This is a genomic window from Streptomyces sp. NPDC002499, from assembly GCF_053595415.1.
This window is the reverse complement of the sequence record NZ_JBSFXO010000001.1, coordinates 1-57,289: the sequence shown is the minus strand read 5'-3', so window position 1 is coordinate 57,289 and position 57,289 is coordinate 1. Positions and strand designations below refer to the sequence as shown.

50 protein-coding genes and 2 pseudogenes (1 of these 52 cut by a window edge) are annotated in these 57,289 nt (G+C 69.3%); 28 read left to right on the top strand and 24 right to left on the bottom strand.

Translation table 11 applies throughout. The features are described from left to right. A protein-coding gene (locus tag ACWD5F_RS00260) for a PucR family transcriptional regulator (protein ID WP_451249550.1) crosses the window boundary here: on the bottom strand, positions 1-728 show its 5' portion. The gene continues 412 nt to the left of window position 1, outside the view; 728 of the gene's 1,140 nt are visible here — the first part of the coding sequence; the start codon lies at positions 726-728; the stop codon falls past the left edge of the window. An 87-nt stretch (positions 729-815) separates the two neighbouring features. Here ACWD5F_RS00260 and ACWD5F_RS00255 point away from each other — a divergent pair, with 87 nt between their 5' ends. Beyond that, on the top strand, positions 816-1,871 hold the full coding sequence (locus tag ACWD5F_RS00255) for a ferredoxin reductase (RefSeq protein WP_451249548.1): 1,056 nt from the start codon (positions 816-818) through the stop codon (positions 1,869-1,871). A gap of 7 nt (positions 1,872-1,878) precedes the next feature. Beyond that, positions 1,879-2,997, top strand: coding sequence for a fatty acid desaturase family protein (locus ACWD5F_RS00250; protein ID WP_451249546.1), 1,119 nt, complete (start codon positions 1,879-1,881; stop codon positions 2,995-2,997). Between the two features lie 326 nt (positions 2,998-3,323). On the opposite strand, the gene ACWD5F_RS00245 is transcribed toward ACWD5F_RS00250, so the two are convergent. Then, positions 3,324-3,617 (bottom strand): DUF1330 domain-containing protein, encoded by a 294-nt coding sequence (locus tag ACWD5F_RS00245; RefSeq protein ID WP_451249544.1) that lies wholly within the window; start codon positions 3,615-3,617, stop codon positions 3,324-3,326. Positions 3,618-3,650: 33 nt separating this feature from the next. Between ACWD5F_RS00245 and ACWD5F_RS00240 the strand changes: the two are divergent. Continuing rightward, positions 3,651-4,432: pseudogene (locus ACWD5F_RS00240) on the top strand (IS5 family transposase). Positions 4,433-4,479: 47 nt separating this feature from the next. Here the strand turns inward: ACWD5F_RS00240 and ACWD5F_RS00235 are convergent. From ACWD5F_RS00235 to ACWD5F_RS00225, 3 genes are all read right to left on the bottom strand, one after another. Next, positions 4,480-4,968, bottom strand: coding sequence for a hypothetical protein (locus tag ACWD5F_RS00235; RefSeq protein WP_451249542.1), 489 nt, complete (start codon positions 4,966-4,968; stop codon positions 4,480-4,482). A gap of 101 nt (positions 4,969-5,069) precedes the next feature. Then, a complete protein-coding gene (locus ACWD5F_RS00230) occupies positions 5,070-5,438 on the bottom strand; it encodes a MarR family winged helix-turn-helix transcriptional regulator (RefSeq protein WP_451249540.1) in 369 nt (122 codons plus the stop codon). Positions 5,439-5,590: 152 nt separating this feature from the next. After that, positions 5,591-7,804, bottom strand: coding sequence for an MMPL family transporter (locus tag ACWD5F_RS00225; RefSeq protein ID WP_451249538.1), 2,214 nt, complete (start codon positions 7,802-7,804; stop codon positions 5,591-5,593). A 338-nt stretch (positions 7,805-8,142) separates the two neighbouring features. Here ACWD5F_RS00225 and ACWD5F_RS00220 point away from each other — a divergent pair, with 338 nt between their 5' ends. Beyond that, on the top strand, positions 8,143-8,916 hold the full coding sequence (locus ACWD5F_RS00220; protein WP_451249536.1) for a maleylpyruvate isomerase family mycothiol-dependent enzyme: 774 nt from the start codon (positions 8,143-8,145) through the stop codon (positions 8,914-8,916). Between the two features lie 185 nt (positions 8,917-9,101). Here ACWD5F_RS00220 and ACWD5F_RS00215 read toward each other — a convergent pair whose 3' ends face one another. After that, positions 9,102-11,465 carry a carbohydrate-binding protein gene (locus ACWD5F_RS00215; protein WP_451249534.1) on the bottom strand — a complete coding sequence of 788 codons (2,364 nt, stop codon included), beginning with the start codon at positions 11,463-11,465 and terminating at the stop codon, positions 9,102-9,104. Between the two features lie 204 nt (positions 11,466-11,669). Then, entirely contained in the window at positions 11,670-12,329 is a 660-nt protein-coding gene (locus ACWD5F_RS00210) for a GntR family transcriptional regulator (RefSeq protein ID WP_451249532.1), read from the bottom strand. A gap of 194 nt (positions 12,330-12,523) precedes the next feature. On the opposite strand from ACWD5F_RS00210, the gene ACWD5F_RS00205 reads away from it, so the two are divergent. The 8 genes from ACWD5F_RS00205 (at position 12,524) to ACWD5F_RS00170 (ending at position 24,129) form a co-directional block, all read left to right on the top strand. Then, the gene (locus ACWD5F_RS00205; protein WP_451249530.1) at positions 12,524-13,780 is read left to right on the top strand and encodes an ABC transporter substrate-binding protein; all 1,257 of its coding nucleotides are present in this window, start codon (positions 12,524-12,526) and stop codon (positions 13,778-13,780) included. Between the two features lie 106 nt (positions 13,781-13,886). Beyond that, a complete protein-coding gene (locus tag ACWD5F_RS00200) occupies positions 13,887-14,723 on the top strand; it encodes a carbohydrate ABC transporter permease (protein ID WP_451249528.1) in 837 nt (278 codons plus the stop codon). Continuing rightward, complete coding sequence (locus ACWD5F_RS00195; protein WP_451249526.1) at positions 14,720-15,550, top strand: carbohydrate ABC transporter permease; 831 nt, start codon at positions 14,720-14,722, stop codon at positions 15,548-15,550. The genes ACWD5F_RS00200 and ACWD5F_RS00195 overlap by 4 nt, the downstream gene beginning before the upstream one ends. 5 nt (positions 15,551-15,555) lie before the next feature. Beyond that, positions 15,556-17,508, top strand: coding sequence for a hypothetical protein (locus ACWD5F_RS00190; RefSeq protein WP_451249525.1), 1,953 nt, complete (start codon positions 15,556-15,558; stop codon positions 17,506-17,508). Further along, positions 17,508-18,299 (top strand): RraA family protein, encoded by a 792-nt coding sequence (locus tag ACWD5F_RS00185; RefSeq protein WP_451249523.1) that lies wholly within the window; start codon positions 17,508-17,510, stop codon positions 18,297-18,299. The genes ACWD5F_RS00190 and ACWD5F_RS00185 overlap by 1 nt, the downstream gene beginning before the upstream one ends. A 61-nt stretch (positions 18,300-18,360) precedes the next feature. After that, positions 18,361-19,302: an aldo/keto reductase gene (locus ACWD5F_RS00180; protein WP_451249521.1), complete on the top strand. Its 942-nt coding sequence runs from the start codon at positions 18,361-18,363 to the stop codon at positions 19,300-19,302. A gap of 65 nt (positions 19,303-19,367) precedes the next feature. Continuing rightward, on the top strand, positions 19,368-20,948 hold the full coding sequence (locus ACWD5F_RS00175; protein WP_451249519.1) for a GH39 family glycosyl hydrolase: 1,581 nt from the start codon (positions 19,368-19,370) through the stop codon (positions 20,946-20,948). A gap of 166 nt (positions 20,949-21,114) precedes the next feature. Further along, a complete protein-coding gene (locus tag ACWD5F_RS00170) occupies positions 21,115-24,129 on the top strand; it encodes a glycosyl hydrolase family 95 catalytic domain-containing protein (protein ID WP_451249517.1) in 3,015 nt (1,004 codons plus the stop codon). A gap of 205 nt (positions 24,130-24,334) precedes the next feature. On the opposite strand, the gene ACWD5F_RS00165 is transcribed toward ACWD5F_RS00170, so the two are convergent. Then, positions 24,335-25,252 (bottom strand): NADP-dependent oxidoreductase, encoded by a 918-nt coding sequence (locus ACWD5F_RS00165; protein WP_451249515.1) that lies wholly within the window; start codon positions 25,250-25,252, stop codon positions 24,335-24,337. Positions 25,253-25,520: 268 nt separating this feature from the next. Here ACWD5F_RS00165 and ACWD5F_RS00160 point away from each other — a divergent pair, with 268 nt between their 5' ends. Next, positions 25,521-26,207 (top strand): GAF and ANTAR domain-containing protein, encoded by a 687-nt coding sequence (locus tag ACWD5F_RS00160; RefSeq protein ID WP_451249513.1) that lies wholly within the window; start codon positions 25,521-25,523, stop codon positions 26,205-26,207. Positions 26,208-26,550: 343 nt separating this feature from the next. Beyond that, entirely contained in the window at positions 26,551-27,282 is a 732-nt protein-coding gene (locus ACWD5F_RS00155; RefSeq protein ID WP_451249511.1) for an MgtC/SapB family protein, read from the top strand. 108 nt (positions 27,283-27,390) lie between these two features. Here the strand turns inward: ACWD5F_RS00155 and ACWD5F_RS00150 are convergent, their stop codons facing one another. Further along, complete coding sequence (locus ACWD5F_RS00150) at positions 27,391-27,855, bottom strand: MarR family winged helix-turn-helix transcriptional regulator (protein WP_451249509.1); 465 nt, start codon at positions 27,853-27,855, stop codon at positions 27,391-27,393. Between the two features lie 57 nt (positions 27,856-27,912). Between ACWD5F_RS00150 and ACWD5F_RS00145 the strand changes: the two genes are divergently transcribed. Then, positions 27,913-28,776 (top strand): SDR family NAD(P)-dependent oxidoreductase, encoded by an 864-nt coding sequence (locus tag ACWD5F_RS00145; protein ID WP_451249507.1) that lies wholly within the window; start codon positions 27,913-27,915, stop codon positions 28,774-28,776. A gap of 21 nt (positions 28,777-28,797) precedes the next feature. After that, positions 28,798-29,097: an AMP-binding enzyme gene (locus ACWD5F_RS00140; RefSeq protein WP_451250994.1), complete on the top strand. Its 300-nt coding sequence runs from the start codon at positions 28,798-28,800 to the stop codon at positions 29,095-29,097. On the opposite strand, the gene ACWD5F_RS00135 is transcribed toward ACWD5F_RS00140, so the two are convergent. The 6 genes from ACWD5F_RS00135 to ACWD5F_RS00110 all read right to left on the bottom strand — a co-directional run bounded on the left by ACWD5F_RS00135 (position 29,094) and on the right by ACWD5F_RS00110 (position 34,047). Continuing rightward, on the bottom strand, positions 29,094-29,900 hold the full coding sequence (locus tag ACWD5F_RS00135; protein WP_451249506.1) for an ABC transporter ATP-binding protein: 807 nt from the start codon (positions 29,898-29,900) through the stop codon (positions 29,094-29,096). The two genes, ACWD5F_RS00140 and ACWD5F_RS00135, sit on opposite strands and share 4 nt — an antisense overlap. 52 nt (positions 29,901-29,952) lie before the next feature. Then, positions 29,953-30,819, bottom strand: coding sequence for an MBL fold metallo-hydrolase (locus ACWD5F_RS00130; RefSeq protein ID WP_451249504.1), 867 nt, complete (start codon positions 30,817-30,819; stop codon positions 29,953-29,955). After that, on the bottom strand, positions 30,816-31,265 hold the full coding sequence (locus ACWD5F_RS00125; RefSeq protein WP_451249502.1) for a hypothetical protein: 450 nt from the start codon (positions 31,263-31,265) through the stop codon (positions 30,816-30,818). Before ACWD5F_RS00125 ends, ACWD5F_RS00130 begins: the two co-directional genes overlap by 4 nt. A 151-nt stretch (positions 31,266-31,416) precedes the next feature. Next, positions 31,417-31,947 carry an N-acetyltransferase family protein gene (locus ACWD5F_RS00120; protein ID WP_451249501.1) on the bottom strand — a complete coding sequence of 177 codons (531 nt, stop codon included), beginning with the start codon at positions 31,945-31,947 and terminating at the stop codon, positions 31,417-31,419. After that, positions 31,944-32,573: a CGNR zinc finger domain-containing protein gene (locus tag ACWD5F_RS00115; RefSeq protein ID WP_451249499.1), complete on the bottom strand. Its 630-nt coding sequence runs from the start codon at positions 32,571-32,573 to the stop codon at positions 31,944-31,946. The genes ACWD5F_RS00120 and ACWD5F_RS00115 overlap by 4 nt, the downstream gene beginning before the upstream one ends. A gap of 46 nt (positions 32,574-32,619) precedes the next feature. Then, complete coding sequence (locus ACWD5F_RS00110) at positions 32,620-34,047, bottom strand: MFS transporter (RefSeq protein ID WP_451249497.1); 1,428 nt, start codon at positions 34,045-34,047, stop codon at positions 32,620-32,622. 187 nt (positions 34,048-34,234) lie between these two features. Between ACWD5F_RS00110 and ACWD5F_RS00105 the strand changes: the two genes are divergently transcribed. The 3 genes and pseudogenes from ACWD5F_RS00105 to ACWD5F_RS00095 all read left to right on the top strand — a co-directional run bounded on the left by ACWD5F_RS00105 (position 34,235) and on the right by ACWD5F_RS00095 (position 35,880). Beyond that, positions 34,235-34,912, top strand: a complete 678-nt coding sequence (locus tag ACWD5F_RS00105; protein WP_451249495.1) for a TetR/AcrR family transcriptional regulator — start codon at positions 34,235-34,237, stop codon at positions 34,910-34,912. Positions 34,913-34,998: 86 nt separating this feature from the next. Beyond that, positions 34,999-35,361 (top strand): annotated as a pseudogene (locus ACWD5F_RS00100) (hypothetical protein); the annotation flags it as partial. A gap of 198 nt (positions 35,362-35,559) precedes the next feature. Then, complete coding sequence (locus ACWD5F_RS00095; RefSeq protein ID WP_451249493.1) at positions 35,560-35,880, top strand: hypothetical protein; 321 nt, start codon at positions 35,560-35,562, stop codon at positions 35,878-35,880. Positions 35,881-35,964: 84 nt separating this feature from the next. On the opposite strand, the gene ACWD5F_RS00090 is transcribed toward ACWD5F_RS00095, so the two are convergent. Next, a complete protein-coding gene (locus ACWD5F_RS00090) occupies positions 35,965-37,008 on the bottom strand; it encodes a saccharopine dehydrogenase family protein (protein WP_451249491.1) in 1,044 nt (347 codons plus the stop codon). A 126-nt stretch (positions 37,009-37,134) separates the two neighbouring features. On the opposite strand from ACWD5F_RS00090, the gene ACWD5F_RS00085 reads away from it, so the two are divergent. After that, positions 37,135-38,070 (top strand): helix-turn-helix domain-containing protein, encoded by a 936-nt coding sequence (locus ACWD5F_RS00085; protein ID WP_451249490.1) that lies wholly within the window; start codon positions 37,135-37,137, stop codon positions 38,068-38,070. A gap of 323 nt (positions 38,071-38,393) precedes the next feature. On the opposite strand, the gene ACWD5F_RS00080 is transcribed toward ACWD5F_RS00085, so the two are convergent. The 4 genes from ACWD5F_RS00080 to ACWD5F_RS00065 form a co-directional block, all read right to left on the bottom strand. After that, entirely contained in the window at positions 38,394-39,245 is an 852-nt protein-coding gene (locus ACWD5F_RS00080) for an SCO6745 family protein (protein ID WP_451249489.1), read from the bottom strand. Positions 39,246-39,763: 518 nt separating this feature from the next. Then, positions 39,764-41,629 carry a S9 family peptidase gene (locus ACWD5F_RS00075; RefSeq protein WP_451249487.1) on the bottom strand — a complete coding sequence of 622 codons (1,866 nt, stop codon included), beginning with the start codon at positions 41,627-41,629 and terminating at the stop codon, positions 39,764-39,766. An 84-nt stretch (positions 41,630-41,713) separates the two neighbouring features. Beyond that, complete coding sequence (locus ACWD5F_RS00070) at positions 41,714-42,778, bottom strand: tartrate dehydrogenase (RefSeq protein WP_451249485.1); 1,065 nt, start codon at positions 42,776-42,778, stop codon at positions 41,714-41,716. 70 nt (positions 42,779-42,848) lie between these two features. After that, entirely contained in the window at positions 42,849-43,757 is a 909-nt protein-coding gene (locus ACWD5F_RS00065; RefSeq protein ID WP_451249484.1) for a LysR family transcriptional regulator, read from the bottom strand. A 108-nt stretch (positions 43,758-43,865) separates the two neighbouring features. Between ACWD5F_RS00065 and ACWD5F_RS00060 the strand changes: the two genes are divergently transcribed. Next, positions 43,866-44,798 (top strand): alpha/beta fold hydrolase, encoded by a 933-nt coding sequence (locus ACWD5F_RS00060; RefSeq protein WP_451249482.1) that lies wholly within the window; start codon positions 43,866-43,868, stop codon positions 44,796-44,798. Beyond that, positions 44,795-45,916, top strand: a complete 1,122-nt coding sequence (locus tag ACWD5F_RS00055; protein ID WP_451249480.1) for a M20 family metallopeptidase — start codon at positions 44,795-44,797, stop codon at positions 45,914-45,916. Before ACWD5F_RS00060 ends, ACWD5F_RS00055 begins: the two co-directional genes overlap by 4 nt. Positions 45,917-45,931: 15 nt before the next feature. Here ACWD5F_RS00055 and ACWD5F_RS00050 read toward each other — a convergent pair whose 3' ends face one another. Beyond that, positions 45,932-46,675 carry a TetR/AcrR family transcriptional regulator gene (locus ACWD5F_RS00050; RefSeq protein ID WP_451249478.1) on the bottom strand — a complete coding sequence of 248 codons (744 nt, stop codon included), beginning with the start codon at positions 46,673-46,675 and terminating at the stop codon, positions 45,932-45,934. Between the two features lie 188 nt (positions 46,676-46,863). Between ACWD5F_RS00050 and ACWD5F_RS00045 the strand changes: the two genes are divergently transcribed. The 6 genes from ACWD5F_RS00045 to ACWD5F_RS00020 are packed head-to-tail and all read left to right on the top strand — an operon-like array spanning position 46,864 to position 54,445. After that, on the top strand, positions 46,864-48,606 hold the full coding sequence (locus ACWD5F_RS00045) for a peptide ABC transporter substrate-binding protein (RefSeq protein ID WP_451249476.1): 1,743 nt from the start codon (positions 46,864-46,866) through the stop codon (positions 48,604-48,606). 7 nt (positions 48,607-48,613) lie between these two features. Further along, positions 48,614-49,582 (top strand): ABC transporter permease, encoded by a 969-nt coding sequence (locus ACWD5F_RS00040; protein WP_451249474.1) that lies wholly within the window; start codon positions 48,614-48,616, stop codon positions 49,580-49,582. Continuing rightward, positions 49,579-50,454 (top strand): ABC transporter permease, encoded by an 876-nt coding sequence (locus ACWD5F_RS00035; protein WP_451249472.1) that lies wholly within the window; start codon positions 49,579-49,581, stop codon positions 50,452-50,454. The genes ACWD5F_RS00040 and ACWD5F_RS00035 overlap by 4 nt, the downstream gene beginning before the upstream one ends. Then, positions 50,451-51,530, top strand: a complete 1,080-nt coding sequence (locus ACWD5F_RS00030) for an ABC transporter ATP-binding protein (protein WP_451249470.1) — start codon at positions 50,451-50,453, stop codon at positions 51,528-51,530. Before ACWD5F_RS00035 ends, ACWD5F_RS00030 begins: the two co-directional genes overlap by 4 nt. After that, positions 51,527-52,573, top strand: coding sequence for an ABC transporter ATP-binding protein (locus tag ACWD5F_RS00025; RefSeq protein ID WP_451249468.1), 1,047 nt, complete (start codon positions 51,527-51,529; stop codon positions 52,571-52,573). The genes ACWD5F_RS00030 and ACWD5F_RS00025 overlap by 4 nt, the downstream gene beginning before the upstream one ends. A gap of 3 nt (positions 52,574-52,576) precedes the next feature. Continuing rightward, on the top strand, positions 52,577-54,445 hold the full coding sequence (locus ACWD5F_RS00020) for a prolyl oligopeptidase family serine peptidase (protein WP_451249466.1): 1,869 nt from the start codon (positions 52,577-52,579) through the stop codon (positions 54,443-54,445). A gap of 264 nt (positions 54,446-54,709) precedes the next feature. Here ACWD5F_RS00020 and ACWD5F_RS00015 read toward each other — a convergent pair whose 3' ends face one another. From ACWD5F_RS00015 to ACWD5F_RS00005, 3 genes are all read right to left on the bottom strand, one after another. Further along, positions 54,710-55,354 carry a glyoxalase gene (locus ACWD5F_RS00015; RefSeq protein ID WP_451250992.1) on the bottom strand — a complete coding sequence of 215 codons (645 nt, stop codon included), beginning with the start codon at positions 55,352-55,354 and terminating at the stop codon, positions 54,710-54,712. Positions 55,355-55,506: 152 nt separating this feature from the next. After that, positions 55,507-56,874 (bottom strand): alkaline phosphatase PhoX, encoded by a 1,368-nt coding sequence (locus ACWD5F_RS00010; RefSeq protein ID WP_451249464.1) that lies wholly within the window; start codon positions 56,872-56,874, stop codon positions 55,507-55,509. 92 nt (positions 56,875-56,966) lie between these two features. After that, on the bottom strand, positions 56,967-57,134 hold the full coding sequence (locus tag ACWD5F_RS00005; RefSeq protein ID WP_451249462.1) for a hypothetical protein: 168 nt from the start codon (positions 57,132-57,134) through the stop codon (positions 56,967-56,969). Between the last annotated feature and the right edge of the window lie 155 nt (positions 57,135-57,289).

Genomic DNA, 57,289 nt, shown 5'->3' with positions numbered 1-57,289 from the left:
CGCAGGAGATGCGACCGGTCGGCATCGGGGACGAGCAACACACCGGTGGCGTCCGGCAGATCGTCGAGGACGAGGGTGCTCGGGTCGAGCGCGCGGTAGGCGGGCCGGGCCTGGGCGGCGGGCAGCAGGACCGCGGTCAGCGATACCGGCGGCTGCCAGCCGGCCCGTTGAGCGGAGGCCAGCAGTACGTCCGGGCTCGCGCCGGAGAGGAGATCGCGGGCCAGGTGTTCCAGGTGGCGCTCCTGGTCCCTGCCCCGGGCGGCCAGTTCGTCGGCGTGGCCCGCGGCGCTCGCGGCGGAGAGTTCGTCGATGTAGGCGAAGGTCAGCTCGGCGAACTTGGCGACCTCGGCGGCGGGCAGACCCGCGGGTACGGCACCCGCCGCCAGGCCTCGCCAGGCCACGCGGGCGCCGACGCGGTAGGCGCTGAGCAGGGCGTCCATCGAACGGCCGTCGCGCACCTCGCCGCGGCCCAGCTCGTAGGCGGCGTCACCGGCGTCACCGCCCGTGGCGTTCCCGCTCGCGAGGTCCAGGTAGTTGCCCAGGGCGGTGCGGACGGCTCGGCGGATGGTGACGCCCATGCGGCCCGAAAGGGCGTTGGCGTAGGAAGGGACCTCGTCGATGATCGCCTCGACGACCTCGTCGGCGGTGGTCCTCAGCGCGGCCCGAAGCGCGGTGACCGTCGTCTCGTCCAGGGCCAGTTCGCTGGCCCTCCGGATTGCATGACTCACGTTTTTGTTCCCTGCGAACAATTCGGCCGACCAGATTCACGTCCTACGGACAGGACTTTACGCCCTGCGGCACAGCAAGCTGGAGCCATGACGAGTGCAGCCCTTCGCAGCAGGGCGTGGAAACTGCTGGAGATGGTCACGACGCCGCTGTTGCCGTCGGACTACCTCGACCTGGTCAGCCCGCTGCGTGCGGGCGCCGACCTGCGGGGGCGCATCGAAGCCGTGCACCCCGAGACGGGGGACGCCGCGACCATCGTGATCAGGCCGGGACGGGGCTGGCGCGGCCACACGGCCGGTCAGTACGTGCGGATCGGGGTCGACGTCGACGGGGTGCGCCTGTGGCGTGCCTACTCCCTCACCTCGCCGACGAACCGCCAGGACGGCCGCGTCACGATCACCGTGAAGGCGATCGAGGACGGCAAGGTCAGCAACCACCTGGTCCGCAGGACCAGCCCGGGCACGCTGATCCAGCTCGACCAGGCGACCGGTGACTTCGTGCTGCCGCGGGCCAAGCCCGCCAAGGTGCTCTACCTGACGGCCGGCAGCGGCATCACGCCCGTGATGGGCATGCTGCGCGACACCGAGTTCGACGACGTCGTCATGGTCCACTGCGCGCCACGACCGCAGGACGTGATCTTCCGCAAGGAACTGCACGACCTGGTCGCGGACAAGAAGCTGCGGCTCACCGAGGTGCACACCGACACGGACGGCACGCTCGACATCGCCCGTCTCGACGAACTCGTGCCCGACTGGGCCGAGCGCGAGACCTGGGCGTGCGGGCCCACGGGCCTGCTCGACGCCGCCGAGAAGCAGTGGGCCGAGCACGGCGTACAAGAGCGTCTGCACATCGAGCGCTTCCGCCCCGGCATCGTCGTCGCGGGCGACGGCGGCGAGGTCACGTTCAGCGCCACCGGCAGGACCGTCGATGCGGACGGCGCCACGCCGTTGCTGGACGTCGGCGAGGAAGCCGGCGTGCTCATGCCCTCCGGGTGCCGCATGGGCATCTGCTTCGGCTGCGTCTCGCCGCTCAAGGCGGGCGCCGTCCGCGACCTGCGTACCGGCGAGATCACCGAGGCCGAGCCGGGCGTCCTCATCCAGACCTGCGTGTCCGCCGCCGCGGGCCCCTGTGACATCGAACGGTAGGAGCACCTTGACCGCCATCGACCCCACCGCCCACCTGACCGCGGAGCAGATCGAGGAGCTCGGCCGCGAGCTGGACGCGATCCGCGACGAGGTGATCGCCGACCGCGGCGAGAAGGACGCCGCCTACATCCGCAAGGTCATCTCGGCGCAGCGCAAGCTCGAACTGGTCAGCAGGGGCGTGCTGTTGTTCTCGATCTTCCCGCCCGCGTGGCTGATCGGCACCGCCGGGCTGTCCGTGGCGAAGATCATGGACAACATGGAGATCGGCCACAACATCCTGCACGGTCAGTGGGACTGGATGCGGGACCCGAAGATCCACTCCACCACCTGGGAGTGGGACCACGTCTCGCCGGCCGACCAGTGGAAGCACTCCCACAACGAGCTGCACCACACGTACACCAACGTGATCGGCAAGGACAACGACCTCGGCTACGGCATCATGCGCGTCGACGAGGACCAGAAGTGGCACCCCTTCCACCTCGGCCAGCCGCTGTGGAACTTCCTCAACGCCTGCTTCTTCGAGTACGGCATCGCGGCGTACGACCTGGAACTCGGCAAGAACCTGCACAAGCGCCGCCGCAAGAACCCGGAGTTCCGCGCGCGGGCCAAGGCCGTGGGCCGCAAGATCCGCAAGCAGGTGCTCAAGGACTACGTGATCCACCCGCTGCTGTCGGGCCCGTCGTTCCTCACCACGCTCGGCGCCACGTTCACCGCGAACCTGGTCCGCAACATCTGGACCCACTCGGTGATCATGTGCGGGCACTTCCCCGAGGGCGTGCAGGTCTTCGAGCGCCGGTCGATCAGGGGCGAGACGCGCGGCCAGTGGTACCTGCGCCAGATGATGGGCTCGGCGAACATCAGCGGCAGCAAGGCCATGCACTTCATGACCGGCAACCTCTCCCACCAGATCGAGCACCACCTGTTCCCGGACCTGCCGAGCAACCGGTACGCCGAGGTCGCGGTGAAGGTGCGCGCACTGTTCGAGAAGTACGAGCTGGAGTACGTCACCGGGCCGCTGCCCAAGCAGGTGTTCTCCGCGTGGCACAAGGTCTTCCGGCTCTCGCTGCCGAACAAGAAGCCCAAGGTCAAGACGCCGGACCGCGAGCAGGAGCTCGTCGCGGCCTGAGTCCCGGTCCTGGTTCCGGGATGGGTGCTGGCCAAGCAACTGGCCGATGTGCGGGTCGAGCGTGATGATCTGGTGGTGATCGCGCGGGTCGTGCGGCGGATCAGCGAGCAGGGTTTCGGGGGTACCTGTCGCTCGCGCCGCCGGCACCGGAGACCTGGGGGGTGGCGGGTCGGTGCCGCTGATCCCCGCCCGCGCCGCCGGTATCGACCTCGACGTGCCGCCGCAGGACTGTCAGCGGCTGGTGGCCATCGTGCGGGAGGCAGCCGGGCGGGTCACGGTCCGGGCCGTCGGCGAGGTGCTCGGCCTGCCGGGCGACCGGACCTCGTTCAGTCGAGGCCCTCGACGATGCGGAAGTCGCGCTCGACGCCGTCGGAGAGTGCAGCCAGCGCCTCCTGATAGGCCGCACTCTCATGCGCCGCGACGGCCTGTTCGAAGCTGTCGAACTCGATCAGGACGGTGCGCTCGGCGATTCCGGCGTCATGCGCCACGACCCGACCACCACGGACGAGGACCCGACCACCCCCGGCCTTCACGGCCGGAGCGGCCAGCTCGTTGTACGCAGCCAGCTTCTCAAGGTCTGAAATGGTGCGGTAGGCGCTGACCCAGTAGCCCTTGGGCATGGAACCTCCAGTGTTGGGACGAGTGGAGCTCACTTGGAACTGTGGGCACTGATCGAGCCGTTGCTGCCGCCCTGGCCGCAGAAGGCTCCTGGGCTGAAGCCGGTCGATGACTGGCTGTGCCTGCAGGGCATCCTGTACGTGCTCTACAACGATGTCAGCTGGCAACTGCTGCCACTGGAGCTGGGCTTCGGCTCTGGCCAGACCTGCCGGCGCCGGCTGAGCCGGTGGCACGAGGCCGGTGTCTTCGAGAAGCTGCACCATCTCCTGCTCGCCGAGCTGAACGCGGCCGACGCCCTCGACTGGACCCGGGCCTGCGTGGATGCCTCCCACATCCGCGCGAAAAAGGGGGCGAGGCAACCGACCCGTCGCCGGTCGCCCGCGGGAAGACGGGTAGTGAGCACCACCTGATCTGCGACGGCCATGGCACCCCGTTCAAGGTGATCACCACCGCGGCCAACGTCAACGACGTTACCCAGACTCTGGCCCTGGTCGACGGCGTCCCGCCGGTTGCTGGGAAGCCCGGTCGACCCCGCCGCCGGCCCGACGCCTTGCTCGGCGACAAGGGATATGACGGCAACCCCAACCGGCGTGAGCTGCGCAGTCGCCGGATCCTGCCAGTGATCTCCCGCAAGGGTGCCCCGAACATCAAGGGCCTGGGCAAGCTCCGCTACGTCGTCGAACAGCCCTTCTCACTCCTGCACCACTTCAAACGCCTGGCCGTGCGCTGGCAACGACGCCTCGACCTGCACGACGCCTTCGTCTCGCTTACCTGCGGTCTCATCTGCTGGAGGCGCCTCAAGAAGACCCGTCCATGATCACGATGCGGGCCGACACGCCCAGCCGCGAGCCCGCCATCGAATCTTCAGGAGGGGCGATCATCCAGCCTGACCGCCCACAGCGTTTCGTCGTAGCTGCAGGAAGCATCCAGGCCGAACTCCGCCTCCCCCAACGCCTCAACACCCGATTCGTCGTAGAGGACCACAGGCAAAGGCGGGTTGAGGAGAAGCTTCTGGCGGCGGATGTCAGCAAGGCTCCTGTCCTGGCAGAGGAGGATTCGACCGATGCCGTCCCGCAGGGAGAAATCGGCCCAGATGCGAGGCAGGGAGACATCGGCGACGTACGAGATGGCCGTTCCGCTCTCGCCATCCCTGTGAAGCCGCCCGCAGTTGCCACAGACGTACAGCGACGAGAACGACGCCTCCACGGCACGCTGCCGCTCGTGAGTGTCGAGATCGGCGGGAGCAGGCCAGGCGATCTGGTCGAAGAGCTCATCAGGGACGAGCCGGAACTGCTGACCTGGGTTGTGGGAACCGCTGAAGATGTTGCCGCATCCACACTTGAAGCCGCCCATGTTCCTCCCCTTCGCAGCGTTTCTACCAGGTCGACAGCGAGTTCGGGACGGAAGCCTCCCGTGGCCGGCTCGCCGGCATCTGCTCAATCACCGCCCACAAGTCATGGTCCACGATCACATCTGGCTGCCCAGGGACCCGACAAGATCGTGTTACGAGCCCTTAGGGGTTGGTCTCGGACGCGCGGCGTCCCGAGGCCGGCGACCGCCCCCACGACCGGAGCGATGAACACCAGGGCGAGGACCAGCAGCCGCGCCTCGGAACGCGCCACCAGGAACGCCTTCGCCTCGACCTCCTCGCTGGTGAGCTCGCCGATCAACCGCTCGAACGCGTGGACGCCGGCCTGGCGCCGCGTCCGGACATGGGAGGCGCCGTCCTCGGTCAGGCACACCAGCGTGACCCGCTTGTCGGACGCATCGCCCCGCCGTTCGACCAGGCCGGACTCCTCCATCACCCGGACCATGGCGGTCATTGCGGGCTGGGTGACGCCCTCGACCGCGGCCAGATCGGTGACGCGCCGCGGCGGCGGACGTCAGGGTCATGTCCCGGGGCAGGCGCCTCGTGGCCCTGGTGGCCAGGCCGTAGAGGGCTGCCCACCGGCAACGCGGCGGGGTCAGGCGCGTATCAGCGGACCGTCGTGGGTTCGTCCGCGGGCGGAGGGGAAGCGCTCGTGCCGAACTGGTGCTGAAGGCGGTCACCTTCGATGTCCAGGTCAGGGACGTACTTGTCGAACCATCTCGGGTGGTACCAGATCTTCGCGCGGACGATGGCCATGAGCGCGGGCACCAGGGTGAGCCGCACCACGAAGGCATCCAGGAGGACGCCGACGGCGAAGCTGAAGCCGATGGCCTTGATGGTCGGGTCGTCGGTGAACATGAAGGCCACGAAGATGCTGAACATGATCAGCGCGGCCGCGGTCACCACGCGTGCCGCGAGGCCGGTGCCGCGCTCCACGGCTTTGAGGGCGTCTCCGTTCTTGGTGAAGTCCTCCTTGATGCGGGAGACGACGAACACCTCGTAGTCGCTGGAGAGACCGAAGATGATCGCGAGCATCAGGATCGGCAGGAAGCTGATGGTCTCGCTCGGCGGGATGCCGAACAGCCGCTCGCCCCAGCCCCATTGGAACACCGCGACCTGCGCGCCGAAGGCGGCGAACACCGACAGCAGGAAGCCGATGATCGACTTGATCGGAATGAGGATCGTCCGGAACGCGAGCGTCAGCAGGATGAAGGCCAGACCGACCACGACGACCAGGAACACCGGCAGTGCCGAGGAGAGTTTGCTCGACACGTCGATGTTGGAGGCCGCGGTGCCGCCCACCAGGATGGCGGCACCCGTGTTTCCCTCCAGCGTGGACCGGTCGTCTCGGATCCGGTTGACCAGATGGGTGGTTTCCTGGTCGTTCGGGCCGGTGCTGGGGATCACCCGGATCACGGTGACGTCATTGCCGGACGCCATCGGTGCGGCGGACACCACACCGGGGACCTTGGCCAGTCCGGCGGTGATCGGAGCCGCCGCCTTGGCATCGGGGACGCCGTCGGCGACCACCAGGAGCGCGGCGTTGAAGCCCGGCCCGAAGTTGTCGGTAGTGAGGTCGTAGGCCTTGCGCGCGGTGTTCTTCTTCGGCTGAGAGGATCCGCTGGGCAGCCCCAGTTCCATCTTGGTGTAGGGCAGGGCGAGCGTGACGAGGAGGGCGACCCCGCCGATCAGGAGCGGCACCCTGAAGCGCACCACGAACCGTGCCCAGGCGGCTCCGAACGTGCGCTCCGGCTCGGTCGCGGCGATCTGGGCGACGTTCTCGTGGTGACCCGGGCGCAGCGGCGTACTGATGAACCTCGCCACCTTGTTCCCCGCGAAGCCCAGCATCGCGGGCATCAGGGTCAGCGCGATCAGCAGCGCCACCAGCACCGCTCCCGCGGCGGCGAGGCCCATCACGGTCAGGAAGGGGATCCCGACCACGGACAGTCCGCACAGGGCGATCATCACCGTCAGCGCGGCGAAGACGACCGAGCTGCCCGACGTGCCCGCGGCCAGGGCCACCGAGTCCTCGATGCTCATACCGGTGAGCAGGTTGTTGCGGTGCCGGGCCAGGATGAACAGTCCGTAGTCGATGCCGCAGGACAGTCCGAGCATCGTCGCCACCGTCGTCGAGGTCGACGCGATGGTCATGACGGACGCCAGCGCGCTGATGCTCATCAGGGTGACGACGATGCCGATGATCGCGGTGAGGATCGGCAGTCCGGCGGCGATCAGCGCACCGAAGGTGATGGTCAGGATCACGAAGGCGACCAGGATGCCGACCATCTCCGGCAACTCGGAGATCTTCAGTTCCCAGCCGGGGTAGACGCTGCCGGAGTACTCGACCTCGACACCGGCGTCCTGCGCCGGCACGACGGCGGCTTTCACCGCGTCCAGCGTCGATGCCTTCACATCGGTCGGCTGCGCGTTGAATTGCACCGAGCCGAGAGCGACTTGGCCGTTCTTGGAGACGGATTTCGACTCGAACGGGTCGGTGACGAGGCCCACCTGCGGCACCGTCTTGAGATTCTTGACCGCGGCCTCGATACCGGCCTTGTAGGACGGGTCGGTGACCTTGGTGCTGCCATGGGTCGCGAACACGACCTGGGTCTGGCCACCGCTCAGCGCCGGCAGCTTCTCCTTGAGCACATTGGTGGCCCGCTGCGACTCTGTGCCGGGGACCGTGAAGGTGTTGTCGGTCTTGCCGCCGCCCACGACCGAGAGGGTGATCGCCACGGCCGCGGCGAGGATCCACACGGCGAGCACGGTGCGCCGGCGTCGGAAGGCCCAGCGGGCAAGGCGGTACAAGTAGACGGACATGAATTCTCCCGGACTGATGGGATCAGCCGTCGGCCGATGGCGGGCCCAGAGTGCGCTGTCCCCTCACTGTCGGCTCGCCGTCCGGGAGCCGCGATAAGGGTGGGCCGTTCGAGTGGCGACGGCCGGGACGGCAGACCTTGCCGTCCCCGGAGCCGGCCGCGTCGCTGCTCCTTCTTGTCCCGGTGCTGCGCCTCGCGGGAGGTTCGTGTCTTCCCGCCCTCAAGGTGAACGGAGATCCGACGGAACACGGTGGGGGGCTACGAACGTGGACTGCCGTCTTTTCAGCGGGCCCGGCCGGACACTGGACAGGTCGTCCAGGTACGTACACGATCGCGTTCATGACACTCGAGGACGCCATTGTCGCCACCGCCGACCGGATCGCGGCGCTGCTGGGGTCGGGTGCTGACCCGCGGACGCCATTGCGGGGCGCCGAGTGGACGGTGGGGGAGGCGGCGGCGCACCTCGCGCTGGCGGGGAAGCTGATGGCGGACATCGGGGCGGGCCAGAACCGCCCCTACGGTGACGGGTCGCCGGCCGGACTGGCGGCGGCCAACCGCGCCTCCCTGGCCGCCTTTTCGCAGCGAGATCCCGCGGTTCTCGGTGCAGAGATCGCGGCCCAGGCCCGGGCCTTCGTCGCGGCCGCGGCAGGTCGCAGCCCGCGGGAAGCGGTGCTGACGCCGATGGGGCCGATGGATTTGGCCACCTTGGGCTCGTACCTGCTCACGCACCTGCTCGGGCACGGTTACGACATCGCGGTCGCGCTGCGTGGGCCGCACATGGTCGACCGGGAGGTGGTCAGGTTCACGCTGCCCTTCATGCGACTGGCCATGCCGCGCGTGGTGAGCGCCGGCGCGGCCAACCACCAGGCCTGCTACCTGGTGCGGACCGGCCGCGACCGCTTTGCCGTCACCTTCGTGGACGGCGTGCCCACGGTCACCGACACCCCGCCCCGACGCCCCGACTGCACGATCGCCATCGATCCCGTCGCCTTCCTCCTCCTCGCCCTCGGCCGCTGGAGCGCCCCCACCGTCATGGCCCGAGCCAAGGTCATTGTCTGGGGCCGCAAGCCGTGGCTGGGCCCACGCTTCCCGGCGCTCTTCACAGCGCCGTAGACGAGCTGACGGAGGGCGACGCCGTCCGGCATCGCCCTCCGTGTCTTCCAGTCACAGGAAGCAGCAGTGCGTGGTGCTCATCAATGCCACGTCATGAGTACGAGCGTGGATCTTCGGTGCCGAGCCCGGCCGACGTCTCCGCACGTCCGGCATCCCGAGCAGCCACCGTCCAGAAGGCCTCCCTGTCACCGGCCCGCGTGGTTGAACGAGAAGTAGTCGATGTTGCCGAATCCGGGCTGTCCGCCGGGTGCGACGAGGTAGACCTTGTGATGCCCGCTCGTGGGCGTGATCGACGTGGACTGCACGGAGAGGGTGTCGAAACCGCCGGTGCTCGCGACGTGCAACGTACCGATCTTCGGCCCCGTGACGGAGTCGAGGTGGATCTCGATGCCCTTGCCGGCGTAGGGGTCGTCCACGCCGATGAACGCGGTGAACAGGTCCGCGTCCGGGCCGAAGTCGACGTTGTCGTAGCCGATCCAGTCGCCGCCGTCGAAGCTGCCGACGACCGTGCCCGAGCCGGCGGCGTGGTTGCTGACCCCGCTGCTGGAGGTGTAGGACTCACCCTCCACCTGCTTGCCGACCCTGGTGGCTCCGCCGACCCACTTCGGCGCGCCGTACTGGTAGGCGCCGAGGCTCGGCTGTGGATCCCGGTAGCCGTCCGTCGCCGGTGGGTGCACCACTCCCGCGTTGCGGGCCGGTGAGTCCGCCTTGAGCGTGAAGTCGTTCACGGCGGGGTTGGTGAACTGGGCGGAGCTGACGGGGGTGAGGTTGTTGGAGTTCGTGATCCCCGGGCCGGTGCCGGTGACGCCGATGTTGTTGACGATCTCGGTGTCCGAGAAGGTGCCGCCGAAGGTGCTGGCGACGTTGGTGTCGGTGCCGGAGGTGTTGTTGTAGATCCGGTTGCCCGAGGTGCTCTGCCCGTTGGGGTTGATCAGGACGGCCCCGTAAGTGGTGCGGTTCCAGGCGACGTTGTCGTACACCGTCGCGTTGTAGGTGCTGTTGTCGAGGTAGACGCCCGGCGCCGGTGCGGTGTGCGCGAACGGGGACGGGTCGTGCAGCTGGTTGTGGTGGATCACCGTGGTCGCCAGGTTCACCGAGCAGCAGACGTAGACGGCGCCGCCGTCCACGACCAGATTGCCGTAGTCCGACAGGTCGTTGTAGGCGATGGTGTGGCCCGGCGAGGTGAAGCCGGCGACCTTGTTGTCGATGTTGATGGAGCTGCGGCCGGTGCTCTGGACCGTGTTGTGGACGATCTTGTGGTCCGAGCCGAGGACGTTGACGCCCGCCGCGTAGCTGCCCAGTGTGTCGACGTGCAGGATCGTGGTGTTCTCGACGGTGTTGCCGCTGCCGGACACGACCACGCCGTTGCCGGTGCTGCCGTCGATCAGGCTGTCGCGGATCACGTTGCCGTGGCCCTTGAGCAGGATGCCGGACGTGGTCTCGCCCGCGGTCAGGACCGCGCAGCCGTCGGGCTCGGTGACCATGTTCGGGTCAGGCTTCAACTCCGCGTCGGAGGAGATGTCGTGCGCGGCGATGCCGTCGAGGACGACGCCGGTGGAGGAGGCGGAGGTCTGGGCGGTGGCACCGCGGATCCCGAGACCCTTGACGGTTATGTGCGATCGCCCGCTGAGGTCGATGGCGACGGCGCGCTGCTTGGCCGCCACGGAGCCGGCGGACGGCTTCGACCCGTCGGGCGAGTACAGGTACAGCGTGTGGGCCGAGGCCTGGTAGAACCACTGGCCCGGTCGGGAGAGGAGTTCGAGCTTGCCCTTGAGCGAGTAGTTGGTGCTCTGGTTCGGGCTCAGCCCGACGCAGGTGGGCAGGCCCGCCGCGGTGATGGTGCCGACCTGCGAGTCGGTGACGGTACCCGTCTCGCTGACGAACCAGTTGTGCGCCGTCAGCTGTGCGCCCTTCCAGAAGCCGGCGGGCTGCGTCAGGGCGGTGTCGGAGAGGCTGTCGGTGGTGCCGGACTGCGCGGAGGCGAGCGTCGGAGCGCTCACGTTGTCGCCGGGGTAGGGCCACTGGGCCTCGATCTGCGCCGCGCCCTTCCAGAACACCTGGTTGCCGGTCAGCTGCGGGTTGATCTTGACGTGCGCCTGGTAGACCTTGCCGGTCGCGACCGCGGTCGCGAAGTCGGAACCGGCCATGAAGGGGTCGTCACGTTCGAGGGCTGTGAGGTCCGTGCCGGAGACGGACCGCCATCCGCTCACCGGGTCGGCGCCGTCGACGACGACCCGCGCGCCCGGAGCCGCCGTGTAGGTGATCGGCGCCGCGGCGGTCCCGCTCCGTGCCGGGGCGACGGTCTCGTGGTACGTGCCGGACTCGATGACGCAGCGGTCACCCGCGGACATCACGGCGGAACAGCGGTGGATCGTCCTGAAGGGCGACCGCTCGGTACCCGCGTGCCGGTCCGAGCCGCTGGGGGAGACGTGGAAGGTGTGCGGCCGTACTGCGGCCTGCGCGCTGGTCGCGAGGGCGCCCGAGCCGAGAGAGAGGAAGACCGCGGCGGCCGTGAGGACGGCGCCGCGGGATCTGGATCGGTTCGACATCGAACTCCAATCGGTTATCGATAGTCGAGAAACTAGAGTCCCCCTCTGGGCTCGTCAATCGTTTCGTCCGACCCGGCCGCCGCGGAGGCGCACTCCGGCCGGCGCGGCCGCGGAGGCCCGCCCGCCGCCGGTCGCCGGGGCGTCACAGACGCGCAAGGGCCCCGCCGGAACTCTCCGACGGGGCCCTGACGTGCTTCGATGCGGTCAGTGATCCGGGATCATGCCGTCGTCCCCACGCGCGTGGGCGGCGAACTTGGCTCCCGCCCGGTCCGGATCCGCGGATTTCAAGGCGGCCAGCAGCTCGGCGTGATCCTCGGCCATGGCGGCCCAGTCGCCGGTGAACAGCGGGTCGGAGACGACCCGCAAGGCGCGCAGATTCGGTTCCATCACCCCCCACAGCTTGGGGAGGAAGGGGTTGCCGCTGAGCTCGCAGACCGTGCGGTGGAAGGTGATGTCGGCATCCCGGAAGCCGCCGACATCGTGCTGGCGTGCGGCCTGCCGCATGGCCTCCACCTGGGCCTCCAGCACATCGAAGACCGTGTCCGAGGAATGCGCGGCCACCGTGCGGGCGGCCAGCTCCTCGATCACCACGCGTACGGAGCGGGCGTGGTGGGCGTCCTCCTGCGACACCACCGCCACGAAGCTTCCCCGACGCGGTATGTGGTCCGCCAGGCCTTCGTGGACCAGGCGCCGGACCGCCTCACGCACAGGTGCCTGGCTCACGTTGAACTGGCGCGCGATCTCGGACTCGACCAGCCGGGCGCCGGGTTCCAGCGCGCCCTCGATGATCAGGCCCCGCACCCGCGCATACACCTGGTCGGACAGCAGGACCCGGGTCAGCGGCTCTCCGATGACGTCCGACATGAACCCTCCTTGGTTTATACCACTTCGCATCTTATCGATACTCGCCTTGATGTTGTGACAAACCCTTGACATGGAGGTAACGGGAGCCGTCAGATGTCCTATCGATAGTCGAGAATCGAATTGAGGTCACCATGGGACACCGCAGATTCGTCCGCATCGCCGTGAGGGCGGTCCCCGCGAGCAGGCGAAAGCCGGTGAGCACACGCCGGGCGACCGTCACCGTCACCACCGGCCTCGCCGCGTCCGTCCTCGTCCTGGCCGGCTGCTCGTCGTCACCCGGGTCCTCGGACGGCGGTGACAAGGAGGGCACCCTCCGTGTGCTGGCCAACATCACCCCGGTGCTGACCAAGTCGTACTACCAGGGACTGGTGGCCCCGTTCGTCAAGACCCACCCCGGCGTCAAGGTCACCATCGAGTCGCCCTCCGGCAAGGACGTCCAGTCCACGCTGCAGCAGGAGCTCGTCTCGGGAGCGGCTCCGGACGTCGTCGCGAGCAACCTCGACCCCGTCGTCGCCCAGCAGATGACCGCCTTCCCGGACGAGTCCTGGGTGACCTCGACCCCGCTCTCCGGCTCCACCAAGGTGGACGGCAAGACCTGGCAGGTCGCCACCGGTCTGCAGAACCAGTCACTCGTGTACTACAACGAGTCCGCGTTCAAGAAGGCCGGCATCACCACGCCGCCGAAGTCGCTGGCCGAGTTCACAGCGGCCCTCGGCAAGCTGAAGAGCGCCGGCTACGTCCCGTTGCAGACGTCGGGGGAGTGGGTCACGGGCGCGCAGTTCTCGATGATGGCGAATCCGGCCCTGCTCGGCGACGACCCGCAGTGGTACGCCGAGCGCAACGACAAGAAGGTCACCTTCAAGGACAGCGCCTACGACACCTACCTGAAGGCCTACGCCGGGTGGATCAAGAGCGGCGCGATCCCCAAGAACTCCCTGGGCGAGAAGTACCAGACCTCCATCGACAACTTCCTCGCCGGCAAGTCGGGCATGTACATCATGGGCAACTGGCTCAACTCCAGCGTCAACTCGGCGAAGAACCTTCCGTTCAAGGTGGGCGTGTTCCCGACGCCGACGCCTGACGGATCCCTGCCGAAGCAGATGAGCGGCATGGCTCAGCCGTACTCGATCCTCAAGTCCTCCAAGCACCAGTCGCTGGCGCTCGACCTGGTCAAGTACCTGGTGACGGACAAGAGCGCGGTCACGGCGTCGCTGAAGTCGGAGGGCAACTTCCGGTCCGGTTTCAGCTACCCGGGATCGCCGCTCGACGAGGCCGTCGGCAAGATCGTGGACACCGCTCCCGGAACCGTGGGCGGCACCTCCGGCGCCGGGGTGAACGCGGGATTCGGCAACGAGCTGAACACGGTCGTGCAGTCGCTCTACACGGGCCAGTCCGCCGACCAGGCCGCCTCGAAGCTCGACTCCTGGTGGAACGACAATGCAGGCCAGTAGCACCACGACCGCCGCGCCGGCCGCTCCGCGAGCGCCCGGCCCCCGGCCTCCCGCGAGGTCCGGCCGGTCCCGTGCACGGCGCCGAGAGTCCCTGACCGACATCGTGATGATGGCTCCGCCGCTGCTCCTGGTCGTCGGCCTCATCGTCGTGCCGATCGGGATCGCGGTCTACCTCAGCTTCACCGACTGGAACGGCTTCACCACACCGCCGCACCAGGTCGGGTTCCGCAACTACGTCCGCCTCACCGAGGACTCCGCCGTCCGGCACGCCGCGTTCGTGACCCTGCTCATCACCCTCGTCGGAACGGTCGCCTGCAACGTCCTGGGACTGGGTGTCGCACTGCTGCTCAACCGCAACAGCCGGCTCAACGCGATCCTGCGCGTGCTCGTCTTCTACCCCTACGTCGTGGGCCCCGTCATCCTGGGCTTCCTGTGGTCGTCCATCCTGGGCACCAACGGCGCGGTCAACGCGGTGGTCGGCGCCAAGCACTCCCTGCCCTTCCTGTCGGATCCGACGTGGGCGCTCGCGACGGTCGTCTGTGTGATCGTGTGGTCCAGCTTCGGCGTGAACGTGGTGCTGTATCTGGCCGGTCTGCAGACCGTGCCGGACAGCGTCGTCGAGGCCGCCAGGATCGACGGTGCCACCCCGTGGCAGATCTTCTGGCGCGTCAAGCTCCCGATGCTCGCGCCGACCGTGACGGTGAACGTGGTCCTTGTCGTCATCGGTCTGCTGCGCGTCTACGAACTGATCCTCGCCCTGACCGCCGGCGGCCCCGCCGGAGAGACCCAGAGTTTTGTGTACAACATCCTCACGTCGTCCTTCGACAACACCCAACTCGGCTACGGTGCCGCCCAGTCGGTCGTGCTGATGATCGTCATCATCGTCGTGACCATCGGGATCACCGCGGCCCGCCGGCGCAGCGAACAGGCGGTGGCCGCATGACCGCCCGCCGCGCGGGGCGTGTCCTGGCCGCGCTCGCCCTGGTCCTCGTCATGGTCGGCCCGCTGTACCTGATGCTGACCAACGCCTTCAAGTCGCAGCACGACATCCTGAACCGGCCCTTCGGCTGGCCCACGGGCGGATTCTCGCTCAAGTACCTGCACAGCGCGCTGACTTCACCGGACTTCAACGTGGTCGCCGCCTACGGCACGACCCTGCTGTTCGTCGTCGCGATCAACGCGCTCAACCTGCTGGTCGTGGGACCCGCGTCCTACGCCATCGCGCGCGGAACCAGCCGGTACCACCGGGTCGTCATGCTCGTCCTGCTGGCCGGGTTGTTCATTCCGGGCCAGACCCTCGTCATCCCGGTGATCTACGTGCTCAAGGCGCTGGGCCTGATCGGGACGATCCCGGGCTTCCTGCTGTTCGAGACCACCCTGACCATTCCCACCACGGCCTTCCTGTTCGTGGCGTTCGTGCAGACGGTTCCCCGCGAGCTGGACGAGGCCGCGCGGATCGACGGCGCGAGCCGCTACGGCACCTTCTGGCGGGTGATCTTCCCGCTCATGCGTCCGGTCGTCGCGACCGCGATGGTTCTCAACTCGGTCGGGGTCTGGACGGACTTCGTCAATCCGCAGTTCATCCTCGGTCCCCAGTCGGGGATCTACACGGTGACGACGGGCGTGTACGCGGCCATCAGCCGTCTCTCGACGGACTACACGGTCGTGTATCCCAACATGCTGCTCGCCACCGCGCCGGTCATCGTGTTCTACGTGTTCATGCAGCGGCGGATCATCGGCGGCCTGACCGCAGGCGCGCTCAAGGGATAGGGACGATGGACGATTCACAGGGCGACCTGACCCGCGTCGAGGCGACCGTTCCGGTGCGCGAGACCCCGCTGTGGGCGGTTCTGGAACGGCGGCTGTTCTCCGTACTCGACTCGGCATGGCGTGAGTTCGAGTCGACGTACTGCGCTCCTGACGGTCGTCTGACCTACGGCGGACGCATGCACCACAGGGACGGCGTCGACGACTTCTACGAACCCTTCTTCAACTGGCCCGTGCTCTACCGGCTCGGCGGGTCGGACGACCTGCTCCCCGCGGTCAAGGAGCACTGGACCGGAGTGACCGCGCAGATGACGGAGTTCGGCTTCGTCCGCGACGAGTACGAGGTCGGCTACGACTGGTTCCACCAGGGCGAGTCGCTGAACTTCTTCTACGCCGTCTGCGCGGCCGACCCGGACGACAGCGACTTCCGCGAGCGGGCCCTGCGTTTCGCCCGCCTGTACACCGACCCGGCCAAGGGCAACTACGACCCCGCAAAGCGGATCATCGTCGCCCCGCACACCGGATCGGGCGGGCCACGACCGGGACTCGGGACCGAGTGGATCGAGTACAGCGCGAACCAGGCCGTCATGAAGCCGTACGGACTGCCGCTCGACGACGTTCCCGGCATCACGGGCTGGGACGACCTGTACGCGGAGGAGAACGCGCGGCGCATGGGCGACGCCATGCAGGAGCGCCTCGGCAGGGGGGACACCGCGATCAACCTCGCCGCCACCTCACTGGTGACGAACGCCTGGCTGTACGACCACGACCCGGCGTTCGGGGACTGGGTCGTCGACTACGTCGGCGCGTGGCGCGAGCGCGCGGCGGCGAACGGCGGTCTGATCCCGGACAACGTCGGCCCCTCGGGAATCGTCGGCGAACTGCACGACGGACACTGGTACGGGGGCCACTACGGGTGGGCGTGGCCGCACGGACTCCACTCGGTCGAGGCGGCCGCCATGATCGCCGCCGTCAACGAGACCCTCGTGACGGGCCGCACCGCCGGCCTCGACCTCGCGCGCGTGCCGCTCGACACCGTCATCGCGCAGAGCGTGGTGCGTCCCGACGCCACCACCGGCAGCATGGGCTGGGGCTGGGCGCAGAAGATGGGCGTCGCGCCCGACGTGCCGGTCCAACTGGTGCCCTACCGCCACGGTTCCGACGGCTGGTTCGACCTGCACCCCGTTCCCCTCATCTACCCGCTCTGGCTGTGGTGGCTGACCTCGGAGGCGGGCGACCGGAAGCGACTGGAAGCCCTGGAGAAGGATGCCGGGTTCGACTGGCGCGACACCAAGTGGTTCCAGGACAAGGAGGAGCAGGGACACGAGGCACCGTGGGTGTCGTTCCTGCTCGGCCGCAATCCCGGCTACCCCGAGGACGGTCTCGGGCTGGCGCTGGGCCAGGTGGCGAGGCGTCTGGCCCTGATGCGGGCGACCCCGTACGGACCGCCGGACGACGACATCCACTGGTGGCAGCGGCTCAACCCGGTCGTCACCGAGGTGCTCACCCAGCTCGTCACCGGCGCCCCGCCCGCGCTCTACAACGGAGGACTCGGCCTGGCCCGGGTCACGTTCGGCGACGCGCTGCGCGGCCGTCCCGGCCTGCCGGACGGCGTGGCCGCACTGGTACGCGAGGCCGACGCCGACGGCGTACGCCTGGAGTTGGTCAACCTCGACCCGGACAACCTGCGCGAGGTCGTGGTCCAGGCCGGCGCCTTCGGCGAGGACCGCATCGACCGCGCGGTATACGACCGGGCCGGCGACGGCTCACCCGGCGACTCCCGCGGCTATCTCATCCCCGATCCGGAGCCACGGCCGGCGAGCGTTCAGGTCGGGTCGTCCCGGCTCCTGGTCACGCTTCCCCCGTTGCACCGCATCTCCCTACGGCTGGAGGTCACCAGGCGCGCCCAGGCACCGGCCCACACCAGCTTCACCCGTATCGCACCCCGGAGAGACACCTGATGGATACCGAGAACTCGCCTTCGGCCGTGTGGCCGCTGCCCGTCAGGGGCGAGCCCTTCAAGCGTGCCGACGCCGATCACATCCGCCGCATGGACGCGATCAGCGCGGCGACCGCCTGCGCGAAACTGCACTCCATGGGCGTCACCCGCACCGCCGTCCAAGGGCCGACAGCACTGGAGACCGGAAGCCGCGTCGTCGGATCGGCCCTCACCCTCCAGTTCATGCCGCAGCGCGAGGACGTCGCGAGCGGTCTCGGCCAGGAGTACGTCGAGCGTGACACGGCGCTCTGGGCGGTGCTGGAAACCGTTCAGCCGGGTGACGTGCTCGTCGTCCAGGCCTGGGGCAGCGCCTTCACCGGCTGCTTCGGCGACATGCTCGTACGCTATTTCAAGCGCCGCGGCGGCGCCGGGATCGTCGTGGACGGCCGGATCCGGGACGCGGCCCGGATCCGTGAACTCGGCGTCCCGATCTGGTGCACCGGTACCACCCCGCACTACGCGTCCCAGACCGACCTCTTCCCCTGGGCGTACGACGTACCGGTCGCGGCGGGCGGCGTGCTCTGCCTGCCGGGCGATGTGGTCGTCGCCGACGACGACGGTGCCGTGATCGTGCCGTCCGGCAAGGCGCTGGAGCTCATCCAGGACGCCGAGGACCACGAGGACTGGGAGTCCTTCAGTCGCATGCGCCTCGAACAGGGCGCCCGGCTCTCCGACTACTACCCGCTCAGCCCCAACAGCCGCGCCGAGTACGAACAATGGCGCGACAACCAGACGGAGTTGCACGCACGGTGATCGGCAGCCGTATCCAGCCGCGGGGCGCCGAGGCCACCGGGACGGCCCTGCCGGTCGAGGCGTGCTCGTGAAGTGGGGCGAACTCGGCTCGTCCGGAGTCCGGGTGACGGCACTCGGCCTGGGAACCGCACAACTCGGCGACCTCTACACGCCCATGACGCAGGATCACGCGACGGCGATCGTGGACGCCGCCTGGGATGCCGGCATCCGTTACTTCGACACCGCACCGCACTACGGACTGGGTCTGGCGGAGAAGCGGCTCGGCAGCGCGCTGCGCTCGCGTCCGCGGTCACAGTATGTGCTCGGCTCCAAGGTCGGCCGTCTGATCCGGACCGGCAACGGGGGCGAACCCGCACGGACTTGGGACTTCACCGAGGCCGGTATCCGCAGCAGCGTCGAGGAGTCGCTGGACCGACTGGGCCTGGACCGACTCGACATCGCGCTCCTGCACGACCCCCAGGAACGGCTCACCGACGCGCTCGGCACCGGCCTCCCAGCCCTTGTACGGCTGCGCGAGGAGGGTGTCGTCCGCGCGATCGGCGTCGGCACGGGCGACATGACGGCGCTCACCGCCTTCGCCGACCGTGCCGAACTGGACACGATCATGATCGCCGGGAGATACACCCTCCTGGAACAACCGGCGCTCGCAGCGGTGCTCCCGGCCGCCCGCACGGCGGGCATCTCCGTACTCAACGCCGGTGTGTTCAACTCCGGACTGCTCGCACAGGACCGGCCGGCCCCGGACGCGCGATACGAGTACCAGGAAGCTCCCGGCGAACTCCTGGCGCGGGCAGGGCGGTTGGCGGACCTGGCCACCGCGGCCGGCACGACGCTGCCGCGGGCGGCCCTCGCCTACGCGGCGCGCGACCCCCTGGTGGCGTCGGTCGTCGTCGGCGCCGACAGCCCCGAGCAGATCACCGCCAACGCGCGCATGGCCCAGGACCCGCGCCCGTTGGACGGACTGTGGGACGAACTCGTCGCCGCCGGGCTGATTCCCGCCTGATTCCTGCCTGACCCCCGCCTGTGACTCTCGAACCGATCAGAAGGACCAGGAGATCCAAGAGACTCATGCGACTGAACCTGAACCTGGATCTCGCCGACGCACCGCACGAGCGACTGGACCACTTCTGGAGCCGGGTCGTGGGCGCGGGGCGGGCGAACGAGGGACTGCGCGCCGACTGGCAGAGCCAGCTGACACAGGCGCACCGGCTCGGTGGCTTCGACTACGTCCGCTTCCACGGCCTGTTCCACGGGGACATGTTCGTCTACCGGGAGATCGACGGTGAGGTGGCGCCGTCCTTCCACTACGTGGACCTGCTGTTCGACGCGATCCTCGCCGCCGGCATGCGGCCGTTCGTCGAACTCGGCTTCTCCCCGCCCGAACTCGCCCGCGAGAGAGCGACCGTCTTCTGGTGGGGCGCCAACGGGGCACCGCCCACGGACAACGAGAAGTGGGCGGCCCTCGTACGCGCCACCGTCGAGCACTGGGTCGACCGGTATGGGATCGACGAGGTGCGGGCGTGGTACTTCGAGGTGTGGAACGAACCGAACCTCGGCCCCTTCTTCCGCGGCACCCGCGGCGAGTACTTCGAGCTGTACCGGGTGTCGGCCGAGGCGGTGAAGTCGGTCGACCCGGGACTGCGGGTCGGCGGCCCGGCGACGAGCAACTTCGTGCCGGACTCCCGCTTCGACGGCGAGACCGAGGACGTCACACAGCACGAGACCGTCCTCACCGCCCCTGACCTCGACGCCCTCGACTGGCGGCCGGTGTGGCTGGAGGAGTTCCTGCGGTTCTGCGCCGACAACCGGCTCCCGGTCGACTTCGTCTCGTGCCATCCGTATCCGACGGACTGGGCGCTGGACGGCCACGGCAACGGCCGCAAGCTCACCCGTGGCGTCGACGCCACGCCGACGGACCTGCGCCTGGTGCGCGAGATCGTCGACGCCGGCCCCTACCCGCGGGCTGAGATCCACCTCACCGAATGGAGTTCGAGTTCCAGCTCGCGCGACTTCACCCACGACTACCCCCAGGCCGCCGCGTTCGTGGTCCGTTCGGTGCTCGCGTCCATCGGCCTGGTCGACAGCCTCGCCTACTGGACCTTCACCGATGTCTTCGAGGAGGAGGGGGCCGGCCGTGATCCGTTCCACGGCGGGTTCGGCATGCTCAACCAGAACGGCATACCCAAGCCGACCATGCATGCCTTTCGCATGCTCAACGCGCTGGGTGACCAGCTCGTCCATCGCGAAGACGGTCTCGTCGTCACCCGCCGCGGCACCGCGGTGGCGGCCCTGGCCGTCCACTATCCGGAGGAGGTCTCCCTGTCGGTCCCCGCGTCGTTCGGCACACGCGATGTCGCCGAACGCACCCTGGCGACGGGCCAGCCGAAGACGTTGAGCCTGCGCATCGCCGGACTGACGGCCGGTGAGCCCTACACCCTCGAGGTGGTCGATGCCCGAAACGGCTGGGCGATGACCGAGTGGACCAGGCAAGGCCGCAACGCCAATCCGTCCCCTGCCGACATCGACGCGATCCGCGCGAGCGCCGGGCGCGGCGCGGTGACCCGGCACACCGCCTCCGACGACGGCGTGCTCGAGGTCGAGGCGTGGCTGCAACCCTGGGCGATCGCGCTGCTGAGCCGGGGCCGTTAAGACGGTCGATCAGGTGTCCGACGCGATCTCGGCGGACTCAGCCGTCCAGGACGCTTCGGTCGAAGCCGTTCCGACATCCGATGTATCCGGCGGCCGATGCCGTCGGCCGCTCCTTGCACTCGTAGCCGCGGCCTCTGCGGCCGCACCGAAGCACTGAGGAGGACCCTTGCTCCCACGAACCACGGCACGGCGTGCCGTCGCGGCGGTGGCCGTCATCGGCCTGTCCGCGGCTGTGACGCTCACGGTCGGCCCCGCGCCTGCCGCGCAGGCCGCCACGCTCACCACCGCCTGGCGGCACGGCGCGTTCGCGCAGGACACCGCAGGTGTGGTCGGCCGGGCCGACATCGTCCTGGGCCGGCCCAACACCGCGGCCAACCAGTACCTGCCGCTCGGCAACGGCACACTCGGCGTCGCCGCGTGGTCCGCTGACGGTTTCACCGCGCAGCTCAACCGTGGCGACACCATGCCCGACCGCAAGTCACCCGGTCAGGTCCGGATCCCCGGACTGGGCGCGATGACCGCGGCGCCGGACTTCAAAGCGACACTCGACGTCTACAGCGGCGTACTCACCGAGTCCGGCGGCGGGATGACCGCGACCGCCTGGGTCTCCTCGGAGAAGGACGAACTGATCGTCGACGTGACCGGCGCCGATCCGACCACGACCCAGACCGCCACCGTCGGCCTGTGGGCCGGGCGCAATCCGACGGCCGCGATATCCGGGCGGACCGGCACCCTCGCCGAGACCTGGAAGGACGACACGGCCCAGGGCGCTTCGGGCCGGACCTTCGGCTCACTCGCCGCGATCACGGCGGGCGGCCGGGACGTGACCGCGTCCGTGGCCGACGCGAAGACCGTGAAGGTGAGTTTCCGGCCCAAGGCGGACGGCTCCTTCCGGGTCGTGGCAGGCGCTCCCCGATGGACCGGGGGCGACCCCGCCCGTACCGCGGACCGGCTGATCGGCAAGGACGCGACACTTTCCAGGTCCTCGCTCCTCACGGCCCAGTCCGCGCACTGGCACTCCTACTGGCACCGAACCGGGCTCATGAAGATCTCCTCCGCCGACGGCTCCGGTGAGTACATGGAGGCCTTGCGCACCCTCTACCTCTACAACGAAGAGGCTTCCAGCGGCGGGGAGTTCGGCGGCAGTCAGGCCGGCGTGGCCAACCTGTTCAACTTCAGCCAGGACCACCAGGACTGGTTCCCGGCCGGGTACTGGCTGTGGAACCTGCGGGCCGAGTTCGCCACGAACATGAGCGCGGGAAACTTCTCGGCGAACCTGCCCCTCTTCGACCTGTACCTGCGCAACCTTCCCGCCATCGAGACCTGGACCAAGGACCAGATGGGCGGCAAGCCCGGTGCCTGCGTACCGGAGACCATGCGGTTCAACGGCAACGGCTGGTACGCGGGCGGCACCACCAACGCCTCGTGCAGCCTGGCGTCGGCTCCCAGCTACAACGCCGAGACCATCACCTCGGGCGCGGAGATCGCGCTCTGGATCTGGCAGCAGTACCAGTACACCGGCGACGTCTCCTTCCTGCGCACCTACTATCCGCTGATGAAGGCCGCCTCGATCTTCCTGCTCGCCTACCAGAGCGTCGGCCCCGACGGCTTCCTCCACGCGACCGCCAACGCCCACGAATCGCAGTGGCACGTCCTCGACCCGACCACCGACCTCGCGGCCGACGCCGCACTCTTCCCCGCGACCGCCGCCGCGGCCAAGCTCCTCCACAAGGACTCCGCGCTGGTCGACCGACTGGGCAAGGCACAGCGGCAGATCAGGCCGTACCCCCGCACCGACGCGCAGACCCACACCAAGCTGCTCACGCCCGAGGACGACGCCTCCGGCACCGACGTCATCGCCAACTCCTACGAGCCGTCGGCGCCCTTGCGGAACGGCGAGAACCTGGGGCTCGAACCGGTCTGGCCCTACGGCCTGATCGGTGACGACTCACCGCTCACCGCGCTGGCCAAGCGCACCTACGCCGCCCGCCAGAGCGTCGGCGGTGCCGACTGGAGCATGGACGCCGTGCACGCGGCCCGGCTCGGTCTGGGCGACGAGGTCCGCACCGGTCTCATCGCCACGGCCCAGCACTACCAGGCGTACATCTCGGGCGCGGCCAACCTCTTCGGCGCCGCGCCGGGATCCGAGCCGTACCTGGAGCACTCCGCGACCGTCGGCACCGCGCTGAACGAAGCGCTGGCCACCGACTACGACGGCACCCTGCGATTCGCCCCGGCCTGGCCGTCCGGATGGGACGTGTCCGGCACGGTGTACGTGCACAACCACGCGAAGGTCTCCGTGCAGGTCCAGAACGGCACCCTCACCACGGCGGCCCTGTCCGCGGGCCGGACAGGCACGGTGACGGTCCGCAACCCGTGGGCGGGGAAGGCCGGTCACGCGGCGAAGGTCGTCGACGGCTCGACCGGCGCCCTGGTGGTCCGGCCCACGACCGCACCCACCTTCACCGTCCCGGCCAGGGCGGGCCGGTCCTATCTGATGGAGGACACCGCCGCGCCCACCACGTCCTACGCCTTCGCGCGTGTCACCGGCGCTGCCGCGACCAGTGCGAAGCACCTGGGCCCGCAACAGATCGGCCTGGACCCCGCAGTGCACTACCCGACGTTGGCCGCGTCCTTCGACAACGTGGCCGTCAGCTCCGACGACAACACCGGCGCAGGCAATTTCGACGGCGGCAACGCCAGCTACTCACAGGCCGCCCTCACCGCAGCCGGCGCGGGGCCGGGCGCGAGCGTCTCCGCCTCGGGCAAGACCTTCACCATGCCGGATGTCGCAGCGGGCACGCCCGACAACACCGTCGCCAATGGTCAGTACGTCACCCTGCACGGCTCGGCCGCCTCGCTCGGCTTCCTGGTCTCCGCCAGCTACGGCCCGGCGACCGGACCCGGCACCATCACCTACACCGACGGGACCACTCAGAACTACACCCTTACGGCACCGGACTGGTTCGCCACCGAAGCACCGCCCGGAGGCGAGGTCGCGGTCACCTCGGCGTATCAGAACCGTCCGGGCAACACCACCTTCCAGCACACCGCCGACCTCTTCTCGCTCACCGTCCCGCTCGACCCGGCCAAGACCGTGGCGTCCGTCGTGCTGCCCTCGGTGGGCCCTCTCGGCGCGGGAAGTCCGGCTCTCCACATCTGGGCCATGTCACTGAACTGACCCGATCCGCGGTCCACTCGACAGGGCCCCGGTGCCGACTGCCGGCAGGAGCCGGGGCCAACGTCGGGTGTTCAGCCGTTCAGGTCGGTGCGGACGGCCTGCGCTGACAACGCCTGGGGTAGAGGCGGTTCAGGAGATCGGCGGGGGCAGTCACGCGGATCCGGGTGGATGACGCCTTCACAGGAGTCTCCCGGTCTCCGTGCCCTCACGGACGAACGCGGATGATCGTCTTTCCCTTGCGTCGCTCGGTCGGATTGAGGGCGGCGACAGCGTCGTTGAGGGTCGAGACGTTGTCGATGTTCGTGCGCAGCCGTCCGTCCCGCACCCGCTGCACGATCTCACCCAGTGCGGCACGATCGGCCTCGACGACGAAGTCCACCGCCAGGCCCGAAGCGGGCCGCGCCTCGACCGGGCCCACGATGGACACCAGCGCTCCGCCAGTCTTGATCAGGCCGGCGGACCGCTTCTGAATGTCGCCGCCGATGACGTCGAAGACGAGATCGACGCCGCCGACGTCTTCCAGCGTGTCGTTCTCGAGGTCGACGAACTCATGCGCGCCGAAGTCGAGTGCCTTCTCGCGGTCGGCGGCGCGTCCGGTGCCGATGACGTAGGCGCCGGCTTCACGGGCGAGCTGGGTCACCATCGTCCCGACCGCACCGGCCGCGCCATGGGCTAGGACGGTCTGGCCCGACTGAAGGCGGCCGTGCTGGAACAGCCCCTGCCACGCGGTCAGGCCTGAGATCGGCAGGGACGCGCCTACTGTGAAGTCGACGTCGCCGGGCAGCGGAGCGAGATTGCGTGCTTCGATCGCCACGTACTCCGCCAGGGTGCCGTCCCGGTGCCAGTCGGCGAGGCCGAACACCCGCTGCCCGACCGACAGCCCGGTCGTGCCGTAGCCGAGGGCGGTGACCACCCCGGCCAGCTCGTGGCCGGGGATCGACGGTGTCTTGTCACGGCCGGCGCGATCGACCCAGGTCGATGGCCACTCCATCTCGGTCGGGACGAACCCCGACGCGTGAATCCGTACGACGACATCGTTTATGGCCGCCTGCGGCTCGGGCCGCTCCACCAGCGTCATCCCGGCCGTTCCCGCGGCCTCGTCCGTCACCACGATCGCTTTCATGGGAGTCGTCTCCTCGGTCACTGTTGTTCGGTCGTCGTCCCGTCTTCGACCCTAGGAGTGGAGTAGCCCAGGAGTGTGGTCCATTTCGATGGCGGATTCATGGGCCATTTCGGGGTTCGGTCTGCATGCCGAGCCGACGGACCGGTCGGCAGTCGTGCATGAGCAGCTCGTTCCCGGACCTAGGGCATTGCGGTGTGATTGAGGGGGAGTCGTGAAAGTGTGAGTGGAAAGCCCGTCCAAGGCGGGTTGAGCACCGGAGGACGTGGAAGTGGACTGGGCTGGGTTCGCCTTGAAGATGGCGTCGATGTCGCGGGAGCTGCTGGCGCAGGAGTCGGTGGACGGCACGCTGGAGCGGATCACCGCGTCGGCCACCGAACTGGTCGAGGGGTGCGACGCGGCCGGCGTTCTCGTGCTGCGCGACAAGCGGGTGGAGACCCTTGCGCCCACCGACCAGGTCGCCGTCGTCAGCGACCGGCTCCAGGACGAGTTGGGGGAGGGACCGTGTTTCGACGCCGCCCTTCCCTCGAACGCCGAGCGGGTCCTCCGCATCCGGGACCTGACCAGCGAAGAACGCTGGCCCGCCTACACCCCTCAGGCCCGCAAGCTCGGGGTGGGCAGCATGATGGGCTTCCTGCTGTTCACCGAGGACGAGAACCTCGGCGCGCTCAACCTCTACTCCCGCACGCCCGGCGCGTTCACCCAGGACAGTGAGACGGCCGGCTGGCTGCTGGCCTCCCACGCCGCGGTCGCCTACTCCAACGCCCGCACCCAGGCCCAGATGGAACAGGCCGTCGCCACCCGCCACCTCATCGGCGAAGCCATGGGCATCCTCATGGGCCGCCACCACATCACCGACGACCAGGCTTTCGACCTGCTGCGCCGCTCCTCGCAGGAGAACAACATCAAACTCCGCGAGGTCGCCCGCCGGATCTGCGAGGACGGCAACCTTTCCTGATGTGACCTGACCAGGCGACTTCCCCGGCTCTTGTCTGAACCGGAGAAGCCTTGGCCGAGCCGGCCCCATGGAAACCTGACCCGGCCTGCCCTTCAAGTCCCCAGCCTGATCAGGCCCACACCTTCGCGAGCCCGATCCAGCCCCATGCGTTTCGGACTGTCCTCGACCGAGCGCATGACGCCGGCGCTGGTGCGGTCGCGCCGCGGGCCGACACTGGGCGACGCGCCCGCCCGGATCGGCTGGGTGTCGCTGCCTCCGCGCCCGATCAGGCGGCCGACCATGTCGGTCTCGTCACAGGCATGGTTCCTGCTGGCTGGGTAGGCGCATCTGCCGGGAGGTGCGTGTGTCTGTTCTGGCCGCTCCGTTGTGGGACACGGGCAATGGGCAGGGGTTGCGTCAGCTGACCGAGCTGGGGCTCGCCCTCGTGCTGTCGACCGTGATCGGCTGGGAACGCGCGGCGCAGCAGAAGAGCGCCGGTCTGCGCACCCATACCCTCGTCGGCATCGGCAGCGCGCTGATGATGGAGGTCTCCCAGCACGGCTTCACCAATGTGCTCGGCCTGGACAATGTCTCCTTCGACCCATCACGAGTGGCTGCCCAGGTCGTGTCCGGCATCGGCTTCATCGGCGGCGGGCTGATCTTCGTACGACGGGACGCCGTCCGTGGTCTGACCACCGCCGCGACGATCTGGCTCACCTGCGCGGTGGGCATGGCCTGTGGCGGTGGCCTGCCGCTCCTCGCGACGGCCGTCACCGCCCTGCACTTCCTCGTGGTGCGGGGTTATCCCCTCCTGGCCGGCCGTCTCATGCCGGACACCGCGTCAGCCGCCTACGAACTGCGTATGACCTACCGCACCGGTACCGCCTTGCTGCCCCAGCTCCTCGAGACCTGTACGCGCAACGGATTCCGGCTCACCCAGATCAGAGTCGACCGGTTGCCGGACCGGACCGACCCCGCCGCACGCGTTCTGCTCTCCCTCGAAGGCACCGCCGACATCACCCGCCTCACCACGGAGCTGTTCCACGAGGACGGGGTGATCGGCCTCGACCTGAATCCGTCGAGGGACGACGACTAGGACGGGCAGGGGAAGAGGCGGGTGCGGCGCCGGCTCCCGCGTGCCCACAGTGCTGTTCTGTGTCACTCGCGCGAGGCGTTGAATGTGACCTGTCGCGAGACCCGGGCGTCAGCCGGTCTTCTCGCCCGTGACGGCGATGCCCAGGTGTGCGAGCAGGGTGTCCAGGGTGGCCAGTTGGTGCGGTTCGAACAGACCGAAGCACTCGCGAAGTGTGTGCGTTCCCGCTTCTTCCGCGGCCGCCAGTGCCGTGCGGCCGGCAGCCGTCAGGGAGACGGTCTTGCGGCGACGGTCCTCGGGGTCGCCGGTCCTGGCGACCAGGCCGAGGCGCTCGAGACCCTCCACGATCTGGGTGACGGAGCGCGGCGCCTGGCCGAGGGAGGCGGCCAGCTCCGCCTGGTGGATCCGGTCATGGCCGGCGAGCGCCTGAAGAACCTTGGTGCGGGACAGGGACAGGCCCGCGGTCGTCAGCATGTGCTGGTCGACCTGTTCGCGCAGGCTGTGCGCGAGGCTGAGGAACGTCAGTCCCACCTGCTCCGGGGCGCTGCTTTCCGGCTCTGCTTCGCGCTGTTCCATGGTTCGGGTATCATCTCACGATGACTTCGTGAGGTACCTCACGAAATGAGCTGTGGGATGAATCGTCCAGTCGCCGTGATCACCGGAGCCACCTCCGGACTGGGCCGCGTCGCCGCTTTCGAGCTGGCCCGTCAGGGCTACCGCATCGGCACGGTGGCCCGCTCCCGCACCAAGGCGGAAGCCCTCGCCGACGATCTCAGGGCGGTGACCGACGAACCCGTCGACGTCTTCCACGCCGACCTCGGCCTCCTCCCCGACGCACGCCGCGTGGGAGAGGAGATCGCCACGCGCTACCCGCACCTGGACGTCCTGATCAACAACGCCGGCCTCCACGCCTTCGCCCAGCGCGTCACCGCCGAGGGCCTCGCGGAGATGACGGCCGTGAACTACCTGGGCCCGTTCGCCCTGACGGAGGCGCTGACGGCGAAGCTCGGCGTCCGCGCGCCGGCCCGGATCGTCAACGTCGCCTCCCAAGCCGCCCTCCAGGCCAAGACCATCGCTCCGGCCGAGGACCTGCGCCGCACCGACGCCTACACGCGCCGGGAGTCGATGGCGCTGTACGGACGCACGAAACTGATGACCATCATGTGGACGCAGGAGCTGGCCCGCCGCCTGGACCCGGCCAAGACCACCGTGAACTGCTGCGACCCGGGCTTCAACGCCACCGGCCTGGGCCGGGACCTGCCAGGCTCCGCCGTCCTGCAGCGGGTGCTGAACACTCTGAAGGTCGGCGATCCGCGCAGGGGCGCCGGCATCATCGTGCGGCTCGCCGTCGACTCGGCGCTCAAGGGCACCACCGGCAGCTACTTCTCCGTACGTGACGCCCGCCCCCTACAGTGCCCCGAGCCCGGCCGAGACCCACGCGTGCAGGGGGAGTTGTGGGAGGCGACCGCAGCACTGCTCGCCGCCCGACTCGGCTGAGTCGACGGAGCGCCCGTCCCGATCGAAGCCGCTCCCGTCGAGCGGCTGCTCGCCACCCGTCCCTCGTTGGCCGAGGCGTACGTCGTCGGCGTCCCCGACGACCGCACGGGCGAAGCCGTGCACGCCTTCGTGGTGCCTGCGCGAGGACATGTTCCGGAACTACGGGAACTGCGCGCCCTGGTGACGGCGAACTTGGAGGAGGCGGGCGCGCCGACCCGCCTGACCCTCATCGACGACGTACCGCTCACACCCACCGGCAAGCCCGGCAAGAGGCCACTCGTCGCTGACGGGACCACCCCTCCTAGCCCGCCACCGCACTAGCGGCCCGAGCGTGCGTACCAGCGTCCGTCGTGACGGGCCACGTGAATGGGACGCCCGAAGCAGACCGTCATGTGGTCCGGGGTGAGCACGCTGTCGACCTGGCCGGAAGCCAGTTCGCGGCCTTCCTTGAGGAGGAAGGCATGGGTGGTGCTGGGCGGCAGTTCCTCCAAGTGATGGGTGACCATGACGGTGGCGAGGTCGGGCCGGTCGGCGGCCAGCCTGTGCAGGGCGTCCACGAGGTCCTCGCGGGACGGGAGATCGAGGGCGTTGAACGGCTCGTCGAGCAGGAGCAGCGACGGATCGGCCATCAGAGCACGGCAGATGAGGATCCGAGCGCGCTGGCCGCCCGAGCAATCGCCGAATCGGCGGTCGGCAAGCTCCTTGCATCCGAGCTCGGCGAGCAGCACGTGGGCGCGCTCGCGGGTCGCGGTGTCGTACGCCCGCCACAGTGGCTGCACCGTGCCGGTCGCCCCGGTGAGGACGACGGTGTGGGCGGTGGCGTCCGGCGGAACCTTCTGGGCGGCTGACACCAGGCCGACGCGCGCTCGCAACTCGCGCACGTCGACGCGACCGAGGCGATCACCGAGGACCTCGACGGTGCCGACGGTGGGATGCATGACAGCGCCGACCAGCCGGAGCAGCGTGGTCTTGCCGGCCCCGTTGGCCCCCAGCAACGCCCAGTGTTCGCCGGACCGAACGGTCCAGTTGATCCCGTCGAGGACGATCTCCTGTCCGGTGGTACGGCGATGGACAGCAACATCCGTCAGAGCGACGACGGGCCGGGGCTCCTGTGTATCGATCACACCAGCAGAGTAATGCTGCATCCGGCAACTCCACCTGGGGCCGAATCCTTGGTCAGGACCGGGGTTCCGGGAGGAGCTGCTGGGCGCTGAGCCACACGGTGTAGGGATTGATGCGCCCGGGATAGCTGTCCAGTACGCGGGTGAAGAACTCGTGCGGCGACGAACTGGCTTCGAGCACACGGCGGGTGTCGTCAAGGTAGCGGCGGGTGGCGTCGACGTCCGAGGGCTCATCGGGGCGGCTTGAGTCCTTGTGTCCCGCGACGACGTGGCGGGGTTTGAGCGCGGCCACGGTGTCCAGCGCTCCGTGCCAGGCTTCGAGGCCGCCGTTGGGTGTTTCGGCCAGGTACTGGTGGACGTTGTTGTAGACCACGTCGCCGGCGACGACCAGGTCGAGCGAGGGAACGTGCAGGACCGATGTGTCGTCGGTGTCGCTGTGACCCACCTCGACGGGGATGAGCGGGTATCCGTCCACGGTGAAACCGTCGGTCGGTGACTTCTCCACCTGGATGCGCGCAGCGTCCTCGTCCAACTGCCCGGGGAAGAGGGCGGGCCACAGCGGGGGAACGGAACCGTCGGGCGTACTGGCCTCGATGCGCCGAGCGGTGCCCGGTGCGGCCACGGCGGTGGCGTCCGGGAAACGCCGCAGCAGTTCAGCGGTGCCGAGCCAGTGGTCCCCGTGCGCGTGGGTGATGAAGACGTACGCGAGTCGCCTGCCACGGGCAGTGATCCAGTCCGCGAGCGCCGCGGACTGGGTCCTGGTGATGGGCGGGTCCACGATGACGGCGGACGTCGGTCCGTATATGAGGGTGTGTGACAGCGGCGACCAGTGGGGGACCTGACCACCGGGCAGGGGTGCACCGTTGACGGGGGTGAGGCCGGAGACGAGGACTTCGTGGCGCAGCCCGGTCTGTGACGTCATGACGTGGCCTCCGTCCCGAGCAGGCTGAGCACGGCTGCCGGGGTGAGGAAGTGGTCGGCGTAGGGGGTGCCGGCGAAGTGCTCGCCCATGAGCCGCGACCACAGCAGGACCGACTTGAGCGGCCTGTGGTTGATGACGATGCGCTGCACCAGCCCCGCGTCGTCGAAGCGGATGACGACCACGGTTCCGATAGGTTCGCCGTGCACACGGGAGGTGTAGTCCTCGACGAAATCGCGTTCACCGTACGGGCCGGCGTAGTTGAACTCCTGGTAGTCGTAGAGGGACCGCGCGACGGTGAGGATCTCCCGTACGGCCGCCGGCCCGTGGACGATCCCGTTGAGTACCGACGCCTCCATGGTGACGTCCTCGGCCAGGCGGCCGAGCCATTCCGGCTGGTAGTCCCTGCGGTGCAGGCTCTCGTCTCCGCTGCCCAGATATGTAGTCATGGCTGACCTTCTGTTCTCCTGGCCAAAGCTGATGACATAACTGTAACCGGTTTGCCTCTGTTGGCAAGATGGCAGTACGTCCCATCCGGCGTCTCCGAGTGATCTGTCCCCGGGCGGTTGGTGCGGCCGGTCGGGGGGTCGGCCGTGCGCTTCAGCCCTGTGCTGGGAAGGGCGCGCTGGGGGCGAGGTGCCAGTGAAATTCCAGGCTGTCGGTCACGTGGTGCATGCGATGGTCCGGCGCCAGAGCGGTGAGAAGCCGGCGTGCACGCTCATTGCCGGGAAGCACGGAGGCCTTGAAGTGCAGAACGCCTCGTTGGCGTGCTACGTCGGTCAGGGCCGTCATCAGGTGTGTTGCGATGCCCTGATGCTGCCACGCGTCCGCCACCAGCACGCTGACTTCCGCCAGGCCTGGAGCCTCCGTCGTGACGGAGTAGCGTGCTGTCCCCACGACCTCGTCCTTCGCGAGGGCGATCAGCGCCTCCCGGTCGCGGTGGTCGACGTTCATGAGCTGGTCGAGGAAAGCGCCGCTCAGTTCGTTCAGCGCTCCGTGGAAGCGCATGTAGCGGGATTGTGCCGACAGCCGGGAGCAGAGCCCCTTGAGGCGCTCGCGATCTCCTGCTTGCCCGAGGGGGCGGATCCGCGGAGCGCGTGCAGGACCCGTACCGGCGTCGGGGGTGGTCATGACTGCGGATCTCCGTCCGGACCGGCGATCTGGTCCGCTGAACGCTTGCGCGCCCGATACGCCCGCAGGTTCGCGGCGTTGCCGCAGGTCTTCACGTTGTGCCAGGTGCCGCTGTTGTTGCGCGAGCGGTCGTAGAAGGCGAGGTGGCACAGCGGGTTGCGGCAGGTCTTCAGCCGGCGCCACGTGTCATTGCCCTGGGCCTGCCACATGGCGATGAGCAGCATGGAAGCGACGGTCTGGGCACCGCCGCCTTGCGGGGTGGCGGCGACGAGTCCGTCAGTGTCCATACCCAGGGAGATCTCTGCCGAGATGACGGGGGTGCGGTTCGTGGTGTCCGGAGGTGAAGGAACGTCAGCGAGAGCGGCCCGAAGGGACTGCCGGTACTCCCGCAGGCGCGTGCACGCGGTCCGCCCCAGAGTGATGGATTGCTTGGGCAGGCCGGATTCGGACGACCACTTGTCGGCGACCTCGTCGGCCCAGGACTGCGCCGCCGACGGCTCGGCCAGCAGGTCTGTTCGCTGACTGCCGACGGCGGCGGTGTTCAGGAAGTCCTGGACCAGTGCCAGTGAGCCCGGTGCCGGGTCGAGCCCATAACGTTCTGTGGCGGGCCAGGGAAAGTGCGACATTTTCGGCGGCTCTCCTACCTGACGCATCCGACACAGTCTAAAGAGTTTAACCTATTTCGCTTAGAGGCGCTGGGGTGACTGCTTCCGCGGTCGGTGCGATGCGCGGCGATGCCAGGCTCACTACGACGTTGACCAGCGCGAAAGCCGATGCGATGACGAGCCCTCGGTGGAAGCCGTCGACCAGGGCCTGTTGGGGTGCGACTCCGTCCGCAAGAGCGTCGTTGGTGCGGGAGACCGACAGGGTTGTCGCGAGCGCGAGTCCGACGGCGCCGCCGACCTGGTAGAAGGCGGTCACGATGCCGGATGCGGCTCCGGCGTCACGGGTCTCGACATGTGCGACGGCCGCGATCTGAGCCGGAACGCTGAGGACGATGATGCCGGAGCCGAAGAGGATCAAGCCGGGCAGCAGCTGAACCGTGTACGAGCCGTGAGCGTCGGCCTGCGCGAGCAGGAGGAGGCTGACCAGGCTGAGGAGAGCACCGACCAGTTGGACCGTGCGCGTTCCGAGCTTGTGCACCAACTGCGGTGAGAAGGCAGCGGAAAGGACGGCGGCGGCCCCCATGGGCAGCATCTGCACGCCTGTCTCGAGCGCCGATGCGCCACGCACGTTCTGCAGGTAGATGGCGGTCAGGAAAAACATGGTCAGAAACGCGGCGCCGTTCAGCGCCAGGGCTCCGCTGGAGGTGCTCAAGGCTCGAAGACGGAACAGGCGTAGGGGAATGAGCGGTGTCCTGGAGCGGGCTTCGACCCAGAGGAAGGCGCTCAGAAGCGCTACGCCCAGGGCCAGGCAGCCGATCACTTCGGCCGATCCCCAGCCGACAGGTTCGGCTCGGACGACGCCGTAGACCACGGCGAGCAGGCCGGCCGTGCTCAACACGGCTCCCAGGGTGTCGAAACCCCGCGCCGCCAGTGGTGCGATGCGTTCGATCAACACAGGGGCCAGGGCCATCAGGCCGAAGGCGATCGGCACGTTCACGTAGAAGACCCAACGCCAGTCGAGAGAGTCGACGAGCAGTCCACCGGTCACCACTCCCATGGTGCCGCCCAGGCCCGCCAGACCACCCCAGATGCCCATGGCGATGTTGCGCTCACGACCGTGGGGGAAGGTGACGGTGAGAATCGACAGAGCTGCCGGCGACATGACGGCTCCGCCGAGCCCCTGCACGGCGCGAGCGGCGATCAGCTGCCCGGGTGAGGTTGCGAGGCCCGCAAGCAGAGAAGTGAGGCCGAACAGGCCGAGGCCGATGATGAAGACGCGGCGGGAGCCCAGTAGGTCGGCGGCGCGTCCGCCGAGCAGGAGGAAGCCGCCGAACAGCAGCGTGTAGGCGCTGATGACCCACTGAAGGCTGTCGGCCGTGAATTTCAGGTCGGCCTGAATGTGCGGCAGCGCGACGTTCACGATCGTCACGTCGAGTACCACGATGAACTGGGCAAGGGCCAACACGGTGAGAGTTGCCCATGGGGTGCGTCGCATGGTCGTCCTCGTTGGGGCGGGTTGTTGAGGGGCAGCGCAGAGCTGTGGCCGGTACCTGGTGTGGTGAGACCGGCACGCCTGCTTACGGCGTAAACATAGAGTCTTTTGCGTACGCTGTAAACAACGAAGGCGGAGGAGGTGACTGATCGCCGCTTACGCTGTAGCCCACGGACTTTGGGGAGGCCGCATGTCGCCGAGGAAACGGCTGGACCGGGACGCTCTGGTGGCCACCGCCTTGGCCCTCGCGGACGCGGAGGGCTTGGGCGCGGTCAGCACGCGGCGCGTGGCGAAAGAACACGACGCTTCGCCCATGGCTCTGTATCGGCACTTTCGTGACAAGGATCAGATCCTCGATGCTCTCGCCGAGCGACTCCTCGACGACGTGCGGCAACCGGCCGTGGAAACCGTCGCCTCCTGGGATGCGCGCTTGCGTGATCTCCTGATGGCTCTGGTGGCAGCTCTGCGCCCCCACCCCGCAGCCGCGGGCCTGGTGGTGTCCCGGATCCTCGCCTCACCGTCGGGACTGGCGTTGGTGGAACAGACGCTGGAACTCCTTGCCGCTGCGGGATTTGACGAGGAGTCAGGCGCGGCGGCCGCCAACTATGCGCTGTGCTCGGCCGTCACCCTTGTTGTCACCGAGCCGGGACGCAGCCATCCACGGGAGACAAGCGATCACGACGAGACCTCCCGCTCCACACGAGCGCGGCTTGAGGCACTGCCGCCCGGCCAATATCCACGCATCATCGCTGCCGCAGCCCCTCTCTCCAGCTGCTCCAGCCAAGACGTCTACTACCGGCAGGGGGTGGATCTCGTACTCGCCGGGTTCCTGTGGAGGCACGCGGCACTGCAGGCGGCGTCGGATTGACGGCTGATCCAGCCGAGGTCGCCAGTTCAGCGGAGGGTGGCGGGCTGCTCGTCCTTGCTGTCTCGCTTCTGCGACTTGCGCGCAGCCGCTGTGCGCTCCTCAATCTGATCAGCCTGGGGGCCGCGCTCGGCGTGATGACCTGGATCTTCCAGGACGGCAACCTCTCCTCGGTGCTCCGGTTCACCGCCCAGCCGATGGAAGTCGCCATGACGGTGCTGATGTTCGGCCTCGGCAGCGGACTGGCCGTACTCCTCGACGCCGTTGCCGTGTGCGGCGTTCTCGTTCCCGCGGCGATGCGGCTCCTGGGCCGTTCGGCCTGGTACGCACCCGGGATGCTGCGGCGCTTCCACGACCGCTATGGCCTCAGCGAGTCCGGCCCCCATCAGGAGACACCACCGCAGCCCACCGAACAGGCTGCATCACTTTCCGAAAGCACGAACAAGGTCTGACGGGGCCGCAGACCCGCGCCTGCATTCGCGACCGAACCCGCTCTCACTGCGGAGGGCCGCCAGACACTCCCAACGTGATCGGGCGCGGCACGGCTGGCCCAGGTCGGTCACCCGAAACTCTCCTCGCTTCCGCAACCCACGCCGATGATCCGGCGTCCCACTCCGTGGCGGACGGTTGCAGATCACCCGGGAGAGCACGTGGCGAAGAAGGACCAGACGACGGATACGGCGGGGGAGAAGGACCGCGAGAAGTGGATGGCGCGTTTCCAGGTACGGCTGGCGATGCAGCCGGGCGTGGACCGGGCAGTCGTGCTTCAGGCGGTCAAGGAGGTCACGGTGCACTGCGCGGAGACGGGAGAGCACCCGCGGACCGCCTTCGGGGATCCGGACGACTATGCCGTACAGGTCGCCGAGCGACTGGTGCCGGCGGATCGGGCGGCACGCGAGAAACGGCGCAACGCCGTGGTGGACCGGGCCAGTTCGGTGCTCAAGAGGGTCAGGGACATCCCCGGTCTGTGACCGGTTGAGGCGCCTTGTGCCACGGCCATGTACATAGCTCGGGTCGTGCTGGGGGTTCGCTCGGCAGACGGCGGCTGGTAGGCGTCAGACGTTCTCCTTGTCCGGGTGCAGCTGGAGTGCGATGTGCGGGGCGAGTGCGCGAAGGAAGTCGGGGGCATCGAAGATCTCACCGGCGGAGACGACGCCGACGGCCTTGATACGGCCGCTCAGGACGCGCTCGAGTGCCTCGGTGACGAGGGGCGCGGTGACGGCGTAGATGTCCCTGCCGCCGGCGGTGGCGCGGCGTTCGGTTCCGCCGGAGCGCACGATCACATCGACGAGGAAGGTCTGATCGGAGCGCCCGGTGTCGTCCGAGGCGGTCGGGGCGGGCGTACGGGCAGAGGCGACGTCTCGTACCGCCTCGGCGTTCATGTAGGTGGTCACGTCGGGGACGGACAGGTGCTGGGCGACGGTGACGACGTCCGCCATGGTGAATTCGCCGATCACCTGCCGGGGTCCCGTCGGTTCCGGGAAGGTCCACTCCGAGATGGGTGCGGCGTCGGTGCGATGTTCCCACCGGCCGCCGTTGTAGCGCAGGCGCCGGTCGCCGCGCCGCTCCCGGGAGACCGAGCCCGAGAGCCGGGTGCCGGCGGTGGGGTGCCAGTTGCTGAGCGCGTAGGCGATGTGAGCCTCGTCGGCCTCGGTCCAGTCGCCCATTGCCGCGGTGGCCAGCAGGTCGCCGAGGCCGCCGAAGAAGGCCATGGCGGGGACGACCACCGCTCCCGCCTGCCGGGCCCGCTCGCCGTAGTGGGCGAAGGTGTCGAGGTTGGCTTCGAGTTCGGCGGCCACGTCCAGGTACGGAATGCTCGCGCGGAGGGCGGCCTCGATCACGGGGCCGGAGGTCGAGGCGAAGGGGCCGGCGCAGTTGATGACGGCCGCTGTCCCCGCCAGGGCCCGGTCCAGGGAAGCCTGATCCTCGACCGATGCCACCCGGGCCTCCAGCCCGTGCCGGCGGGCAAGTTCGTGCAGGGGTTGCGCGTTGCGTCCGGACAGCACCGGGACGAACCCACGTGTGGCCAGTTCGGCGACCACGAACCGTCCGGTGTGACCGTAGGCGCCGAACACCGCCACCGACTGGTTTGATCCCACGAGACTCTCCTGTGCGCTCGGATGCTCACCGCGAGTCGAACCTCTGCGGCCTGACGCCCCCATCTTGTCCTCGCGGCATCACCGCGCACGACTGTCGGAAACGACATGACGCGTACAGTTTCGGACATGCCCGCTGTCGCACTGGCCGTCACCGACGGCATGCTCCACTACGAACTGTCCGTGGCCGTCGAGGTCTTCGGAACCGACCTGACCCACCTCGTGGATCCCTGGTACGACTTCTCCGTCTGCGGAAGCGCTCCGGTGCACATCGGCCGTTTCCGCCTCGACCCCGACCACGGACTCGACCACCTTGTGCACGCGGACACGGTGATCGTCCCCGGCTTGGCCGACACCGACCGCGAACCGACCGCCGAGCTGGTCGAGGCGGTACGCGACGCTCATGAGGCCGGCGCCCGCGTGGCCTCACTGTGCACGGGCGCCTTCGTCCTGGGCGCGGCAGGACTGCTGGACGGCAGGCGTGCCACCACGCACTGGGCCCATACCGGAGAGTTGGCCCGCCGCCACCCGGCGGCCACTGTCGATCCGGACGTCCTCTACGTCGACAACGGTGACGTCCTCACCTCCGCGGGCAAGGCTGCCGCCATGGACCTGTGCCTGCACCTGGTCCGCCGTGACCACGGCTCGGCCAACGCCAACAAGATCGCCCGCCGTCTGGTCGTTCCACCGCACCGCGACGGTGGCCAGGCCCAGTTCATCGCCACCCCTCTGCCCGCTCCGGGCAACCACCCACTGGACGAGCTCCTTCCCTGGGCGATGGAGAGGCTGGACGAGCCGCTCACCGTGGAGGACCTGGCTCGTCAGGCCCGGATGAGCTCGCGCCATCTGGGCCGCCACTTCAAACACCTCACCGGCACCACGCCACTGCAGTGGCTCCACACCCAGCGCATCCGCCGCGCCCAGGAACTGCTGGAGACGACCAACGCCACCGTGGACACCATCGCCTCGGTCACCGGCATGGGCACCGCGACCACCCTGCGCCGCCACTTCCACCGCAGCGTAGGCGTTCCGCCCGACGCCTACCGCCGCACCTTCCGCCCTTGACGGATGGCCTTCTCCGAGACGCCGCCGTCAGGTGATGTGTGACCCGCACACGCTGTGACTTGCACCGACTACCGCCGCAAGTCACAGCGTGTACGGGTCACTTGCTGGTGTTCAGCCGGAGGGCGAGGTCGTGGGTGGTGGCGCTGGTGAGGTCCCCGACGTAGGCACCGACGATTTCGAGACGGCCGCCGGTGATCAAGGAGGTCACGGCGGGCTTGCCCCAGAGCTTGCCGTCGATGACGATCGCGAATTCGTTGCGCGGGGCCGTGGCGGCGGCGATGGAGCCGGTGAGGGCGGCGAGGATTTGTGGCCGTTTCCGAGCGTCATTGCGAGGCTGCAGCCACCAGGGTCGCGGTGATGGGCTCGAGCTCGGTGATCAGTTCGTCGAGTTCGGTGGGGGAGAGGGCGTCGTAGGGCGGGGCGGCGAGCTCGTCGGTGTGGGCTTCAATGCGTTGTTTGGTGGCTCGGCCGGCGTCGGTGAAGTGGCCGTCGGTGTCGACGAGTCCGCGTTCGCGCAGGCCGTCCATGACCGCGGCCAGGCGCTCTTTGGGCAGGTGGTGGATGCGTCCGAACGACTCCGGGGGATGGATGCCCATGTCCAGCGCGGAGAGCACGTGGGCCTCGGTGCCGCCGACCCGCGCGCCGACGAGAGCGGCGATGTGCCCGTCGCCGCGGTGCTCGCGCAGCATGGTCGCGGAATGCCACAGCCGGGCGACGGGGTCGCTGGGAATCTCAAGGGTGCGCATGCCGGCGTACATCACCCGGCCTTCGGTGGGGGCGCTCGTCGCGGCCTTGGTGGTCAGGTCTGCGGCGCGCACCAGGCCCGGGGAACGGGCCAGTTCGTCGCCGAGGATGCGCCGTAGAGAGGCCGCGCTGCCGCGCTCGCGCGCGGCGACGGAGGCCTCGGGCGGGATGGTCTCCCAGGCGCTGGGGATGTGGCGTGCGGCTTCCCCGTCGGCGAAGTTGTAGAAGGCCGCGTGCACGACGTGAGCCGGCACGCGTCCCAGTGGGGCGGCGCGGCTGGCGAAGTAGCCGTCCCAGTAGGTGCGGTGGCCCAGTGCGGCCAGTTCCTCGTTGCATTCGTCGGCGGTGAAGGTGACCAGGCAGATCGGCTCCAGGAGTTCGAACATGCGACGGCCGATGTCGGTCGTCGGGTGCAAGCGTGTCGTGCCCACCGGGTTCTCCCTTTGCTAGGTGTGCCGACTTGGACCGTCCGGCACACGGAAACTCATCGGCGACCGATGGAACGCGGCACGAGAGCCGAGAGCCTGTTCTGGTCCAACGTCCGGGCTCTGTCGCGCAATTGGTGCTGCGTGCACCATCGTGCGGGTCGGTTCGTTGCCGAACGGAGCACGAGCCGTCCACCTACGGCCGGTACACATCTCGACGTTATGGCGGGGCGTTGTTGCCGCGCATCGGTCATGGGATCGACCGGCTTTGGGACCCAAGGAGGGTCGAGGCTCGTCCTCCTCCTTGCGAAGGAGACACCGGCCACGGTCGATCGTGCACGCGGTTGCCGGCACTCGTCGTACACCTCATGACCAGTCAGTCCACCAGCTCCCTCTCGACGCCGACACCCGTCCGGTGATCGCAGACGACAACGCCTGCTCGACCAAGCGGGCGGAGTCCTCCGGACCGCCGAGGAGGCCGACGACCAAACCTTTCTGGCGCGCCCGGCAAGCCATGATCGTGGTTACACTGCGCTGGGTCGCACAGGCCCCTGGGACCAGGGCTTGCCATTGAGGGCAGCCTGGACCAGATCCATCATCTGTCGCTGACTGTCGATCTCCAGCTGTCGGCTGCTGGTCTCGTGGCCGCCGCTGAAGTAGTCGATGGCGACATCGCCGCCGATGTCCTGCAGCGTCTTGGCGTACAGGTAGGCTTGCCTCGGGGGCGTGCGGGTGTCATGGGTGGCCTGCATGATCCAGACAGGGTTGCTCACCGCGTAGACATAGCTGAGCGGCGACGACCGTTTGAGCTGGGCCGGGTCCGCCTCGTCGCCCGCGCCGAAGAAGCTTCGCCAGGCCGTGCTCAGCGCGGGGTTCATGTCCTTCAGAGCGGTCACCCAGTCGGCCATGGGGACGAACGCCATGGCCCCGGCGAAGAGTCCGGGCAGGCGGCCGGAGGACAGCAGCGAGAGGTAACCGCCGTACGACGCGCCGGTGATGAAGACCTGGTCGGCCTGGGCCACTCCGTGTTCCACGAGGTGGCGTACCGCGGACTCGACGTCCTCCAGTTCCCTGCGGCCGATGTCCGGGAGGAAACCCTCGCGGAACTCTCGCCCGAAGGTGACCGAGCCCCGGTAGTTGAGCGAGGCGAACGCGACCCCTTGGTCGACCCAGGCCTGCGCGTCCGGGTGGTAGGAGTCCACGGTCACCATGTTGGGTCCGCCATGCACCTGAAGCACCAGCGGTAGTGGTCCCCGGGCTCGCGGCGGCCGGCACACCCAGAGCTGCAGGAGTGTGCCGTCGGTGGAGCGGACCGAGTGCGAGGTCGCCGGTACGCCGGCGGTGACCGGCGGTTCGGGCGTCGGCCGACGCATCTCGCCGGTGGCTCGGTCGACTTCGAGGACCGTCATGGGCTGATCGAAGCGCTGGTGCAGCAGCCGGATGTTCCCCTCGGCGGTGTAGTGGGACGTCCACTGGTACAACTGCGCCGCGGCCACGTCAGGTTCGAAGTACGCCCCGGTCGGGTGGACGACCCTGAGCAGTTCGCCGCTGCCGAGGTCGTACTCCATGACGTGGTGGGTGCCCTGATCGACGTGGACCAGCAGAAGCCGGGAGCCGTCGTCGGACCAGTCCAGGGCGACCAGGTCACCGCTCAGATCGGGGGCGTCTACGTCGATCCGGCTGCCGTCCGCCGGGTTCCAGACGCAGGGTCGGGCGAAGCCGCTGCGTTCGGTGGAGACCAGTATCCGCGGGTCGCCGTGCACCGGGGAGAACCGTACGCCGCGTACCGGTGCCTGTGGTCCGTCGGTGAGCGTGGCCAGGACCTCTCCTGAACCGCTGTCCACGACGGTGACCGCGAAGCGCCGGACGCCGGGGTTGTGGTCGGTGGTGTCGATGCTGGCTGTGCGGCCGTCCGCGGAGACGAGACTGTTCCATGCCTCGTTGGGCGAGTTGAAGAGCCGCCGGGGAGCGGTCGGCCGGGAGCTGTGGATGCGCCAGAGGTTGAAGCCGTCGGAGGCGGCCGCGGCGATGACGACCGTGTCGTCGCCACGGGCGGTGTCGATGCCCCGGAGGGTGTAGGGCGGTAGGTCGGGGGTCAGGTTCCGGCGCTCGGTGCCGTCCAGTGACGTGGCCCAGAGATGGCCGACCTCCGACCCGTTGTCATCGTGCAGGCTCAGTACGAACTTCCCGTCCGCGCTCAGTACCGCCTCGCCGACGTCGCCGATGTCGGCGGACACCGGGAGGTCGGAGCCGTGCTTGCTGTCCCGGAGAGCCAAGGTCTGACCCTGCTCGGTGTCGTGGACCACCAGGCATTGGTCTCGCCGTCCCCGGCTGCGTCTCATGGACAGGATCCGGTCGACGGTGAAGAAGCGGTGCCAGTTCTCGGTCATGGAGCAGGCCTCTCTGTAGTGGTTCCGGTGGCCGGCAGGGCGGGCGGTTCCGGGAAATGACAGTCGGTGCGGTTCGGAGCAGGCTCAGGCCTCCTTGAGGAGGCTCAGCAGATGGTCGGTGAACTCGCCCGTGCTCGCCGTGCCACCCAGGTCCGGGGTCAGTACGTCCGCGCTCGCCAGCGCCGCGGTGAGCGCGGAAGTGACGTCCCGCGCCGCCTCCGGGTGGCCGAGGTGGTCGAGCATCAGCGCGGCGGACCAGATGGCGCCGACCGGATTGGCGATGCCGCGCCCGGCGATGTCGGGCGCGGAACCGTGCACCGGCTCGAACATCGACGGGTACTCACGCTCCGGGTTGAGGTTGGCGGAGGGCGCGATGCCGATGCTGCCGGCCACCGCGGCGGCCAGGTCGCTGAGGATGTCGCCGAACAGGTTCGAGGCGACCACGACGTCGAAACGGCCCGGGTCGAGCACGAACTTGGCGGCGAGGGCGTCGATGTGCTCCTGGTCCCAGGTGACCTTGTCGTGGCGTGCGGCGACCTCGGCGACGATCTCGTCCCAGAACGGCATCGTGTGGACGATCCCGTTCGACTTGGTGGCCGAGGTCAGCCGCCCGCGTCGGCGCTCGGCCAGCCCGAACGCGTACTCGGCGACACGGGTGACGCCGACCCGGGTGAAGACGGACTCCTGGACGGCCATCTCGTCGGGGAATCCCCTGTTCAGCCGCCCGCCGACCTCGCCGTACTCGCCCTCGACGTTCTCCCTGACGACCACGAAGTCGACGTCGCCGGGGTGGGCGTCGCGCACTGGACTGGGCACGCCCTGGAAGACGCGGATGGGCCGCAGATTGACGTACTGGCGGAAGGCCCGGCGGATGGGGATGAGGAGTCCCCAGAGGGAGACATGGTCAGGCACGCCCGGGTAGCCGACGGCACCGAGGAGGATCGCATCATGGGTGCCCAGCTGCTCCAGGCCGTCCTCCGGCATCATCGATCCCTCCCGCGTATAGCGCTCGCAGGACCAGTCGAACTCCTCGAAGTCCCAGTCGATGTTGTGGCGGCTGCCTGCCCGCTCCAGGACGCGGCAGGCGGCGGGCACTACCTCTGCGCCGATGCCGTCTCCCGGTATCAGCGCGATGCGGTGGGTCGTCATGGCCCCGATTGCATCAACGTCGCAGGTGGAACGTCCAAGACGGATCGGTGATGTCCCTGATAGGGATGACCTATCGGTCGTCGGTCGCCGGCAATGGGCCGGCCGCCCCGTCGGTCGCCAGGTCTAGGCAGGCACGGGCCGCCGGAGTCAGTTCCGATCGCCTGCTGACGAGGGCGACCTTCAGGACCGTACGAGGCTCCAGATCGAGCACGAGCGCGCCGGCGCGCTCGGCCAGCTGCCGCCACGCGTCCGTCACCACCGCGAAGCCGACTCCCTTGAGCACCAGCGGCAGGATGGACACGCGGTGCTCGCTCTCCACCGCGATGGAGACGTCGATGCCCCGGTCCCGCAGCCCGTCCACGAAGGTGCGCATCCCGGTGCCTCGCTGGCCCGCGATCACCCGGTGCCCGTCCAGTGCCGCGCAGTCCACGGGCTGCCCGGCGGGGAACGGTCCGTCGGACGGGGTGACGAGCACGAAGCGCTGCTCGCCCAGCGGATGGGCCGCCACCTCGCGGTCGGGCAGCGGACCGGGGGTGGCCAGCAGCCCGAGCTCGCACGCGCCCGTGCGGACCAGCTCCACGACGTCGCGCGGGGTGAACGCGGCCCGGATGTTCACCACCACGTCGGGGTAGCGGGCGGCGAATCTCTCGATCAGTCCGCTCAGCGGTTCGACCGCCTGCGACGGCATCGCTGCGATGTCCAGGGCCCCGCCGCGCAGGGCCCGTACGGTGCCCACACTGGCCCGCGCCAGCTCCAGGCCGCGTACCGCCGCCCGCGCCGGCTCCACCAGGGCGGCACCGGACTGGGTGAGGACGGCCGTGCGGCCGATCCGGTGGAAGAGACTGCATCCCAGATCACGTTCCAGTGCCTGGATTGCCTGGGACAACGACGGCTGCGAGACATAGAGCGCGGAGGCCGCCCGGTTGAACCCGCCGTGGTCGACGATCCCCAGGAAATACTCGAGCTGTCGAATGTCCACCCGTGCCACTCTCCGAACATCGCAGCCGCTCCTTATAGGGCATGCCTATCAGAGACATCGCCGAAGTGTCTTGGACAGAGGACCGGATGGATTGCTGTCATCTGGGGCATGAACGACGAGCTGCTTGCAGGCTTCACCCGGCACCACGTGGACGCCGACGGGGTGCGGATCCACGTCCGCGTGGCCGGCGAGGGCTCGCCCGTGCTGCTGCTCCACGGATATCCGCAGACCCATCTGATCTGGCACCACGTCGCCCCGCTGCTGGCCGCCGGGCACACCGTGGTCCTCGCCGACCTGCGCGGATACGGGGACAGCGACAAACCCGCCTCGGTGGCCGCGGAGCACGCCACGTACAGCAAGCGGGCCATGGCGCACGACCAGTGGCGGGTGATGGGCGAACTCGGCTTCGACCGTTTCGCCGTCGCGGGCCACGACCGCGGCGGTCGCGTCGGCCACCGCCTGGCCCTGGACCACCCGGAGGCGGTGTCGGCACTGGCGGTCCTGGACATCGTCCCCACCCGCCACGCGCTGGGCCACGCCGACAAGGACTTCGGACTCGGCTACTACCACTGGTTCTTCCTCGCCGCGGGCAACGGCATCCCCGAACACCTCATCGGCGGCGACCCGGACTTCTGGGTACGGACCCGGATGACAGCCCGCCACCACGGCGGTACGCCGTTCCACCCGGCGGCGCTGGACGAGTACGTCCGCTGCTTCGCCGACCCGGCGGCCATCCACGCCTCCTGCGAGGACTACCGCGCCGCCGCGGGCATCGACCTGGTCCACGACGACGAGGACGCGGCGGCCGGCCGGGTGCTGGAATGCCCCGTGCTCGCCCTGTGGGGGGAGCACGGTTTCGTCGGCCGTACCTATGACGTCCTGGACGTCTGGCGCGGATACGCGAAGGACGTATGGGGCCGGTCCCTGCCGTGCGACCACTACGTGCCCGAGGAGGCCCCCGGACTCACGGCGGAGCTGCTGGGCTCGTTCTTCGGACCGGGGACGGACTCCGCCGTGGCAGGGAAGGGCGGACTGCGATGACCTCCGCGCGCACACCGGAACCCGTGGACACCGACCGCACGCTCGCCCGGCTGGCGCAGCTCGTCGGCATCGAGACACCGTCCGGGCACGTCCCCGGACTCGAGGCCTGCTACGACCTGCTGACCGCCTGGGCCCCCGCCGCACTCGGCACACCCCGCAGGTACGTCAACGACGGCGTCCCGCATCTGTACTGGCGCCGGGAACCTGCCGGGCCGACCCCCTCGGGCGTGCTGCTGCTGGGCCACGCGGACACGGTGTGGCCACTCGGCACCCTCGACAGCCGGCCCTTCCGGCACGACGGCGATCGGCTGACGGGTCCCGGCGTGTTCGACATGAAGGCCGGTCTCGTGATCGCGCTGGACGCGCTCGACCTGTCCCACCCCGCAGGCCACGTCAGTCTGCTGGTGACCGGGGACGAGGAGACCGGCTCGCTCGGCTCACGCGCCCTGATCGAGGAGGCCGCCCGGGAACACGCCGCCGTACTGGTCCTGGAGCCGAGCGACGGCGACGCGGTCAAGACCGCCCGCAAGGGCGCCGGCATCTTCCGCCTCTCGGTGAAGGGGCGCGCGGCGCACGCGGGCCTCGAACCCGAGACCGGGGTCAACGCCCTGGTGGAACTCGCGCACCAGGTCCTCGCGGTGAACCGGCTGGGCGATCCCCGTGCCGGCACGACCGTCTCACCCACCGTGGCCCGAGCGGGGACCACCACCAACAGCGTCCCGGAGTCGGCTCGGCTGGACATCGACGTCCGCGCCTGGACCCTCGACGAACTCGACCGCGTGGAGGGGGAGTTGCGGGGGCTGGCGGCACTGCTGCCCGAGGCGGGCCTCGACCTGACGGGCGGCATCAACCGGCCGCCCCTCGAACGGACCATGTCGGCCGCACTGCTGACGAAGGCTCAGCAGGTGGCCCGCGCCCACGAGTTGGGCGATCTGCGGGAGGTCGCGGTCGGCGGCGCCTCGGACGGCAACTTCACGGCCGCCGCCGGGACACCCACCCTGGACGGTCTCGGCGCGCGCGGAGGCGGTGCGCACGCCCGTCACGAATGGGTCGAGACCCGTTCACTGGCCGAGCGGGCCCTCCTGCTGGCCGGACTCCTCGACGCGTTGAGACCATGAGCGGCGCTCCGGCCCTCAAGGCCTGTCCGTGCCGTCGTCCGGTTCCGCCGCCGTGCGGGCCCGCGTCGCAAGGCGGGCTTCCAGGGCGTCGAGGAACAGCTCGACCGCCGCGTCGAACACACGCGGGTCACCGATCGCGTTCAGCCGGTCCGCGTTCGCCGAGATCCTCGGATACCTGTCGGCGGACAGCTGCCGGTACTCCAGTTCCCAGGCCAGGGTGTCCCGCTCGCGCGTGCCGGGATCGAGGGCCAGCAGTCCGGCCTCCATGCTGGACAGGGAACGCACCACGTTCCCGAACACCCGCAGGTACATGGTCACGTCGTCACCCTGGAGACCGGCCCGCTCCAAGGCGTCCAGGGCGAACTCGACGTTGGCGAACTCCATCGGCCTGCGCGTGGTGCGCGCCGCCATCTCCAGGGCGAACTGCGGGTAGCGCAGATAGTGCTCATGGATGTGGTGGGCGAGGGAGCGCAGGTCGTCGCGCCAGGACTCGGTCGCCTCCAGCTTCCCGCCGTAGGAACGGGACCGCAGCCCGTCGACCAGCTCCAGGATCAGCTCGTCCTTGTCCCGGAAATGCCGGTAGATCGAGGTGGGGTGGGCGCCCATCTCCCGTCCCATCGCCTGGAAGGTGAGCGCGTCCAGGCCTTCCCGTATCGCCAGCCGCTCCGCGGCTTCGAGGATCACCTGACGGCTGAGGGTGGCCCGGGGCAGCCGCCGGCGCGGGGGCTCGGAGCTGTCGCCTGAGCGCGTATCGGACATGGGGGCTCCTCCGGATGGCCGTCGTCGTCCGCGTGACAGACCTCCGACCTTGGTCCACGCGTGGTCACGACGCAAGTCAACACCATTGACTATCTAGTTGCCTACAACCCTTGCTATGAATTCGCCCGTTATCTACGCTGTCGCTCACGCGACCCGTCGGTACGCGCCCCAGGGAAGGTTGAACGACCATGAACCACCCTCTGACCAGCACATCCGAGCGGCCTCCCAGAGCAGTCCGGCTTCGCACGCTCCCGCTCGCCGCCGCCTGCACCGCGCTCGGACTCGGTCTCTCCGGCTGCACCTCGGGCGACACCGGAGCCGCCGCCGGCGCCTCTCCCGTCACCAGCCACGGCGTGCAGGCGGCCACCGCGGTACGCCAGGGCGGCAGCGTGGTCATCGGCGCCGAGCAGGAACCCGACTGCGCCGACTGGATCGCCACCTGCGCCGGCTCCATCTGGGGCACGTACATCATGGAGACCCAGACGATCCCCCATGTCTTCACCGCCGCCCGCCAGGGTTCGGACTGGGTGCCCGAAGTGTCCGGACTGATGGCCTCGGAACCGACCATCTCCACCGGGGCGCGCCCGAAGATCACCTACAAGCTCAACCCCAAGGCCGTCTGGTCCGACGGGAAGCCGATCACCTCGGCCGACCTGAAGTACACCGCGCTCCAGATCCGCGACGGCAAGGACATCTTCGACAAGACCGGCTACACCAAGATCGCTTCCGTGGACACCCCCGACGAACGGACCGCGGTCGTCACCCTCAAGGAGTCCTACGGCAACTGGAAGGACCTGTTCAGCGGGGAGTACGGGGTGCTGCCCAGTCATCTGCTGCAGGGCAAGGACCGCGACGCGATCATGAAGAACGGCTACACCTTCAGCGGCGGTCCCTGGAAGATCCAGAAGTGGATCAGGGGCACCTCGGTCACCCTCGTCCCCAACGACCGCTACTGGGGCCAGAAGCCCCACCTCGACAAGGTGACCTTCCAGTTCACCGCCGACACCGCCGCCGCCTTCCAGGCCTTCCGCAGCGGCCAGTTGGACGCGCTCTACCCCTCGCCGCAGCTCGACGTGATCGACCAGATCAAGTCCGGTCTGCCGAAGACCAACATCGAGACCGACGCACAGACCGGGAACCTGGAAGCGCTCTGGATGAACAACGCGCGTTTCCCCTTCGACTCGGCCGACGTCCGCCGGGCGATCGGCTACGCCGTCGACCGCAAGGCCCTGGTCGAGCGGCTCTACGGCCCCCTCGGCGTGAAGCAGCCCGCCCAGAGCTTCAACTCCCCGCTCGTGTCGCGCTACGCGGGCACCGACTTCTCCTCCTACGTCCTCGACCTGAAGAAGGTCGACCAGATCATGAAGGGCGCCGGCTGGGCCAAGGGCGGCGACGGCATCTGGGCCAAGGGCGGGCGCAAGGCGGACTTCACGATCGTGTCGCTGGCCGGGAACAAGCGGCGTGAGCTGACCGAGCAGGTGCTCCAGGCGCAGCTCAAGAACGCCGGCTTCGCGATGCGGATCAAGAACACCACCGCGGCCAACCTGTTCAGCAAGGTGGCACCGGCCGGAGACTTCGAGCTGGGGCTGTGGACCCTCGTCGACTCCTTCCCCGAACCCACGCTCGACGCGAGTTTCTCCTCCGGATCCATCCCCTCGGCCGCCAACGGCCAGGCGGGCATCAACTTCATGCGGGCCCGCGTCCCGGGCCTCGACGGCCTGCTGGATCAGGTGGCCACGGACACGGACGAGACCACCCGCCGCGCCACCTCCCTGAAGGCCGACAAACTCATCGCCCAGGACGTTCCGGCGCTACCGCTGGGCACGGTGCCCAACGTGCTGCTGTGGAACAAGCGCGTGGGCGGCAAGATCTCCATCAACCCGGTCCGAGGTCCCTGGTGGAACCTCGAGGACTGGGGACTGGCGAAGTGACACGGCCATGATGACCTTCCTCCTCAGACGCCTCGTCTACTCCGTCCCCGTCCTGGCCATCGCCTCCTTCGTCCTCTTCTGGGCCGTACGGACGACCTTCGACCCGCTGACCAAGCTCCGGCAGAGCCACGACCCGGCCGCGCTGACGCGCGAGACCGCCCGCCTCGGGCTGAACCGCCCGGTGATCGAGCAGTACGGGCTGTGGATGAAGTCCTTCGTCACCGGAGACTGGGGGACCAGCACCAGGACCGGCGGCGCCGTCCGCCCGATGATCGGCTCGGCGCTCGGCACCACCGTCCAACTCATCGGCTGGGGCGTGCTGTTCGCGGCCCTGCTGGCCCTGGCCATCGGACTGTTCTCCGCCGCCCGCCAGTACTCGATGGGCGACTACGCGTTCACGGCCCTGTCCTACCTCGGCATCGCGATGCCGCCGTTCTGGGTCGGCCTGATCCTCATCCAGGTGCTCGCCGTCTGGCCGCAGCAGCAGTTCGGGCTCTCCCAGCCGCCGCTGTACTTCGTCGGCCTGCACACCCCCGGCAGCAGCGGGGTGAACCTCGACTACTTCCGTCATCTGGTCCTGCCCGTCCTCACCCTGACGGTCAGCCTGATCGCGAGCTGGTCCCGGTTCGGCCGGGCGTCGCTGCTGGAGTCCCTCGCCAGCGACTACGTCCGCACCGCCCGCGCCAAGGGCGTACCGCGGCGCCGCATCCTCGTACGCCATGCCACCCGCAACTCCCTCGCGCCGTTCCTGACGGTCGTCGCCATGGACTCGGCTCTGCTCGTCGGCGGTCTCGTCGTCACCGAACAGATCTACTCCATCCCCGGCATGGGACGGCTCTTCCTGGACTCCATGCTGGCCGGTGACGTCTTCACGCTGCTGCCGTGGATGCTCGTGGTCGCCGTGGCGATGATCCTCTTCAACCTGCTGGCGGACGTGGCCTACGCCCTCCTCGACCCACGGGTGTCACTTCGATGAACGCAACCACCGATACCGCACGCGAGGCCGGCCAGTCGCTGCTCGCCGTACGAGGATTCCTCCACCACAAGCTGGCCGTCACCGGCCTGCTCGTCCTGCTGGCCCTCGCGGTGTGCTGCTTCGGCGCCGACTGGATCGCGCCCTACCCCCGCAACGCGCAGGATCTGCTGCTGGGCGCCGCACCCCCGTCGGGTTCCCATCTGCTGGGCACCGACGAACTCGGCCGCGACTACCTGAGCGAGGTGCTGTACGCGGGCCGGATCTCACTGGCGATCGGGCTGGGCGTCGCCGTCCTGTCCACCACGCTGGGCACGGTCCTGGGAGCCGTGGCCGGCTATGTCGGCGGCTGGGTCGAGGAGTTGATCATGCGGCTGACCGACCTGTTCCTGGTGGTGCCCGGGATCGCGGTCCTCGCCCTCGCCCTCCAGGGTTTCGGCTCCTCGCCCTTCACCATCGTGCTGGTGCTCTCCGGCCTCGGCTGGACGTTCATCGCCCGTGTCGTGCGCGCACAGGTGCTGAGCCTGCGCGAGAAGGAGTTCATCGACGCGGCGCGCGTCCTCGGGGTGTCGGGCTTCCGCATCCTGTGGCGGCACCTCCTGCCGAACCTGGTCGGGGTGATCGTCGTCAACGTGTCGCTGGCCGTCGCCGGAGCCGTGATCATCGAATCCACCCTCAGCTTCCTCGGATTCGGTATCCAGCCCCCACGCTCCAGCTGGGGGAACATGCTCAGCCAGGCCGCGGGCATGGTCGGCACCTCGAAGTCCTACCTGCTCTACGCGCCCGGCGCCGCGATCGTCCTGACCGTGCTCGCCGTGAACTTCGTCGGTGACGGACTGCGCGACGCCTTCAGCCCGCAAGGAGGCCGACGATGACACCCGACCGGCATTCCCCGGAGCGAGGGACGACAGCTGCCGGTCCGCTCAAGGAGCCGACCCTGGCGTCCTCCGGGCCCCCGACCGGCGAGGAGCAACTCCTTTCGGTCCGCGACCTGACCGTGCGCTACCGCACCGACTCGGGGTTCGTCACCGCCGTGGACCGCCTCTGCTTCGATCTGGCACCCGGTGAAACCCTCGGCATCGTCGGCGAGTCCGGCTCGGGCAAGAGCGCGGCCTCCCTCGCCATGATGGGCCTGCTCCCGCGCACCGCCGAAGTCACCGGGTCCGTACGGCTGCGCGGCCGCGAGCTGCTGGGCCTGTCCGACGGACGGATGCGCGAGATCCGCGGCCGCCGCATCGCGGTGATCTTCCAGGACGCCCTGTCCGCACTCAACCCGATGATGACGGTGGGCGCGCAACTCACCGAGGCGGTCCAGGTCCACGATCCGAACCGCACCAACCGAGCCCTGCGCGAGCGCGCGGTGGAACTCCTCGACCTCGTCGGCATCCCCTCGCCGCGGGAGCGCCTCGACCAGTACCCGCACGAGTTCTCCGGCGGTATGCGGCAACGCGCCCTGATCGCCATGGGCATCGCCAACGACCCCGACATCCTCATCGCCGACGAACCCACCACCGCCCTGGACGTCACCGTGCAGGCACAGGTCCTGGACGTCATCGAACGCGTACAGGACCGCACCGGGACGGCCGTCGTACTGATCACCCACGACCTCGGTGTGGTGGCCGGCCTCGCCGACCGGGTCATGGTGATGTACGCCGGAACGAAGCTGGAGGAAGCCCCCGTCGAGCCGCTCTTCTACGAGCCCGCGCACCCCTACACCCGGGGCCTGCTGGCCGCCCTCCCGCGCGTCGACCGGCGAGCCGGCCGGCTGCTGCCCATCCCCGGGCAGCCCCCGCAGGCCCACGACCGGCCCGAAGGCTGCCCGTTCGAACCCCGGTGCGCGTACGCCGAGCCCGCCGCCTGCTCGGTGCCGGTGCAGGCGGTCACCGAGGTGAGCCCCGGCCACAGCACGGCCTGCGTGCGGATCCACCAGATCGAGAGCGTGATCCGATGACCACGACAGCCACCGCCACCACCACCGCGGCCATCGAAGTCCGGGGCCTCGTCGCCGAGTACCGGCTCAAGAGACGCCTGGGCAGCCACGCCGGCACCGTCCAAGCCGTCGCCGGTGTCGACCTGACGGTTCCCCGGGGCCGCACCCTCGGGCTCGTGGGGGAGACCGGCTGCGGCAAGAGCACCCTGGGCCGCACCCTCGTCCGGCTGGTACGCCCCGCCGCCGGCCGGGTCCACGTCGGCGGCATCGACGTGGCCGCGGCCAAGGGGGAGGAGGTCCAACGCCTGCGCCGCACCGTCCAGTTGGTCTTCCAGGACCCCTACTCCTCGCTCAACCCGAAGATGAGCGTACGAGCCTTGCTCGCCGAGCCGCTGAAGGTCCACGGACTGCATCCGGGCCGACGCGAGGAACGCGTGCGCGAACTGCTGGAGCTGGTCGGACTGAACCCCGGACACGCGGGGCGCTTCCCCCACGAGTTCTCCGGCGGGCAGCGTCAACGCATCGGCATCGCACGCGCGCTGGCCGTCGAACCCGAGATCCTCGTGCTGGACGAACCGGTCAGCGCCCTCGACGTCAGCGTGCAGGCCGGGGTGATCAACCTGCTGGAGGACCTCCAGCAGGACATGGGGCTGAGCTATCTGTTCATCGCCCACGACCTGTCCGTGGTCCGGCAGATCAGCGACGAGGTCGCGGTGATGTACCTGGGCCGCGTCGTCGAACAGGGCCCGGTCGACGCGCTCTACGAGCACCCGGTCCACCCGTACACCCAGGCCCTGCTGTCGGCCGTGCCCGTCCCCGACCCGCGCGTCGAGCGCGCCCGCAAACGCATCGTCCTCACCGGTGATCTGCCCAGTCCCCTCGCGCCGCCCTCCGGCTGCCGCTTCCGGACCCGCTGCTGGAAGGCGACCGAGGTGTGCGCCACCACGGACCCGCCGGACATCGAAGCGGGCGACGGCCACCGCGCGGCCTGCCATCACCCCGAGCCCACGGACGTTGCCCACCCCACGGAACTCACCCACCCCACGTCCGGGAACGGAGGCTGACACGTGACGACCGAGTGGCAGCACTTCTTCCATGCCCGGCAGTTCCTCAGCCTGCGCAAGGGACGTGGTCCCCGGGACCACGAACTCGCGGTCACCGACTCCGCCGAGGGTCCGCGGCTCGCGCTGTGGGACGTCGACGACGACCGTCTGACCCCGCTCGACGTGGACTTCGGCGGAAGCGTGATGGACGCCGTCCTCACCACCGACGGACGATCCGTGCTCACGCTTCGCGACGACAACGGCTCGGAGGTCGGACACGTCTGGAGGACCGCGCTGGACGGCACCGCGGCGGTGGACCTCACCCCCGACCTGCCGCCGTACGTGCTGCGCGGTATCGACACCGCCCGCGTCGGCAACCGGATCGTCCTCACCACCGTGTCGGACGACGGCTTCCACCTCTGGCTCGTCGACGACCGCCGCGAAGCCGCCGCGCGCCTGCTGTACCGCTCCGCCAACGAGGCGTGGGACGGGGTGATCTCCGCCGACGGGTGCCTAGCGGCCCTGGACACCACGGACCACAACCCGGGGGTCCGGCGCTTCGCCGTCACCGTGACCGGCATCGACGACGAGTCGATCGCGGTCGTGCTCAGCGACGGGCCCGACGCGCCGGTACGCGTCGTACGGTTCTCCCCGGTGCCCGGGGACGCCCGGCTGCTCGTGAGCACCGAGCGGACCGGATTCGCGCGGCCGTGCGTGTGGAACCCTCTCGACGGCAGCCGCACCGACATCGACGCGCCGGGCCTCCACGGCGACCTGGTCGCCCTGGACTGGTCACCGGCGGCCACCCACGTGCTGGCCGTGCACGTCGACGCCGGCGTGCACCGCGTCCTGGAGTACGAACTGACCACCGGCGAACTCCGCGCCGTGTCCCACCCCGACGGCGCGTACTTCGAGCCGGACGTGGCCGCCGTGCACCAGCAGATCTGGGCCTCGCACTACGGGGCCGAGGGCGAGATCCGGCTCCTGCACCAGCGCTTCGACCAGCCGCTGTCCGTGCTGCGCGTGGACGCGGCAGGCACCCACCGGCTGCCGCTGAGCCTCGACGGCGCCCCCGCGTCCGCTCCGGAGGGCGGCACCCCGCTGCACTCGTACACGGTCGTCTCCGCGGACGGCACCCCCGTCCAGCTCTGGGCCGCCCGCCCCCGGAACACCTCGGGACCGGTACCGCTGGTGCTGCGCCTGCACGGCGGACCGAACATGGTCACCGTCGACCGCTACTCACCGGAGTCACAGGCGTTCCTGGCATCCGGCATCGCGTACGCCTCCCTCAACTACCGGGGCTCCGTCACCTTCGGCCGCGACTTCCGCGAGGGCTTCCTCGGCGTCCTCGGGGACCACGAGATCGAAGACATCCAGGCCGCCGCGGCCTGGCTGCTGGACGAAGGCTTCGCCCACAAGGACCAGCTCTTCATCACCGGCATCTCCTACGGCGGATTCCTCACCCTGCTCTCGGTCGGACGGCTGCCCGACCTCTTCGCCGGCGGCCTGGCGTTCGTCCCGCTGGGCGACTGGGTGAGCGCCTACGAGGACATGAACCCGGCCCAGCGGGTCGCCTGCCGGCAGTTCCACGGCGGCACGCCGGACGAGGTCCCGGAGCGCTACCGGCGGGCGTCCCCGATCACCTACGTCCAGGACGTGCGCGCCCCGGTGTGGATCTGCCAGGCCACTCACGACACCCGCACCCCGCCGGCCCAGGCTCTCGGATACGCGCGCGCTCTGGAGAAGGCCGGCGGCGACTCCGTAGTGGAATGGTTCGACGGCGGCCACGAGACGTCCAGCCGAACCCTGGCCATCGCCGACCACGACCGCATGCTGACCCTCATCAGGGCGGCACTGCGCGGCGAACGGTGGGCGCGGGGGCCGGGGGGCTGATTCCGAGCGGCTACGTGGGGTTCCGCTTCTGCCGCCGGTTCGCCGAGCACGGCGGCAGACGGGCACGCTGTCAGCCGGGGACCTGCAGGGGGTACTGCCCGGGACGATGGTGGGGCTGGCGAAGGGCCCCACGAACTGAACGGCGGAGCACGCCGGTTCGACGTCGGAGACTCTGAGTCTGAGTCTGAGTCTGAGTCTGAGTCTGGGTCTGGGTCTGGGTCTGCCGGAGATTGCCGGCGGCCTGGTGTGCGCCGGTCGCCGCAGTTACGCGGCGCTCTCCCAGGTGAAGCCGTCGGGGTCGGTGAAGCTGTCGGTGGTGGTGCCGAGGATGACGTGGTGGGAGCCGGTGCCGTCGTCGGGGACGCCGAGGTCCTTGGCGAGGGCGCGGCGCTTGTAGAGCGCCAGCTTGAGGATGCTTGAGGGGCCGGAGGTGAACTCGGCGTATTTGCCGCCGAAGCTCTTGCTGACGCTCAGGCCGTGCTCGACGTAGAACTGCTTGGTGGCCTTCACGTCGTCGACGCCGAGCAGCAGGACGACCTCGTCGATCTCGTGGGTGGCGGGTTGGGTGTCCTTCTTCGCCGAGGTCGCGATCTTCCAGATCGTCCCGTCGGGGGCCTGGACGACGCCGCCATAGCCCCACAGTGACTTCGCGGCCGGCTTGAGGACCGTGGCGCCGGCGTCCACGGCGGCGGCGACGAAGTGGTCGACGGTGGCCGGTCCGGAGACCGTGAGGGCCAGGGTGAAGCCGCGGAATCCGGTGGAGGGTGCCTGGGACGCGCGCAGGCGGATGTGGGTGTCCACGCCGAAGGCGCTGTAGAAGCGGCGGGCGGCCTCGGGGTCGGCCACCTCGAGGGTGACGGACGCGAGGAAGGTGCCGGTTGCGGTGGAAGCGGTGGTTGCCATGACCATCACGCTAGGTGCTCCACGGCGACCAGGGCTTCTCGAAAACTGACCGGCCTTCACGAGCTTCGTCCGCTCCCCTCGGACTGCGCATCGTCGACGGTACGGGGCTGGCGGGCGTGCGGGGCCGGCGCGGTTGCGTCGGCCCCGCACGTGTGGCGCTATCTGCGCCAGAGGCCCGTGACGGCGAACGTGGTGCCCGGTGTGTAGCAGTTCACGTACATCGTGTCGCCGTCGGGCGAGAACGTGACGCCCGCGAACTCGCCCCACTCCGGGGCCTGGGGCGTGCCGATGTTCTGCCGGCCGCGGGCCATGGCGTACACCTCGCCGCGGCGGGTGACGCCGAAGACGTGCTGGGCGCCGTTGCCGTCCTCGCAGACCATCAGGCCGCCGCTGGGGGCGAGACAGATGTTGTCCGGGGACTCGCCCGGCAGCTGGACGTCGGTGTCCGGGCCGAAGGCGATCACCAGGGTCAGCCGGCGCGCGGCGGGGTCGTAGCGCCAGATCTGGCCGAAGTGGTCGGCCGCCGAGCCCTCCGCGCTGTGTGCGAACGACGAGACGAAGTACACGCACCGCCCGCCCCAGTAGCAGCCCTCCAGCTTCTGCGCGTGGGTGATGCCCTTCGGTCCGAAGTCCTGGAGCCGGATCGGCGTCTGCGCCGCCAGCGGGTCCGGTACGTCGGCCCACTCGACGCCGTTGAAGGTGGTGCCGGTCTCCTGGACGGTGGACAGGTCGGCCACGCCCGGCACGCGCATCGCCTGCAGCCGGCCGCCCGCGCGCAGTGAACCGGTGCCGCCCCGCGGTCTGTTCGGCAGGAACCGGTAGAAGAGGCCGAAGGGCTTGAGGAAGGCGTCCTCCGTCTCGTAGACCGTGCCGCTCTTCGGGTCGATTGCGACGGCTTCGTGTTGGAAGCGGCCCATGGCGGTCAGCGGTACGGCGCCGGTGCGGTGCGGGTCGGCGGGGTCGACCTCGAAGACGAAGCCGTGGTCCTTGGTGTAGCCGTTGGTGCCGGCGGTGTCCTCGGTCTCCTCGCAGGTGAGCCAGGTGCCCCAAGGGGTGTGCCCGCCCGCGCAGTTGACGGCGGTGCCGGCGATGGCGACCCGCTCGGACAGGACGTTGTTGCGGCCGTCGAGCGTCAGGGCCGTGCAGCCGCCCTTGCCCGCCGGGTCGTAGGTGAGGCCCGCGACCGTGGGGACGGCGAACTGCGCGGTGGGACGGTTCTCGTGGTTGCGGACCAGGTGGACCCGGCCGTGCCGGCCGGGCAGCGCGGTCATGCCGTCGTGGTTGGAGGGGACCGGGCCCTCGCCGGAGCGCAACGGGTCGCCCTCGCGGGAGAGGACCTTGTAGCGGAAGCCCTTCGGGAGGTCGAGCAGGCTGTTCGGGTCGGGGACCAGGGGACCGTAGCCGGTGTGACCGATGCCCTGTGCGGCAGCGGTACCGGCGAAGAGTTCGGACAGTGCTCCGCTGAACGCGATGCCCGCTCCCAGGGCACCGGAGCGGGCGAGGATCTGACGGCGTGTCGCAGACATACGGGACAACCCTCCTGCTGGCGGACAGGAACTGTGACCCCGCTGTGTCTACCACCCGGCACGCGCCTGAGGAACCACGCGCGTAGCACGTGTCACATCCCCGGACCCAGGGGCGGCCGGCCCTCCGGTGGGTGTTCCTGCGCTTTCACCGGGAAGCGCAGCAGCTCCAGGGGGAAGGGCAGGGCCAAGGTGGAGTTCTTGTTGGCAGCCACGGCGGCGACCGTCTGCAGCAGCTGGAGCGTGGTGGGCTGTTCGCGCAACCAGGTGGTGTGGGGCCTCGTTGTTGTTGGACCGTCTGGCCGGTTTGTTTGCGGGGTGCGGGGTGCGGGTGCGGGTGCGGGTGCGGGTGGGTGTGGGTGTGGGTGTGGCTTGTCTGGGGGGTGTGTTGTGGGGGGTGGGGGTGTTGGGATGGGGT

Coding starts and splice junctions, on each gene's coding strand:
- ACWD5F_RS00255 (WP_451249548.1), top strand. CDS start 816: ATGACGAGTGCAGCCCTTCGCAGCAGGGCGTGGAAACTGCTGGAGATG.
- ACWD5F_RS00245 (WP_451249544.1), bottom strand. CDS start 3,617: ATGCCCAAGGGCTACTGGGTCAGCGCCTACCGCACCATTTCAGACCTT.
- ACWD5F_RS00235 (WP_451249542.1), bottom strand. CDS start 4,968: ATGGGCGGCTTCAAGTGTGGATGCGGCAACATCTTCAGCGGTTCCCAC.
- ACWD5F_RS00230 (WP_451249540.1), bottom strand. CDS start 5,438: ATGACCGCCATGGTCCGGGTGATGGAGGAGTCCGGCCTGGTCGAACGG.
- ACWD5F_RS00225 (WP_451249538.1), bottom strand. CDS start 7,804: ATGTCCGTCTACTTGTACCGCCTTGCCCGCTGGGCCTTCCGACGCCGG.
- ACWD5F_RS00220 (WP_451249536.1), top strand. CDS start 8,143: ATGACACTCGAGGACGCCATTGTCGCCACCGCCGACCGGATCGCGGCG.
- ACWD5F_RS00215 (WP_451249534.1), bottom strand. CDS start 11,465: ATGTCGAACCGATCCAGATCCCGCGGCGCCGTCCTCACGGCCGCCGCG.
- ACWD5F_RS00210 (WP_451249532.1), bottom strand. CDS start 12,329: ATGTCGGACGTCATCGGAGAGCCGCTGACCCGGGTCCTGCTGTCCGAC.
- ACWD5F_RS00200 (WP_451249528.1), top strand. CDS start 13,887: ATGATGGCTCCGCCGCTGCTCCTGGTCGTCGGCCTCATCGTCGTGCCG.
- ACWD5F_RS00195 (WP_451249526.1), top strand. CDS start 14,720: ATGACCGCCCGCCGCGCGGGGCGTGTCCTGGCCGCGCTCGCCCTGGTC.
- ACWD5F_RS00190 (WP_451249525.1), top strand. CDS start 15,556: ATGGACGATTCACAGGGCGACCTGACCCGCGTCGAGGCGACCGTTCCG.
- ACWD5F_RS00185 (WP_451249523.1), top strand. CDS start 17,508: ATGGATACCGAGAACTCGCCTTCGGCCGTGTGGCCGCTGCCCGTCAGG.
- ACWD5F_RS00175 (WP_451249519.1), top strand. CDS start 19,368: ATGCGACTGAACCTGAACCTGGATCTCGCCGACGCACCGCACGAGCGA.
- ACWD5F_RS00165 (WP_451249515.1), bottom strand. CDS start 25,252: ATGAAAGCGATCGTGGTGACGGACGAGGCCGCGGGAACGGCCGGGATG.
- ACWD5F_RS00150 (WP_451249509.1), bottom strand. CDS start 27,855: ATGGAACAGCGCGAAGCAGAGCCGGAAAGCAGCGCCCCGGAGCAGGTG.
- ACWD5F_RS00145 (WP_451249507.1), top strand. CDS start 27,913: ATGAATCGTCCAGTCGCCGTGATCACCGGAGCCACCTCCGGACTGGGC.
- ACWD5F_RS00130 (WP_451249504.1), bottom strand. CDS start 30,819: ATGACGTCACAGACCGGGCTGCGCCACGAAGTCCTCGTCTCCGGCCTC.
- ACWD5F_RS00125 (WP_451249502.1), bottom strand. CDS start 31,265: ATGACTACATATCTGGGCAGCGGAGACGAGAGCCTGCACCGCAGGGAC.
- ACWD5F_RS00120 (WP_451249501.1), bottom strand. CDS start 31,947: ATGACCACCCCCGACGCCGGTACGGGTCCTGCACGCGCTCCGCGGATC.
- ACWD5F_RS00115 (WP_451249499.1), bottom strand. CDS start 32,573: ATGTCGCACTTTCCCTGGCCCGCCACAGAACGTTATGGGCTCGACCCG.
- ACWD5F_RS00110 (WP_451249497.1), bottom strand. CDS start 34,047: ATGCGACGCACCCCATGGGCAACTCTCACCGTGTTGGCCCTTGCCCAG.
- ACWD5F_RS00105 (WP_451249495.1), top strand. CDS start 34,235: ATGTCGCCGAGGAAACGGCTGGACCGGGACGCTCTGGTGGCCACCGCC.
- ACWD5F_RS00085 (WP_451249490.1), top strand. CDS start 37,135: ATGCCCGCTGTCGCACTGGCCGTCACCGACGGCATGCTCCACTACGAA.
- ACWD5F_RS00075 (WP_451249487.1), bottom strand. CDS start 41,629: ATGACCGAGAACTGGCACCGCTTCTTCACCGTCGACCGGATCCTGTCC.
- ACWD5F_RS00070 (WP_451249485.1), bottom strand. CDS start 42,778: ATGACGACCCACCGCATCGCGCTGATACCGGGAGACGGCATCGGCGCA.
- ACWD5F_RS00060 (WP_451249482.1), top strand. CDS start 43,866: ATGAACGACGAGCTGCTTGCAGGCTTCACCCGGCACCACGTGGACGCC.
- ACWD5F_RS00055 (WP_451249480.1), top strand. CDS start 44,795: ATGACCTCCGCGCGCACACCGGAACCCGTGGACACCGACCGCACGCTC.
- ACWD5F_RS00050 (WP_451249478.1), bottom strand. CDS start 46,675: ATGTCCGATACGCGCTCAGGCGACAGCTCCGAGCCCCCGCGCCGGCGG.
- ACWD5F_RS00045 (WP_451249476.1), top strand. CDS start 46,864: ATGAACCACCCTCTGACCAGCACATCCGAGCGGCCTCCCAGAGCAGTC.
- ACWD5F_RS00040 (WP_451249474.1), top strand. CDS start 48,614: ATGATGACCTTCCTCCTCAGACGCCTCGTCTACTCCGTCCCCGTCCTG.
- ACWD5F_RS00035 (WP_451249472.1), top strand. CDS start 49,579: ATGAACGCAACCACCGATACCGCACGCGAGGCCGGCCAGTCGCTGCTC.
- ACWD5F_RS00030 (WP_451249470.1), top strand. CDS start 50,451: ATGACACCCGACCGGCATTCCCCGGAGCGAGGGACGACAGCTGCCGGT.
- ACWD5F_RS00025 (WP_451249468.1), top strand. CDS start 51,527: ATGACCACGACAGCCACCGCCACCACCACCGCGGCCATCGAAGTCCGG.
- ACWD5F_RS00015 (WP_451250992.1), bottom strand. CDS start 55,354: ATGGTCATGGCAACCACCGCTTCCACCGCAACCGGCACCTTCCTCGCG.
- ACWD5F_RS00010 (WP_451249464.1), bottom strand. CDS start 56,874: ATGTCTGCGACACGCCGTCAGATCCTCGCCCGCTCCGGTGCCCTGGGA.